Origin of the sequence: Vibrio sp. YT-18, from assembly GCF_033337345.1 — a bacterium.
Lineage (GTDB): Bacteria > Pseudomonadota > Gammaproteobacteria > Enterobacterales > Vibrionaceae > Vibrio > Vibrio alginolyticus.
This window is the reverse complement of the sequence record NZ_JAWOQO010000028.1, coordinates 1-48,228: the sequence shown is the minus strand read 5'-3', so window position 1 is coordinate 48,228 and position 48,228 is coordinate 1. Positions and strand designations below refer to the sequence as shown.

Sequence of the window (48,228 nt, the reverse complement as noted above, 5' to 3'; positions counted from 1 at the left end):
GGTTGAAAGCACCGGTCTTGAAAACCGGCATACGTTAATAGCGTATCTAGGGTTCAAATCCCTATCTCTCCGCCACTATTAAGAAGCCTCGCTAGAAATAGCGAGGCTTTTTTCATTTCCGCACATCTTTATTACTCTATCTGTGCTTGCCAAAAATCAATTCCATATGCGATCTACTTTTCGACAAAGTAATATTGGTATCGGTCTTGGTTGTGACGTTTTGATTTTTGCTAAGAAGTGCAGTTGCCTCTAAAGCTGTTCATCCTCATCACTGCATGCTGTCCCGATAAGGTTGTTGGAGATGCTTTGTTAAGGTGTTGAACCATCTATTGCCTTATCGTTCTCTTAAAGCACTACCATTGCTTCTCTAGCCCCTTTTACTGGATAGACCGAACAAATAAGCATACTCAAATAGCCACTGTTTCACTGATGTATCTTTTTGTTTTACTCAGTCTAGCGACGCGTGTGCTCTATTGCCTAAATCTAGCTACGTCTTAAAACCATACATCAACAGGCTAAAGTTACGTATTCCTGCATCTTTTAAAATTGTTTTGGATTCTGCTGGAATGACAGGATCAGAGTAGTCAAAAGAGAAGAGGAAAGTGAAACGATAGTGAGTTGCTAGGAAGTTGAGAACTACTTGGGAGCCAATGAATTGGATAAACATATTGATGACTAAGGACTGAAGGGTTAATAGCAGGCAATAAAAAAGCCGACAGGTAAGCTGTCGGCTTGGTTAGGTCATCTTAAGTTAGTCATTCTGTACGAGCGTGAGAGCTTTACGAGAGACTTCGTGAGCAGCTTTGGTTAGATTTTGCTTCTCTAGTGTGTCTGCTAGGAATGCATAGTCAGAGACGTCAGAGCGAAGCTTTAAGGCGATCTCAAAGTGATCCTGGGCTTCTTGCCACTTCTCTTGACAGAAATAGAAGTGCGCTAATGCGCTATGGGCAGCGGCGTTATCCGGTTCTTTCTTCACTACGCCCTCTAAGAAGACCACGACAGGGTGGGTATCTGGCAGATTTAGATCTGGCAGTAGTTGATAAAGCTCTGGGGCAGGTTGTTTTTTTAATGCTTCTTTTAGCACGGTAAAGGCTTCTGCATCAGCTTTTCGAGTGATGAGTTCTCGAGCAAAACAGGCAACGAGGTGTGTGTCTTGTTTAACTTTACGTGAGAGACTATTCCAATGAGAGATAAGCCCTTCGCTACCTTGTTGTTGCGCTACTTCATGGAGTAAGCCGCACTGCGCCTTTTGAATCAGCTCTGCATGTTCTTCTTCCGTGATGAGTTTTGCTTTGGTTAGTTGTGGCAAGAGGTCAATAAGAGGTTGCCACAACTTTAGCTGCATGTACGTTGTTTTCAGCAAGTTCAATACAATAGAGTTACTCGCATACTGACTTTTTAACGATTGCAAGGTATCGAAAGCGGACTCGAACTCGTTGTCGCGGATAAATTGTTTCGCTCGAGTCAGTTCTACTGCGAGATGGGCGTTCTCTTGTTGGCTCGCTAGCTCTAGATAGTGATCTCGTTTTGCTTTATCACCTTGGCCTTGTGCGGCTTCAGACGCAACCAAGTAGCAAAGCAGCGGCATATCGTGATGATTTGCCCAGCGAGTTACTTTCTTCTCAGCACCTTTCCAGTCACCTTCTAGAAGTTTAATAATGCCTTCATTGGTGTATCGGCGGGAATGGCGCATTTTGCGAACACTGAAGTAGTTCCATGTTGTAGAACTAGCATAAACTAACTTCTTAATCAGGTACTCAAGCAGAAAAAGACCTGCGAGTGCAGCGATAACGAAAACCACTAATGTCGTTACGCTCATCTCGATCGTTTTCTCGGCAATGGAGATGAGTACATAGCCTTGCTGACCAGAAAACTGGGTGCCAACAAATAGTCCTGCGCCTAGTACAACAAATAGGAAAATAAGACGAAACATTACTTATCCTCCATGCCTGTCATCGTTGTGACTTCACGACGTAGGCGTTCACGGATGACATCTGATAGTTGAGACTGACTTTGCAGTTTTGTTGGGTATTCCACTTGAATATTTTGCTGACTTAGCAGGTTAACCGTTTTGTTGAACTCTTTAACGGAATTATCGTCTTGGTTGAAGAAAGCTAATGCCCATTTGTCGGCTGTTTTTAGAGATGTGGTGTAAATTTCACCTTGTTCTTGGTACACCGCTTTTATTGCCGTTTCCAATTTGGCTTTGATGTTTTCTTTCAGGTAAAAGTGTTGCTCAGGAGAAAGCAGTGGAATGACGTTACCATCGCGCGTGCGGAAGGTAATGAAGTTTTCTGAAAAGTCCTTCAAAGAGGTCATTAAGTTATCTTGCCAGTTTGCGATATCTTCAGATACTTCAGTGTTTTCTACGGCTTCAGCTTCAGGTAGCAGTGCATTGGCGAGAGGGAGCTTGTCTACTTGCTGTTGCAGGGCAGTTAAGCGTAGTACCAATCCATCACGGTCAATTAGCGGGATAGTGCGAAGTTTGGTGATATCGTTCGCCATTGCTTTACGTAGTTTGACGAGACTAGGGTCATTCAGCGCTGCAATGCGTTGGTCTGCACTTTCCATCAGTTGAGTTGCGCTTTCTACGTCATGCTCTAAGAACAGTTTACGGCCGGCTAATTTGACGAGGTAATCGGCTTCCGCTAATAGCCAGTCGTTTGGTCGACGACCTTTCACATCGGCAACGGCGAGCTGTAAGCTTTCAATGCTCTTCTGTTGCTGTCCCAGTACCACTTCCGCTTTGTGTGTCACGGTCGTTGCTTTCTCGATGGTTTCTTCTTGTACCCGGCTGAGCTCTTGCTTCATGGAGGCTTGAGAGCTTTCTAGCTGACTTTTTAGTTGGGCGATCTGCGCTTGGTAATCGGCTTGCTGTTGATGCAGCTTGTACGCGAGGCCACCGCCAAAAATAATCGATAAGATGATAGCGACCGTGCCTAGTTTGACACCGCGTTTGCCTTGTTTTTCTTCAAACTCGATTTTGGTTGGTTCTGCTGTTTTTGGGGGCTCGGCCGCTTGTGGTTGCTCTTTTTTAAGGTCCGCATCCTGCTGCGATGTGGTTTTTTCGACTAGCGGTGCCGATGAGGTTTCTTCGGAAAGGTTTTTATCGTTATTTTTTTGGTCGTTATTTTTACTTGTCATGCCTATATCCTGTGTAGCTAGGGCTGGAGAGCCGCCAGTAATTCTTGGTTAGATGCGCTTCCCGTGCATCTCACGCGAGTGAACCCCCTTTGAATTGCGATGTCAGCGATACGCTGACTGGGGATATACAACTCTTGTTGATTAAGCCAAGTCAATTGCTCCGACGTCAATTGGCTGCACAAATAATCCAGTTGTTCACCACTGGTGACAATAATCTGGTTAATTTGTAGGTTTTTCCATAGTGAGATACAGCTTACTGGATCGAATGGGATGAATTCTCTCTTGTAAGTCTCACTATAGTGAACTTTTGCGCCACGCCTCACCAATGCATCTTTGATCAGCTCTCTTCCGCCGTTACCACGAAGGATAAGAACTTGTTGTTGTGCCACATTGTTGAGCTCTGGCAGTCGCAATAAGTGTTCACTATCACTGACTTGGGGATAGTGTACTTTCTGTTGGGTACATTTGCTTAAATAGTGTGCTGTTTTTTGACCAACGGCAAGGTAAATAGCTTGTTTCGGCCATGACATCCCGTTGCTGGCTAAGATTTGCTGTGCACATTGCACTGCATGTCGACTAACAGCGATAACAATTTGAGCTTGATGTAGATGTTTAGAGAGGTGCGTGTCCGTGAGATCGGCGACAATGTCGATCAGAGGATGGTGATATGCGGAAATGCCGTGCCTTTCGAGCAGAGAGCAAAGCGCGCTGCCTTGCTCTCCCGGCCGAGTGACCAACACTGCCATGGTTATTCGTGATCTGCGTACAGCTTAGTTAGGATTTCACGAGCGCCGTTATCTAGCAGCTCATTGGCTAGCTGCACTCCTAATGCTTCGCCGTCTTTACGATGGCCACGAATTTCACCACGCACAATTTCGCTGCCATCTGGTTCGCCAACTAATGCGCGTAGCCAAATGTTGTCGCCGTCTAGCAGGGCATAGCTGCCGATAGGTACCTGACAGCCGCCTTCTAGCGTAAGGTTCATTGCGCGCTCACACAAAACGCGGTCTACGGTGTCTTGGTGGTTAAGTGGCTCAAGCAGCTTAAGCAGTCTTTCATCGTCAAGGCGGCACTCAATACCGACAGCACCTTGCCCTACCGCTGGTAGTGATTGCTCTGGTTCGATAAAGCTACGAATGCGCTCTTCAAGCTTCAATCGTTTGAGGCCAGCCGCAGCAAGAATGATTGCATCATACTCACCCGCATCTAACTTACCAAGGCGAGTGCCCACATTACCGCGAAGCTCTTTGATGATGATGTCCGGACGATATTCTTTCAGTTGGCATTGACGGCGCAAACTGCAAGTACCAACCACGGCACCTTGAGGGAGCTCATCAATGTGGCTATAGGTATTAGAGACGAAGGCATCACGAGGATCTTCACGCTCACAAATGGTCACGAGGCCAAGGCCTTCTGGGAAATCGACGGGTACGTCTTTCATTGAGTGAACGGCGAGGTCTGCACGTCCTTCTAGCATCGCGATTTCAAGCTCTTTTACGAACAAGCCTTTGCCGCCAACTTTTGCTAGTGGTGTATCTAAAATCACGTCACCTTTGGTCACCATGGTTACTAACTCGACTTCCAAGCCAGGGTGAGCGGCTTGAAGGGCGTCTTTAACAAAGTAAGCTTGCCATAAAGCAAGAGGGCTTTTTCGAGTTGCAATGCGAATCGGTGTGGATTGTGTCATGATCTTCTCAATGCTGTTTGGATTTGGGTTTATCCTACCATTGTCATCAAGAAATGCTTACTGTTAGTTCGTTATCTCTGAAGGCTATGAATGGAATTACATGACGTTATGAAAATAGTGTGACTGGATTCTCAATTAGACTAAGGACTATTATTAGTAATAGGTAATAAGAGCGACACTACCGCGCGATTAATTTTGTGACTAAAGTATGGTTTTGTATCCAGAGTGATACGCGGGCGTGAAGCTTTACCCGCACCAATAAAAGTGTTAAATTGATCACGTTTTTAAGCCATTTTGGTTTAAAACGTCAGCAGATTTTCGTGATTGTTCAACCAAGGAATTCCCCTTGCAGGCTTACACCCAAAAAATCATCCAGCGACTAGATAATTTGAATCAGCAGCGAGTTGATCGCGCGCTGGCGCTTATGGATTCGCAAAGCCAGCAAGTCTTCCATTTGATTCCTGCCTTGTTGAACTACAACCATCCTGTAATTCCTGGCTATTATGATGCCGATGTCCCGTTTGGTGTGCATGGGCTTGAACTAAATAGCATTCAGCAACAATTCATAGATGATATTCAACTTGCCATTGGTCAGCCGCTCAAGACGGTAGAAAAGCCCGCTATATTGGGTTTGTACACCATGGGCAGTACCTCCTCGATTGGTCAAAGTACTTCCAGTGATTTGGATATTTGGGTGTGTATTTCACCAGAGATGGATTGTGACGAACGCGAGTTATTGACCAATAAATGCCTACTCATCACGGATTGGGCACAAAGCAAAGGCGTGGAAGCGAACTTTTTCTTAATGGATAAAGAGCGCTTTAGAAGCAATCATTCTGAGGAGATGACAGGTGATAACTGTGGTTCATCTCAGCACTTACTTTTGCTAGATGAATTCTATCGTAGTGCGGTGCGTATTGCCGGACAGCGTTTGTTATGGCAAATCGTGCCGCCAGAAATGGAAGAGTGTTACGACGAGTACGTTTCTCAACTGTGCAGTGATGGTTACATCGACTGTAGTGAATGGATCGACTTTGGTAAATTGAACTGCATTCCTGCTGAAGAATACTTCGGCTCGAACTTGTGGCAGTTATACAAAAGCATCGATTCTCCCTACAAATCGGTATTAAAAGCCATCTTGCTAGAAGCTTACTCGTGGGAATACCCGCATACTCAATTGTTAAGCATCGACACTAAGCGTCGTTTCTTTGCCCATGAGCCTGACCTCTATGGCATGGATGCGTACTACTTAATGTTGGAAAAAGTAACCCGTTACCTAGAGCGAATTCAAGACGATACACGTTTGGATTTGGTGCGTCGCTGTTTCTATCTCAAAACCCATGAAAAACTATCTCGTGAGCCGAATATTGGCTCAGTAGCTTGGCGTCGTGAAGCACTGAGCGATATGATTGCAAAATGGAATTGGGATGCCAGTGTCGTTGCAGAGCTCGATGACCGCCGTAATTGGAAGGTTGAACAAGTAAAGGTGGTACATCATGCATTGCTGGATGCGTTGATGCAAAGCTACCGTAACTTGATTCAATTTGCGCGTCGTAACGACATCACTTCTGCTATCAGTCCGCAAGACATCAGTATTTTGGCCCGTAAACTCTACGCGGCTTTTGAAGTATTGCCGGGCAAAGTAACGTTACTAAACCCACAGATTTCACCTGATCTGCACGAGCCTGACTTGAGCTTTATCGAAGTGAAAAAAGGGGGGGTAAACAAGTCTGGTTGGTACCTCTATAAACAACCGCTTATTGCGCACCGCATTTTGGGGCAACCATATCTAGAGCATCATGAATACTTGAGTAAGTTGGTTGCTTGGGCATTCTTCAATGGCTTGATCACTGAATCGACTCGTTTACATGCCGTGGTACGTGAAGCGCAGCTAGATATTGATAAGTTTTACCAAATGGTGAGTGACTTACGAAATACTTTTGCGTTGCGTAAGCGTCGTCCATCTATGCAGGCGCTAGCGAGTCCTTGTGAAATAAGCCAGCTTGCGATGTTCATCAACTTCGAAAATGATCCGACGTCTGAACTTTCTGGTCGTTCGCTGAAAGTGGATGTTAAGAACACCGATATTTTTAGCTTTGGTCCAGAACATAAAAATTTAGTCGGCAGTGTTGACCTTGTTTACCGTAACTCTTGGCATGAAGTGCGTACGCTGCATTTCAAAGGGGAAACGGCGATGCTGGATGCACTGAAAACCATTTTGGGCAAAATGCACCAAGATGCGTTGCCACCAGAATCAGTGGATGTGTTCTGCTATGCGAAGAACATGCGTGGTGTGATGCGTAATATGGTTTACCAGCTTTTAGCTGAATGTATCGACTTACGCTTGAAACCAGTAGAGCAAGAGAAACGTCGCCGCTTTAAAGCGATGCGTCTTGGTAACCAGACTTATGGGTTGTTCTTTGAACGTCGTGGTGTGTCGGTGCAGAAGCTAGAAAATTCCATCGATTTCTACCGCAGCATTTCCACTAACAAACTCAAAGGCTCGCCGCTGTTAATGCTCGATCGTGAGCAAGAATATCAAATGCCTGAGGCGGTGGATGGGTTTGCCAGTGAAGGTCTAGTGCAGTTCTTCTTTGAAGATAACGAAGATGGCTTCAATATTTATGTGTTGGATGAGTCAAATCAAGTGGAAGTGTATCACCAATTTAGTGGCTCCAAAGATGAAATGATTTCGTCTGTAAACAGTTTCTACACGTCGGTAAAAGACGATAGTCGCGTCGCGTCGAAGTTTATTAACTTTAACCTGCCTCAGTACTATCAAATTATTCACCCTGAAGAGGGGAATGCGTATATCATTCCTTACCGTAATGACGGTTGTTCACCGAGTCGCCCGACCAAAACTGTGAATGCGTAATTAAACCCGTATCAATAAACAAAAAGAGCACTTCGGTGCTCTTTTTGTTTTGGTGACGATTGACCAGAATTATGCCCAATCAATGGTTTCGCCTGCGTGCTTTTCACACTCTTGCTTCACCATTTCAAATAGCTCCATACCCGTTTTTGAGCAGGTCCATTTACCTTCAATAAGCTTGAAGTGGAAACCACCAGATTTGGACGCTAGCCAGATCTCATGCATCGGCTCTTGGCGATTAATGATGATTTGGCTGCGGTCTTCAAATTCCAATGTCATTACGTTGCCAGTGACTTCGTAATCAATGTCTGCGCCTGAATCATCGATGGATTCTTCGATGATTTGCATCTGCGCATCCACCAGTTGATGAAATTCAGTATCGTTCATCCGTCTATCCTATTGCTTTTCCTGAGTGTGGTGCGATTATAGGGGGCATTGATTCAATAATCACGATATGCGAAATGAAAAAATTAGTTACTGTGTTGTTTGTGATGGTTGCCGCGACCTTAGCGGGGTGTGGTCAGTCTGGCTCACTATACATTCCAGATGACACTCAACAGAATGAGCAATCACAATAAATAACCGCACCTTAGGGTGAAATTAGGGTTCAGCAGTCGAATAAAATAAGGGAAGCGAATTTTGGATTACTTCAACTATCAGGATGATGGCCAGCTTTGGGCCGAAGACGTCCCACTTCAAGCTCTTGCAGAGCAATATGGCACTCCTCTTTACGTATATTCTCGAGCCACGCTAGAGCGCCATTGGAAGGCGTTTGATAGTGCTGTGGGTCAGCATCCTCACCTGGTTTGCTACGCGGTGAAAGCCAACTCAAACTTAGGCGTATTGAACACGCTAGCGCGTTTGGGATCGGGTTTTGACATCGTGTCGGGTGGTGAACTTGAGCGTGTGATTGCCGCAGGCGGTGATCCGAAAAAAGTCGTTTTCTCTGGTGTTGGTAAAACACCGGCAGAGATGAAGCGCGCTCTTGAGCTAGGTATCAAATGTTTCAACGTTGAATCTGAGCCAGAGCTAGAACGTTTGAACAAGGTTGCGGGTGAGCTTGGTGTGATTGCGCCAATTTCTCTGCGTATCAATCCAGATGTCGACGCGAAAACACACCCTTACATTTCGACTGGTCTTCGCGACAATAAATTCGGCATTGCGTTTGATCGTGCGCCAGATGTTTATAAATTCGCGCAAAGCCTGCCGAACTTGAATGTGCAAGGCATCGACTGCCACATTGGTTCTCAGCTGACCAATATAGACCCATTTATCGACGCGACAGACCGTTTATTGGCCCTGATTGATGATTTAAAAGCGCAGGGCATTAACATTCGTCACCTTGACGTCGGCGGTGGTTTGGGTGTGGTCTATCGTGATGAATTACCACCTCAGCCTTCTGATTACGCCAAAGCGTTACTAGGCCGTCTTGAAAATCACCAAGACTTGGAGCTGATCTTTGAGCCAGGCCGTGCAATTGCTGCGAACGCAGGTATATTGCTAACGCGTGTTGAGTTTTTAAAACATACTGAGCATAAAAACTTTGCGATTATCGACGCTGCAATGAACGACTTGATGCGTCCTGCGCTATACCAAGCATGGCAAGATATTGTGCCAGTTTCACCGCGAAAGGGTGAAGCTCAGACTTACGACTTGGTTGGTCCTATTTGTGAAACCGGCGACTTCTTGGGTAAAGATCGCGCACTCGTTTTGCAAGAAGGTGATCTACTCGCGGTTCGTTCAGCAGGTGCCTATGGTTTTGTGATGTCTTCGAACTACAATACTCGTACCCGAGCAGCAGAAGTGATGGTGGACGGTAAACAAAGCCACTTAGTTCGCCAGCGTGAGGAGCTGACCAGTTTGTGGCAGCTGGAACAGATTCTACCGGAGTAACACACAACAAATGCATTTCCACTTTTCCAAAATGCACGGTTTGGGCAACGACTTCATGGTCGTCGACTGTATTACCCAGAACGTGTTTTTCTCGCAAGACCTGATCCGCCGCTTGGCGGATCGTCATACTGGCGTTGGTTTTGACCAATTGCTTGTGGTAGAGGCCCCTTACGACCCTGAAACCGACTTCCATTATCGGATTTTTAATGCCGATGGTAGTGAAGTTGAACAGTGTGGTAACGGTGCACGCTGTTTTGCCCGCTTTGTTCGCTTGAAGGGACTGACCAATAAATACAGCATCAGCGTGAGCACCAAGAAAGGAAAGATGATTCTCAACATCGAAGATGATGGGGAAGTGACGGTCAACATGGGCGTACCAGAGTTTGAACCGAACAAAATTCCTTTCAAAGCGAAGCAAAAAGAGAAAACTTACATCATGCGAGCAGGCGACAATACCTTGTTTTGTGGTGCTGTGAGCATGGGTAACCCGCACGTAGTGACCGTGGTCGACGATGTGGATACGGCAGAAGTGGAAACTCTCGGTCCGCTGCTCGAGTCGCATGAGCGTTTCCCAGAGCGCGTCAACGCTGGCTTTATGCAGGTGATGAGTCGTGACCATATTCGTCTTCGAGTTTACGAGCGAGGCGCAGGAGAGACACAAGCTTGTGGTAGTGGTGCATGCGCGGCAGTCGCGGTTGGGATTCTGCAGGGCTTGTTGGATGAAAACGTTAAGGTTTCTCTACCTGGTGGTGAATTGCGAATTGCATGGCAAGGCCCTGGCAAGCCGTTGTTTATGACCGGACCTACAACGCATGTATTTGATGGTCAATTATCTTGCTAGTTGAAGAAAAAGGAAACGGTTTGTCTCAAGTAGAAGCAGATGCCTTAACGGCTGAAGTAGTGGCAGAGTACCTCAAAGATCATCCAGACTTTTTTGTGCAACGTCCGGAGCTTGTGGATCGTTTATCTTTCCCACACTCAGACTTAGGCGCGGTATCTTTGGTACACATCCAAATGAATCGCCAACGTCAGCGCATTGAAGAGTTAGAGGAAGAGATCACTACACTAATGTCGCTTGCGGCGAACAATGATCGCACCTTTTACGAATTTATGGATTTGCAGGGGCAGATTCTAAAGTGTGGTGACTTTAAACAAGTCATTCATTCTATCGAAGAGAAAGCCAAAACATTGGGCTTACGTGCGTTTGTTCGATTGTTTAGTCAATGCGACGCATCGATTCAATTGAGTAAGGAAAGTTATCAACGCTTTGCGACCACTCACTTAAATGGCAAAGATGCGTACTTAGGACGTCTTCGCAAAGTGGATCGTGAAGCTTTGTTTGGCAACATGGAAGTGCCGGAAATGGGGTCCTATGTGGTACTGCCGCTCGTGAAACAGCAAACACTGGGCGTGCTTGCTTTTTCTAGTGAAGATGGCGGCCATTTTCAGCCAGATATGGATACCTTGTTTTTGCGTCACCTATCATTAGTAGTGGCACATCTCGCTCAAACACTGGTATGGCAAAGTTACGATGACGACAACTCCCAACACTCCTCTGCCAAATAGTCTGCAAAAGCCTCTTGAGCGCTTCTATGAATTCTTACGAAGCGAAAAGGGGCTTAGCCTACATACTCAGCGCAATTACAAACAGCAGCTAGAAACTATGGCGCAGCACTTAGCTGAAATGGGGCTCAAAGATTGGTCTCAAGTGGATGCTGGTTGGGTGCGCCAATTAGCAGGTAAGGGCATGCGAGAAGGCATGAAAGCCAGCAGTTTGGCAACGCGACTCTCATCGCTACGTAGCTTTTTCGATTTCCTTATTCTGCGTGGCGAGATGTCGGCTAACCCAGCCAAAGGGGTTTCAGCACCTCGCAAAAAACGCCCGTTGCCCAAAAACCTCGATGTTGACGAAGTGAGCCAATTACTTGAAGTCAACGAGGACGACCCGTTGGCTGTGCGCGATCGCGCCATGATGGAGCTGATGTACGGCGCCGGTTTACGTTTGGCTGAGTTGGTGGGTGTGGATGTACGTGATGTACAACTGCGTAGTGGTGAGCTTCGTGTTATTGGTAAAGGCGATAAAGAACGTAAAGTGCCGTTCTCTGGGATGGCAACCGAGTGGGTCGGGAAGTGGTTACGCGTTCGTGGTGATTTAGCCGCTCCAGGTGAGCCCGCCTTGTTTGTATCTAAGCTTGGAACGCGTATTTCGCATCGTAGCGTGCAAAAGCGCATGGCTGAATGGGGGCAGAAACAGTCTGTCGCAAGCCATATTAGTCCGCATAAATTGCGTCACTCATTTGCGACACATATGCTCGAATCAAGCAATAACTTACGTGCGGTGCAGGAGCTTTTAGGGCACGAGAACATTTCGACGACCCAAATCTACACGCACTTGGATTTCCAACATTTGGCGCAAGCCTACGACCAAGCCCATCCACGCGCACGTAAAAAGAACGGGGAGTGAGCCGAAGTATGAAATTTTATCGCCGTATCGAGCCTATTAAGGCAATGACCTTTGACCTAGATGATACCCTCTATGACAACTATCCTGTGATCGTTCGCATGGAGCGTGAGTTGCTATCTTGGCTCAAGCACCATCATCCAGCGGTTGCTCATATGAACAAAGCGGATTGGTTTGCTCTCAAGCAGCGTGTTGTGCAGCAACAACCCGAGCTGAAGAGCGATGTCACTTTATGGCGTTTAGTGCAACTTCAGCAAGCCTTCTCCCAAGTAGGCTACGACGAAGACGCAGCACATGCCGCCGCGAAAGCCGCAGTAGACGTTGCGTTGGACTGGCGTAGCCGTTTTGAAGTGCCGCAGCAAAGCCTCGATGTACTGGAGGAACTCGCGCAGCACATCCCGTTGGTAGCAATCACCAACGGTAATGTGGATTTAGACCGCATCGGTCTTACGCCTTATTTCCAACAGGTACTTAAAGCAGGACCAGATGGATTGGCGAAACCCGCAACCGATATGTTTACTAAAGCGAAGCGATTCTTGGATATTCCTGCGGAGAATATTCTGCATGTCGGTGATCATCTAACCACGGATGTGCATGGTGCAAAGTTGGCTGGTTTTGCAGCCTGTTGGTTTAATGATATGAATAAAAATGTCATTAACCATTCAAAAACACGTACTTTACCTGATATTGAAATCAATAGTTTGCAGCCGTTACTCACACTTTTTTAATTGCTTTCGCATTAATCCATTCTAATCTCATTTTGTGTCTAGAAAAGCAGCGCAAAGCCACGTAAATTATTCTCTATTAAATAAAAATAGTAACGCCACACGTCGTGGTGAAGATAGTGTTACGGCAGTGGTAGGTCCATGCGAGCTTTTTCAAAACTGGTTCACGATGTCAGTCAACTGAATGACTTTTTAGTCACTTTTCCGACTTCCTCAGATAAACAATATTTAGTACAAATATTGTCGACGCAATCGCGCGAAATTACGACCACACTTGCAGACGCCGTTTTGTCGTCGCTGCCGAATGCTCATGTTATGGGGCATAGTACGCGTAATGTGATTCTGGAAGGGGAGATATTTACCTCTGGTTGCCTAGTGAGTGTGATTGAATTTGAGCAAACCACGCTGACTTCTGCGGTACAAACATACTCTTACTCCCCTGACATTGATGGCGGGGAACTCAAGCGCTCTCTTCTAATGCAGCATAATTCACAGGTGATCCTCAGCTTTGCTGTGCAAATTGAACGACGTGACTATCCCTTGTTTCAAACCTTCGCCAGTGAAGAAGTAGTGATTTCTGGAGGGTTGGCGCAGAGTATTGACGATGGCTGCTGGGTGCTATATCAAAACCGAGTTTACGATAACGCTGTGGTTGCCGTAGCTTTGCACAGTGATACTTTGAAGCTATGGACTGATGCGTATTCGGAATGGAACCCGATTGGCATGCCACACAAAGTCACTCATGCAAAAGGAACGCGCTTGTATTGTTTAGGTGAGAAGAAAGCGCTGGACGTATACAAGCGTTACTTGGCGGATGGCCATGACGTGACGCTGAGTCAACTGCTCAGCTTTCCATTGTATCGAGAAAGCTTAGGGCGAAAGGAAGTTTGTACGGTAACGGAGCTACACGCTGATGGCAGTATGAGCTTCGACAGGCCCTGGTGTCTTGGTGACGAAGTGCAATTTTGCTATAACCATCCCTCGTTAACGCTCGAGCAAGTGCGGCATGGTGTGGTTGAGTTAGCCATGCACCAACCTGAAGTCGTGATGATTTTTAACTGCGCGTCACGGTTAGACTTTATTGACAGCAGCGACGAAGTCCAAGCCTTCAAAGATATTGCGACGACGTTTGGTAGTTACTGTATGGGGGAACTGCATGGTGGTATTGGTCAGCCCGAAATTCTCCATCACAGCCTGACGTATTTAGCGATGCGAGAGGGAGACGAAGTGCAAACATTGAACTTGCCTAAGTCGCCCGTTAGCTCCTCTATTTCACCGCTGTTTAGCTTGATTCGAAATGCGATCGGCGATCTCAACCATATGAACGCGCATATGGGATATCAACTCGATCGCCAAACGCGCAAGTTACAAGAAAGCTATCGACGCGACAGTCGCACGGGATTACAAAACCGGGTCGCATTGCAAGAGCGGCTGAGTAACATCGATTTGGATGAGCATTTGTTGACTCTAAAGCTACTTAACTTTAGTCATATCAACGAAAAATACGGCTACCGAGTGGGAGATCAATTACTCAAAGATCTCTCAATGCACTTTACGAATCGACTACGAAAGCGTTTCGGCATGCCAACGGCTTTGCAGCTTTATAGTATTGGGGTTGGTGAATGGGCGTTCATATTTAAAGCTGATCAAAGCAGCGAGACCATCAAACAGCACTTTACGCGTTTTGCTGACGCGGTAGAACAAACTAATTTTGAGCCAATTGGCCTACGTGAAATAGATTATCTTTCTATCTCGCTATGCGGCGGCTTAGTGAGTCGTCGAGACTTTCCATCCGCTTCAGTAGATGAGCTCTTACTCAAAGGCATCGAAGCGAGGCGCTCCGGTGTACGCAGTAATACCCATATCTGTAATGCGAAAGATATTGAAGTCAGTGAGGATGTGCGTAAAGAGCAACTTGGATGGCTAAGTTGCGTCAGTAGAGCCATTCTCAAACAGAATATCATCACTTATAGCCAACCTATTGTGCATGCGAGTAGCCACAAATTGGCAAGCCAAGAATGTTTGGTTCGTATTCTGGAAGCCGATGGAACGGTGATTGCGCCAGGACGTTTTCTGCCAATTATCTCTGATACGCATCTTTACACTCGACTAAGTCGGCACATGATTCATTCTACGTTGCATTATATGCGAGATAAGCAAGGTGACTTTTCTATAAACTTATCGCCGCAAGATTTGCTCAGTGATAAAACTTTAATGCTTTTAGAGCATGAAATTAGCCAGCTAAATGACCCAAGGCGAATTGGTTTAGAAGTGCTGGAATCTGAGCAGATCAAAGACTACGGCCGAATGATAGAAGTGTGCAGTCATTTTAGAAGCTTAGGGGCGCGTATCATTGTTGATGACTTTGGGTCCGGTTATTCGAATATCGATGAAATCCTAAAGTTGGAGCCAGAAGTCATAAAGCTCGATGGCAGCTTGATTCGTGATATTGATAAAGACTTAAAACAGCGCAAGATCGCTTCCCAGTTGGTGCGTTTGTGCCAGGTGTTTAACGCGGAGACGGTGGCGGAGTTCGTCCACAATCAGGAGGTGTGTACCATTGCACAAGACATGGGGGTGGACTATTTGCAGGGTTACTATCTTGGCAAGCCGACTCGACTGTTTTAATGATGTTTCACGTGAAACTTCTTGTCGTAAAAAACGCAGCGTAGGCTGCGTTTTTTGTTTGGTTCTTCTACTGAGCTTAATGGTTAACGCTTAAGAGCGTGTCCACTCTTTTCAGCTTGGAACAGAGCGAGGTAATGGGCAAAAAAGCGCTGCATTTGTTGTTGGTTGTTTTGTTCTCCAAGTTGCCCGAGCAAATGTGCAGCGACTTCAAACGTACACAAATTACCTTGTTGTTGGTTGCGTCGCAGCTGATATTGTGAGTCCGCCGACGCAGACAATCCCATAGTAGGGATACCTTCTAACCAACGGCTCTTATTGATCATCTTGCGCGCCTCTTGCCAGGTGGCATCTAAAATAATAAACAGCGGAGTTTTGGTTTGTTGCTGGCTTTGGAGTACCACATGTTCGAGTGTGATACTTTCTTCACAGGGGAAGAGCAACACCGGATACCGCGACGGATCAGCTAATAGAGTGAGCAATTCTGCTGGTGGCTGTTTGCGATCCCAGATTACTCGCTCAATGTTGAGTTGGCACTGCTCTAGTAGCTGGCCGGTATTAGTATCACGCTTCAGTTCATTCGGATGCATTAACAGCAGGATGTTGTGCTCACTGGTAAGTTTCGGCATTAGCGAGCACATACAATTGAATTGAAAACCGCAGGTTGGACACGGTTGTGACATTACAGACGAACTCCTTCGCGCACCGGGCTTATCCCATCAGAGAACAGACGCACACCACTGACTTGGTTCGGCGTTGCCGTTGGTGCCATGCTTGGGTTGAGTGGGTAGCTAACCCCAGTGTATTGCATCACGTGTTGAGCCGCTTTAGCTCCGCCACCGCTGACATTAAAAATCAGATCTCGCCAACCATGAGAGGTTTGTTGGCCGAGCATAATCGGGCTTTGCACTAGTGTAATGCGGCTATTAAATCGCCATTCCTTTTCGTGATGTTCAAATATCAGCAATGTACAGCCTCCGGAACCACACCAATCCAACTGTACCAATAGCTCTTCGTTACCATCGCTGTTGAGGTCGTAAGTTAGCCAACGGTATTGGTTATTGTTGGGGGTGGTTTGATGGATAAAGAAGTAGTTGCGCACCGCGGCATCTACTTTTGAATCAAACTCTGCACTAGAAGGGACGTCAGCACTACCGATGGGGTTGTTGGTGCGTTTTTCGGCTGGTTGCATGATGCCTTCATCACGAACGGTGGCAGGGTAAAGGACTAAACCACCATCGGCGATTGGGTATACTAAGTTACCGACTTTTTCTTTGGTCGCTTTGAGCTGATTGCCTTCTCGAGTAAACAGTCGCTCTGACATCAGTCTTTGCTGTTGATGATGCGTCATGACAACTTGAACCTGAGACGGACTTAACTGTTGCCAGTAACCACGCTCGATTAATGGTGCTTGTCCATTGGCGTAACGGTATTTTGTTGTGGCGCTGTGGTCTGGGTTTAAGGTCATTTGTACTTCAAAACCTTGTGATTGAGTTGAGGTCGCGACATAGGTATTAGCCCAACCAAGCGTTGCATCGACGTTTGCAGCCATACCACAACCTTGATACGTCTCGCCATCATGTTTTAGTGTTGCTTTCCAGCCATACAAAGAATCGCTCATTGTGTCTGAGCAGAGGTTTTCTGTTAAGCGAAGCTCACCATCTTGTAGTTGATAAGTGCGCTGGCGAGGTTGAAGCTGACTGCTTTTAATCGCTAATTTTGTGGTTTGTTTGCCGATTTGCTGGAATGTTAGTCCATTAGCCTCAAAGCTTGCCGACCAAGAAGGCTCATTACCAAACACGCGAGTTGGTTTGTTTGGTTGCTGACAACGGTTTGGATTTTCCGTTGTGAGGAAGTTCACTTGTTCCACGACAAAGTTAGCATCGAAATCAGCAGAAAACCCATCGATGCCCGGTGGGTTGAGGTGGCCGATAACCTCGCCATACATAGTCTGGTAAGGCTCGTTATTTAACTGAATTGCTCGTTGCATTTGCTGTGGTGATAGTTGCAACCAATATTGCTTGTCGCTGCCACAAGGCATGATGTATTGGCTCTCGTGACCGACGATCACTTTTCCGCGTAGCATAAAAGTTTGAGGTTGAATGGTTTCAGGCTTATCTAAGGTTGCTGGTGGAGAGGTTGGGTCAGCAGCACCAGATTGTGGCGGCTGTGAACTACATGCTTGCAGAACCAGCAGGGTGGCAAGCGCCACTGGGTTTTTCAAAGCCTTCATGTTATATCTTCCTCATTATTGTTACTCAATCGGCATCGGATGGCATTATGGCATATTGGTTATTTAAAACTGAACCAGATACCTTTTCTATTGACACGCTTCGAACCCAAAAGGTTTCATGTTGGGAGGGAGTTCGTAATTATCAGGCGCGCAATATGATGCGTGACCAAGTGAAGGTGGGCGATTTAGTCCTGATTTACCACTCTTCTTGTAAACATGTTGGCGTGGCAGGTATTGCTAAAGTTGTGAGAGAAGCCTATCCCGATCATTTCCAATTCGATCCCGAAAGCGATTATTACGATCCAAAGTCAGACCCAGACAACCCGCGTTGGATTATGGTGGATGTAGAGTTTGTACGTAAAACGGCGCGAGTGATTCCGTTGTCGGTGATGAAAGCGATGCCAGAACTTGAGAACATGCCGTTGGTGAAACGTGGAAATCGCTTGTCGATTATGCCCGTGACAGAAGAAGAATGGGACGCGATTCTTGGCAAAGAGAAGCTGCCAAGTCAGCGATAAAAGAGAAGGGCTGCGAATGTGCAGCCCTTCATTAATTGGAGTATTGAAGCTTACAGCAAGTGTTCTTGTAGGTAGTGTGCAACCGCATCTTCTGCATTGCTGCCAATTACTTCATTATTTGGTAGAGCTTTCATCACTTTTTCGTGTGATGTACCCATAACTAGCCCTTTACCTGCCATCGACAGCATTTCTACGTCATTCATGCCATCACCAAATGCTACGCAGTTTTCTAACGTGAGGTCGAGCTTTTTCGCTACCGCTTCAAGAGCATGACCTTTAGACACGCCAGCGCTCATTACTTCCAAACACCAAGGCGTTGAAAATGCGATGTTCAGCTGATCACCAAACTGCTCACGTAGTTTGTTTTCAAATACGACCAAACGTTCGTGGTCTTCTCCTGGATGAGTAAAGAAAACTTTCGCAATACCGTCAGTTGGGGCTTGGTCTTCATCAAATAAGACGTAAGTGAATTCATCGTGGAAGTCACGTAACGTTTCATCATCCTTGTTCATCAACCAGCTATCATTTTGATACATGTGAATAAGTATTTCTTGATCATGTTTGATCGTGTCGATCACGCCTTGTACCAGTTCCGCAGGGACATTCTCGCTGTACATTAGCTGATCTTCCTGGTCATGCACTCGGGCACCATTCGACGTGATCATATAAGCTGGAATGCCAACTTGGCGACGGATGCTCGCAACGTCTACGTGGTGACGGCCGGTTGCAAAGACAAAGGTATAACCCTTTTCATGCAGCGCTTTTAGCGTCTCTTTTGAGTAAGCACTGAGCTGATGGTTAGGTGCGAGTAACGTGCCATCCAGATCAGAGGCAACGATTTTGGTGATCTCTTTGCAAGGTAGCGATGTGCTCATGAAGTCCTCGTAAACGGTTTGGATAGTGTGGAACAGGTGAATTGCAAACGGAGTACAGCAGACTGACTAGATCGTACTGCTCCGAATGCGGGGGAACTTGGGCTCGTAGCACTATGCGGTTAAACACAGTGTCAAAGTAGCCAAGTTCAAGCAGTGTACGCCAAAATGAGGATGAAAAAGAGGGTAAATCGATGTGCAGACATTTCCTCTTTAATGATAGTCGTGAAATGGTCGCCTAGAGTTCTTATTGTGCTTGTTCGTTTGATGGCGATTTAGGGTCATTCATAAAGCGGAAAATCGCATCGAGAGCTTGATTACGATACTTGTCGGTCTCGAACAAGATTTCATGCTGTGCGCCTTCGATAGAAAGCAGCTCCGCGTGCGGGTTGGTTTTCCGCAATTTATCAATAAAACGCTTTTGCGCGAGATTGCTAACAATCCGATCGTTTCCGGCTTGGATTAGGATGACTGGTATTTTGACTTGGCGAGTTAATAAAAAGCACTGCTTAGCGGCCATGAGCCCTTGCCAAACCCAGCGAGTGCTTGGCCCACCGACTTGCAGTTCCGGTTTTTCCGTATATAGGTTTCGGAACCATTGGTAGCGGCCGTAACTTTGGCTAAGTGGGTTATCTTCAAAGGGCTTAGGGAAGTAGGCCTGATGTCCTGGTGCATAGCGTGGCAAAGTCGATACCGCTGACATAATTTGTGTGACCGGAATCGCTATTGGTGATAGGTACCATGGCAGGTTAATGCCAAACATGGGCGCACTTAGAATCAAACCAGTAAAAGGGTGTTCTGGGTGAGTTTGCAGGTAACGTGTGGCGATCGCGCCGCCCATAGAGTGCGCGATGATGAAGCATTGTTGATATTCGCTAAGGTCGTGTTTTTTTACGACGATGTCCATATCATCAATATAATCAGTAAAGTCATAGACGTGACCCATATCTGAGTCAGATAATAAACGATCTGATAAACCTTGACCGCGGTGGTCAAAGGAATAGACATCGAAACCTTGGCGGTAGAGATCGTAAAACAGCTCTTGGTATTTCCAGGAAGACTCAATGCGTCCATTTACGATGAGCACGGCTTTTTTATGCTCTGGGTTGGTTAGCTTGCACCAGTAAATGTTCTTTTTCTCAGTCCCTTTAACAAAGCCCTCTTGGCGAGTTTGCCAAAGTGCTGCGATCGGACCACCAATTGCTTGCTCAAATAATGTCTCTTGAGTATAAGTCAAAGGTGAATGGTTAGTCGCCATTAGTTGATTACCTGAAGATACGTTGTTTACGCGATGTATCATCGAAGAATTAGTGAGGAAATGCAATGGATACCCATGTCTGGTTAGCTTATGTAGTAACAGCAATCGTTTTTAGTTTGGCTCCGGGCTCTGGCACGGTGAACTCAATCAGTAATGGTTTGAGTTACGGTACCCGTAAATCACTGGGTGCCATTATTGGCTTACAAATTGGTTTAGTTATCCACATCGCGCTGGTGGGGGCGGGTATTGGTGCGCTTGTCGCGCAGTCAGCAACCGCATTTTCTGTCATTAAATGGGTTGGTGCCGCTTATCTGGTTTGGTTGGGGATTCAGAAATGGCGCGATACATCAAGCTTAGTCGCAGCTGAAAACCACAACGAGATGTCAGGCACGGCGCTGTTGTACAAGGCTGTGTTAATTAACCTCACCAACCCTAAATCGATTGTTTTTCTGGTGGCGTTGTTCCCGCAGTTTATTGACCCGGCAAAAGACCAAATCACGCAACTGTTGGTGCTTGGCGTCACTACGGTCGTGATTGATGCGTGTGTAATGTTGGGTTACACGAGCTTGGCAGCACAAATGGGACGCTTTATTCGCTCCGATAAAATCATGGGAAAAATAAACAAAGTATTCGGTTCAATGTTCATGGGTTGTGGTGCATTATTAGCAGCTGCAAAGTCATAAGCCATTTATAGGTCCTTCTTTAGCATGAATACAACGTATGTCGCTCGCCAGCCGATCTTTAACCGAAAAAGACAGACGCTGGGTTATGAATTGTTGTTTCGAGACGGGGAGAGTAACGCATACCCTTCACATATTGATTCAAATCGAGCGACATACCGACTGATCGTCGAAAACTTCCTATCACTGGGTACTAACCCAGTGATTGCCTCTTCAAGATGCTTTATTAACTTTCCTCATCAAAGTTTGGTGCGACGTTTGCCGCGCAGTTTGCCGAAAAACAAAATTGTCATCGAAGTGTTGGAAACGTGCCAACCTACGGATGAGCTTCTTGATGCGATTCGTGAGTTTTATCGAGAAGGTTACTTGATCGCTTTGGATGACTTCACCCTAACACCAGAATGGCGCCGTTTTTTGCCATATGTGCATATTGTGAAGCTCGACATTATGGCGATGGGGCTCGAAAAGGCCTGTGAACTTGTCACAACACACCTTGCCAAACGCGTCAAATACCACTTTTTAGCAGAACGTGTTGAAACCGCAGAAGAGTTTGAGCAAGCGAAAGCGGCTGGCTTTAAATTTTTCCAAGGTTATTTTTTTAGCAAGCCACTCGTCTCGCAGACTAAATACGTCAGTCCTGAGCAAGTGTTGGCATTGCAACTGTTTCGTGAAGTTTGTGCTCCTGAGCCTGACTTTACTCGTATCGAGTCCATCATTACGCAAGATGTCGCGTTGTCATATAAATTATTGCGTTTTGTAAATACGCAAGCGCCGAATTTGGCTGTCGAAATCAGCTCTTTTCGTCAGGCATTGATTTATCTTGGCCAGGATAACCTTAAGCAGTTTGTCTCTTTGGTTGTGGCATCGTATATCTCCAGTAATAAGCCTCGAGAGCTGTATCACCTTTCATTGCAACGAGCTCAATTTTGCCAATTGATGTCGCGCTATCAGCCATTCTCTCATCTCAACGAACAAGGTTTCATGGTTGGTTTGCTGTCGATTCTAGATGCGCTGTTGGATCTTTCGGTGGAATCTTTAGTTAGGCAGTTACCGCTTAGTCATTCAGTACAACAAGCGCTATTACATCGCAAAGGGGTTTATGGTGCACTTATTTCCCTCGAAGAGTGCTACGAGCGTGCCGATTGGTCAGGGGTTGAAAAAATCACGATGCAATTGGGGTTGCCTTTAGAGGAAGTGAAGCTCTCCTTAGGTGAAGCGGTTCGCTGGAGTCAAAGCATCGCGACTGCATAATTTCTGGTTTTATCTTTTATCTCTTTGAATCTCTCTCTTTACAATCAAGCTGTTCGTTAGATGTGAAACTTTTATGACGATGGACGGTTTCCTCTTGACGATATATCTTAATTAAATAAACATATACGCATATCCATATATAGGTATGTTCATTATGCTTCCACATCAGTTTTTTAAGCTGTTATCCGATGAAACACGCGTACGTTGTTTAATGCTCGTGGCCCGTGAAGGTGAAACTTGCGTTGGTGATTTGGCGTTTGCTCTACAAGAGAGCCAGCCGAAAGTTTCTCGTCATCTTGCTCAGTTACGATCCAGTGGCATCTTGGTGGATAAACGCCAAGGACAATGGGTGTATTACGAGTTATCACAGCAATTACCAGGTTGGATGCGAAAGTTAATTGAAGACTTAGTGGCATCAAACTGTTTGAAGCAGGAATACCAAGACGACATCACACGCTTACACGATAAAAGTCGTGAGGCTTGCTGTTAACAGCGAATAGAGATTCAAGGTAGAAGATTAGAGGGTAAAACTATGACAATTAAAGTAGGAATTAATGGCTTTGGCCGAATTGGTCGCTTAGCGCTGCGAGCGGCATTTGATTGGCCAGAATTGGAGTTTGTGTTAATCAACGATGTCGCAGGTGACGCAGCTACGCTTGGTCACTTATTAGAATTCGATTCAGTGCAAGGTCGTTGGCATCATGGAGTTCAGGTCGAAGGCAGTGAGCTCGTCATCAACGGCAAGCGTGTCGCCACGACTCAACAACGCGATATCGATGCGGTGAACTGGTCTGATTGTGATGTTGTGATTGAAGCGACAGGCGTACATCGCAAAACATCATTCCTAAATAAATACCTAGAGCAAGGCGTGAAACGTGTCGTGGTAAGCGCACCTGTGAAAGAAGAAGGTATCGCGAACATTGTGGTGGGCGTGAACGACCATATTTTCGACCCTGAAAAACATCGTATCGTGACAGCAGCTTCGTGTACGACTAACTGTATCGCACCTGTAGTTAAAGTCATTCATGAGAAATTGGGTATCGAACAATCTTCTTTTACGACCATTCACGACCTGACGAATACGCAAACTATTTTAGATGCGCCACACAAAGATCTACGCCGTGCAAGAGCATGCGGCATGAGCCTTATCCCGACTACGACGGGTAGCGCGAAGGCGATTGTCGAAATTTTCCCAGAATTAAAAGACAAAATTAATGGTCATGCGGTTCGCGTACCTCTAGCAAACGCATCGTTAACAGACATCATTTTTGATGTGAAGCGTGATACCACAGCAGAAGAAGTGAATGCACTGTTAAAAGAAGCATCTGAAGGTGATTTGAAAGGCATCCTTGGCTTCGAAGAGCGTCCTTTAGTTTCTATCGATTATAAAGGCGACCAACGTTCAACCATCGTTGATGCGCAATCAACCATGGTTGTGGGTTCTCGTATGGTTAAGATTTACGCTTGGTACGATAACGAAATGGGTTATGCAACGCGCACAGCAGAGCTGGTTCGTAACGTTGGTTTGGCTTAAAAAGGGGGTCACAATGTCTCATCCTACATGGCAATTAGATTTGGACTCCGGTGCTTTAATCTTAACACCGTGCCCAGGAACGAAAGGTGTCGATTTGCATGCGTCGTTAGAACAGTTGAAAGAGCAGGGTGTTCAAGCGGTCGTTACTGCATTAGATGATAGTGAATTAGCCGCGAAGAATGTCTCTGCATTGGGTGAAGCCACTCAGCAACTGGGTATGAAATGGTTCCAGATCGAGATTGAAGACGACTGCGCACCAAATGAAGAATTTGCGACGAAGTGGCAACAAGCCAGTCCGGAACTGCACGCGATTCTTGCTCAAGGTGGCAAAGTTGCGATGCATTGCATGGGTGGTTCGGGGCGCACAGGTTTGTTCGCTGCTCACCTACTCCTAGAAAAGGAATGGCAGTTAGAAGATATCGTGCGAGAAGTGCAGGCATTGCGCCCTGGTGCATTTACAAAACCTGTGCAAGTTGAGTACATCGAACGTGTGGCTCAAGACGCTTGATCAGCTTAAATAGCTTTTGGTTCATCATGATCCAAAAGCTAAATTCGAGCTTCTTCAGGATACGACTGTTTACAAAAAATGCCATTAATATTAACTAATCAATTGTTTTTTAAAGTGTATTTTTCTTTTTATTGATGTTGGGGCATTTTTTGAAAATCACAGTAACATTGTATTGGTCAATGTTGCTGTACAGGTTAGGAAGTATTTAGAACATGATGATCTAAATGCTTCTATCGCTGTACATATGAGGTCAATATGATTTCTCAATTAAGCAAAAGTATTCGTCAGTACATGTTAGTGACGTTTAACTATTGGAACTTTACGGTGACCGATGGCGCACTGCGTATGCTGGTGGTGCTCTATTTTCATGACTTAGGTTATTCCACGTTAGCTATTGCCTCACTGTTTCTTTTCTATGAATTTTTTGGTGTGGTGACAAACCTGGTTGGTGGTTGGTTGGGCGCAAGGTTAGGCCTAAATAAAACCATGAACATTGGTTTAGCGATGCAAGTGTTTGCGTTGCTGATGCTCGCAGTACCAAATGCATGGCTGACCATTCCTTGGGTGATGGCAGCGCAAGCTCTGTCGGGGATTGCCAAAGATCTGAACAAAATGAGTGCTAAGAGCGCGATTAAAACGCTAGTTCCAGACGAGCAGCAAGGGGCGCTCTACAAATGGGTAGCGATTTTGACTGGCTCGAAGAATGCACTCAAAGGAGCGGGCTTTTTTGTTGGTGGCTTGCTGCTATCTTGGGTGGGTTTTCAAAACTCGATGTTTATTATGGCGGGTTTACTTACATTAGTGTTTGTTTGCAGCATGATCTGGCTAGAAGCGGACATGGGTAAAGCAAAGAGTAAACCTAAGTTTCGCCAAATATTCTCCAAGTCTGAATCGATAAACATTTTATCCGCAGCACGCATGTTCTTGTTTGGTGCTCGTGATGTGTGGTTTGTCGTTGCTCTGCCTATTTATCTTGGTAGCGTGTTTGGCTGGGATCACTTGTGGGTTGGTAGCTTTCTCGCTACGTGGGTCATTGCTTATGGGTTTGTGCAAGGCTTTGCGCCGCGTATTACTGGCAAAGCGCAAGGTCGTGTGCCTGATGGTAGTGCAGCATTGGTGTGGGCAGGAGTCCTAGCGTTAATTACGGCTGGTATTGCTTATGGTGTGCAAATCGGTTGGCAGCCTGAATTGGTGATTGTGGTAGGTTTGATGATTTTTGGCGCTGTGTTTGCCATTAACTCTTCGCTGCACTCGTACTTGATAGTGAGCTACGCTAAAGGCGATGGCGTCTCGTTGGATGTCGGTTTTTACTACATGGCCAATGCGATGGGACGTTTGATTGGCACGGTATTATCGGGTTGGATCTACCAAGAGGCTGGTCTTGCAGCGTGCTTATGGGTTTCTTTTGCTTTCTTGGCACTGACGACGCTGATTTCAATTAAGTTGCCAAAAGCTGATGTTGCTACTGCGTAACTATCCCCAGTATCGCTATCTGTAGATGGTATAAATGGCTCCAAATCGGAGCCATTTTTGTTTCTTATGCGCCGTTTGCTGTAATCAGATTGTGTCGGTTTGGCATCGAGAGTGAATACTGATGCTTGGTTTTTGGTTCTAGTTAAGTGATTAGAGTGGTGATGAAATCTCCGTTGTAGGTCATTGTTGAGTTAAAAATAAGCAAAAACAGATTGTTAACCATTTCACTGGTTGAGATTTACCCTATGCTATAAACGATAAGCGACTCAAAGTAGGGAAAGGTATGAGAGAAAGGGTTCTGTTTTTTGATTTATTGCGCTGCTTCGCAGCGGTAGCAGTGATCGCCATTCACGTCTTGGCACCGTATCGAAATGAGTTAGGAGTGATTCCATTTGACCAATGGCTGACAGCGGTAGGCGTGAATAGCGTAACCCGCTGGGCAGTGCCAGTTTTTATTTTGATCACCGGAGCGCTAATGCTCAGTGACACTCGACCATTTGACGGTAAGTATTATATCAAAAGGCGTTTGGGCAAAGTTTTAGTTCCATTTCTTATTTGGTCGATGTTTTATGCATACCTTTCAGGTTGGACTTCTCAAGGCTTTGACTTTGAAACCGTAAAAGAGGTATTAAGCAATAGCCCATTCCACGCAACGTATTACCATCTCGGCTTTTTCTATTACTTTATACCACTGTATTTTGTGATTCCGCTGTTTCAATGGATGGTACGCAACGTGGATGACAACGTCTTGTATACCTATCTCGCATTTTGGCTTTTCACCAGCACACTGTTCTTGTTCAAGATTGATGGCCCTTGGAGTAATCAGATGTGGCTTTATATGGGTTACCTTCCACTGGGGTATGTTTTATTTCAAAAGGTACCTTTGAATCGCTCTATGGTGACCCTATTTGTTGGGCTAGGACTCGTGGCGTTGGCAGTGACCTTTACGATGGTTGTGACAAATAGCTTAGAGGCGGAGAAGTATACGGTTGGGCGCTGGCTCTCTTATAAAACACTGAATGTGATTCTAGCAGCTTCGATGATTTTTATGATCGGGCGTTACTTTGGTGAAGGCTTATCACCAAAAGTACAAAAAGTGGTAAGTGTGATCAGTCAGCACAGCTTAGGGATTTACTTACTTCATCCTATTTTCTTATGGCCGATGAAAGAGTTCGGTTGGTACACAGGACATCCTGCGTGGGTGATTCCAGTCTGGATCGTTCTAAGTGGAGCTGGAGCCTTGGCGATGAGCTATCTCTTTTCTCGTTCTGCCAAGACTCGTTGGTTACTGCCTTAACGTTTGATAGCGAAGTGAAGGAACTTGTTGCCGCGATAGGTCAGTGTTCCCTTATCTCCAGGATTGAGTGCATGGTAGTAATGCACTCCAATTTGGAATTCACGCTTTGGACCGATAGAACCACGTTGAACGTAAATCCAATACTCTTGATCGTCTTGACCTGGTGGTGCGTTTGGTATGTCTATCGCTTGTTTATCTAAAACCGTTACCTGCGCGCTTTGCTCTGGAGCGTCTTCGCCCACATAGTGCTTACTATAAAAACGGAAAAACACCCAAGCGCCCAAGGCAATAAGGGCGAATAGGGCGACAATAAGTGAGATTGGCATATTAACCTCCAATGTTTTATCGGGTCCCATTCTACAGAACTCGCTGACGAAACGATGAGTTGAGGTAACTTATTCATAATCTAATGAAAGGGATATGGAGATTATTCGGCGCACTTCACGATTTATCTTAATGATGCGCGATGAAATCGTCGCTTCATCTGCAAGCGAAGTCACTAAAGCTGAACGAAGCGGCTTTCACTTGTTAGGCTATATGAGCTCAAGGGCACAAATTGAAAGTAAAATTGCACTTAACGGCTCGAAAAAGCTCTAAATTTATAGAAGAATAAAAATAATGAACATAGGAAGGGTCTGGTAAGGAGGGTTACGATGTCAGATATTGAAAAAGTAGTCATGCGTACCCGAACGATCGAAAAACTTTTGCGTACTCAGTACCATGCAGAAGGGAAAGGGTTGCACCAACTTATTAATAGTTGTGAAGAACGTTTACCGCATGACGTGATAGCAAAGCTTCGATTCATCGCGACAGTGCGTAATAAAGTGGTGCACGAAGACGATTACAAGCTGGATGATCGTAAAGGCTTTATGGCGGCATGTGATGCTTGTGAAAAAGAGCTGACACCAAGAAGCTCTCGCTTTATTTGGCGTACAGCAATTTTGCTAATGACGTTGATTACGCTGGCCGCTCTTGGTTTCTACTATATGCACTGGGATATTTTGTCTAAGCACATTCAGTAGAGCTATACAGATAAATAAAAAAGGACGCATTTGCGTCCTTTTTTATTTTAAATCATTGGGTTAGTACATCATTGGCAGTGTCATTAAACCCACAACCACTGCAATCATAACCAGCCCTTGTTTTTGAGAAGATGAAATCATAACACTACCCCTTAATCTTTGATGAACTCGATGAATTTAATATAGCACTGTTTTTGGGGTTTGATCAACATATGCTCGTTAATCTTTTCAAAAACCACACTTAACTTGTCTGGTTTTACATGATTCTGACTAATGAAACTATGTTTTTTGTGCTGTGTTTAAAGTGTTCACATTGTTTTATTTCTATCCTTTTTTGTTTTAAGTGTATGATTTTATAATGTTAAATGGTTTGTGATGTTGGCTTTGTAATTGTTTTTTGTTTCGAATGGTATGTTGGGTGTTTATTTTGTCTGTATTTCTCAAAAATTGAGAAAATTAAAAAATGTGCTATGAGATTGCATCGTCAAATCGAAAGCATGGAGTGAGATTTTCTTACCTTATGAGAAAATATGGGCTTCAAAAGTGTTTAGTGATTTTATGGTTTATGAAGTCCGCACTTTTATCTGTTATTGAAATTATGGTTTTATTTATCATTGACTTACTTTTCTTGTCTGATGTTTTTTTTACTGAATTAAGGTCGGTTTTCTTAGTTTTTACCCCTAGTCATCAGTGGTTTCTCCTCTCTTAGAGCGCTACTAAGACTATTTTCTATTTTGTGTCTGTTATTTATTCTTGTTGCCTGCATTACATACATCCTGGTGGTTTAATCGTCAGTTTGTGAAATGGCGGCTTACCTGGAGCACTTATCTGTTTTTCAGTTAAATAGTTTTAGAAAGCGTTGGTTATTGTGTCGTGTGATTTGATGGGTTCGGCTGATGAGCAAAGCTTGGCCCCAATGTTTAGTGGCATCATTCAGGCTCATCGGCTTTATTATTACGTAGGCTGAGGGTTACAAAATGTTTCGAATCGCTAGCGAGATCCAACTTTCGTAGATTGTGTCTTTACATCAAAACTGGTCTACCTAGACTAGCGGCGAGTTTAAGTAAAAGGTGTATACTGCATGTGGAGTTGGCTGGCGATAGGGCTATCAGGTGTGTATTCCGTGTTGGGAGCAAAGCAAGCTAACCCGACACAATCCCTCGTGTTTAAAATCTTTACTCTGCTACTTCTTCTTGTGTTGGTGTTAACTCAAGGTGCATCCGCAACATATACCTACTGGATTGCGGGTGGGCTTATTGTGTCTATGGTGGCAGATACGCTGCACTCGTTTAAAACTCGTAAGCTAATCTATTTTACGGCTTATCTGGTTGCCCAGGTATGCTACAGCAAGTCATTTTGGGTGCAGCTTAATGGTGAGATTGTCTGGTGGCTGTTGGCCCTGCTGCTTGCAGCGAGTATCGTGGCGTTCTTTTTGTTGCTACCTCAACTCGACTCTCTGGTATTCCCTGTTGTGATCATGGGGATGATGCTGGTTCAACTTGCTTGGGCAGCCGGTGAAGTTTGGTTACAAGTGCCGAGTTACGCCAATGCTATCGGCTTTAGCGGAACCTTAGTTCTCATCTATTCGGCGCTGGCATACGCGATACACGGTTATCGAAAACCGATGAAACACGCCTATTTGTGGGTGAGTGGCAGTTACTTTTTTGCTCATGCCCTCATTGTTGCCTCAATCATTTACTAATTTAAGTCAAAGCAGCTCTTGAGGATTTCAGTAAACTGAACGCATTGTTCTTAATAACTGGAGTCAATAATGAGTGAAATCCATGCTCACGAGCTGCTAAACCTACTTAGAGAAACACCAATGGATCGCGAAGCCCTCACACAGCACTTTGGTGCTAGCGTTCGCTTTCACACCTGTAAACTGAATGATCTAGACTTAGATGCATTACTAGCATTTTTGCTCAAGCGCGACAAAATTCGTGAGCTTGAAGGTAAGTTTGTGGTCAATATGGCGCGAGTTTGCAATCACTAAACGGCGGCTAAGATCGAGGGTGACTATGGTGTTTTCGCCCTCAGTCATATACTCATGTTGTCAGTTTGCTATACACTGGCCGCCATTTTTTAGGTGAGGCCAGAATATGGACATTCTTTCTGCAGCGACCATGCTGTTTCTAATCATGGACCCTCTCGGTAACTTGCCGATTGTGTTGTCTATTCTCAAACATATCGATCCCAAGCGTCGTCGTAAGGTATTGATTCGTGAACTACTGTTTGCCTTACTGATTTTGATGTTGTTTCTGTTTGCAGGACAAAGCATCTTAAGTTTTTTGCATGTCCAGCCAGAAACGCTCAGCATTTCAGGTGGCATTATTCTCTTCATTATTGCGATTAAGATGATTTTCCCGAGTGCTGGCAGCATCACTGGACTGGCAGCAGGCGAGGAGCCCTTTATTGTTCCGATGGCCATTCCTATGATCGCGGGCCCTTCAGTGATTGCAGCCTTGCTTTTACTGTCTTCGCAACATCCAGAGAAAATGTTGGAAATGTCAGCATCAGTCGTAATTGCGTGGGGCGCAACATTTTTTATACTGATGTTTTATGGCTTCTTTAATCGCTTGTTGGGTGAACGTGGCTTGAAGGCGGTAGAACGCTTAATGGGCTTGTTACTGGTGATGATCTCCACTCAAATGTTCTTGGATGGTGTAAAAAGTTACATTGGGTGACGAACGAAACGCAGAAAAAAAGCCGCTCACAAGAGCGGCTTTTTCGTATCTGAGCGATTACATCATGTGTTTACGACGAATATCGAGTAGGGCAAAAATACCAAAAATCAGGATTGAATATTTTTCCCAACTGCTCATTTTTATTTTGTCGCCAAATGCACCAATGAAGATGGCCATTTGTAAACCGTGCATGATGAACAAAAAAGCGGTCATGATGTATAGCGCAATCGCGGCATTGCCGGGAAAGGGCATAAAAATATTTAGGATTAATACTAACCAAACAAAGGCGATAGCCGCTTTGGCCAGCATAATTAGTGCTTTCATTTAAGTATCCTTTTAAATCGAGGCGTTATGCGGAGGTACGTTCGTACAGACGATAGCTCACTTGGCCTGCTGTTTTTTCTCGATGTAATTGCCAGTTTTCTGGTAAGTCGGCAATATTGAGTTCTTTTTCTGTTTCAATATAAATCATCGCATCTTCCGCGAGCCAGCCATTTTGTTCTAGCAGAGCCACGGTCTCATCCAATAGACCTTTGCGAAACGGTGGGTCAATAAACACCACATGGTGAGCAGAACCCGGTTGCTTCAAAAAACTCAGTGCGTCGGTATTTACCACTTGGATGTTGTTCGCGTTAAGAGAGGCAACATTCTTTTGTAACTGTTGGAAAGCTTGTGGGTTTAGCTCAACCATGGTCACTTGCTCTGCTTGGCGCGAAGCTGACTCAAATCCCAAGCCGCCAGAGCCAGCAAACAAGTCGAGACATTTTGCCTGTGGTACATCTTGAGCTAACCAGTTAAACAGCGTTTCTTTGACGCGATCTGTCGTGGGGCGTAAGCCTTCAGCATCGTGTACAGGAAGTTTTCTGCCTCTCCATAAGCCACTAATAATGCGAACAAAGCCCGTTGTTGGCTTTTTTTGTGATGAGTTTTGCTGGCGACGTCTTACCATAGATTTTTTGACCGCTAATAAAGTGATACTATATCTAATCGCCCAAGCAATGAGCTTGGAGCTTGGATACAGCCCAGAATATTCAAGATGACAGAGTGTAACACTAATAAGATTAGAATTACCTAATCGGAAAGTTTTCAGAACTTTGTCATTAGCCTTTTTTAGACAGATAATAATCTTGTCAAAAAAGAGTCATTAATAGATAAAAGAACAATCTAGGATAGCCCCAGATGACGGAAAAAAAGAAGCGCGGATTACTTTCGTGGCTAGGTTTTGGTGACGAAGAACAAAGCCCAAAACCAAAAACTGAAGAAACAGTAAAAGAAGAAGCAGTGGAAGCGCCTTCTGAAGAGCAGCAAACCGAAGCGGTTGCTGAGCAAGCGGAAGCAACGCCAGAACTTGAAGAAGAAGCGAAACAATCAGAGGCTGCCCCAGCAGAAGCAGAAGCAGAAGCAGAAGCAGAAGCAGAAGCAGAAGAGCCAGAAGTCGTATCGGCCGCGCCTCGTGTTCAAGAACAAGAAAAGCCAACAGAAAGCTTTTTTGCTCGTCTTAAACGCAGCCTAAGCCGAACAAAAGCAAATATTGGTGCTGGCTTCTTCGGTCTGTTCAGCGGTAAGAAAATCGATGAGGACTTATTTGAAGAGCTAGAAGAGCAACTGCTTATTGCTGATGTGGGCATGAATACCACAACAAAAATTATCAACAACCTGACAGAAAAAGCCACACGTGGCGATCTGAAAGACGGCGAAGCCCTTTATGGTTTGTTGAAAGAAGAAATGGCTGAGATTCTTTCTAAAGTCGAACAGCCACTAGAAATCGATAGCAACAAAACGCCTTACGTCATCTTGATGGTGGGTGTAAATGGCGTGGGTAAAACCACGACCATCGGTAAGCTAGCGAAGCAGTTCCAAACTCAAGGCAAAAAAGTGATGCTTGCAGCGGGCGATACTTTCCGTGCCGCAGCGGTTGAGCAGTTACAAGTGTGGGGTGAACGTAATAATGTTCCTGTGATTGCTCAACATACTGGCGCAGACAGTGCCTCTGTTATCTATGATGCGATTGAAGCGGCAAAAGCACGTGGTGTGGATGTGGTGATTGCTGATACAGCAGGTCGTCTACAGAACAAAGCGAACCTAATGGAAGAGCTGCGTAAGATTGTACGTGTGATGAAGAAAATTGATGACTCTGCACCACATGAGATCATGCTAACGCTTGATGCAGGTACAGGACAAAATGCCATTAGCCAAGCGAAACTTTTCAGTGATGTTGCCCCTCTAACCGGGATTACTTTGACTAAGCTGGATGGTACAGCCAAGGGCGGCGTAATTTTCGCTATCGCTGATCAGTTCGGTATTCCAATTCGTTACATTGGTGTGGGTGAAGGTATCGAAGACTTGCGTCCATTTGAAACTCAAGAGTTTATTGACGCACTGTTTAGTCGTGAAGAATAAAAAGAGTTAGAGGAAATCAACGGTGATCAAATTTCAGCAAGTAAGCAAAGCTTACCGAGGTGGTCGACAAGCACTGCAAAAAGTCGATTTTCACCTGAGGCGCGGTGAAATGGCGTTTTTAGGCGGACATTCCGGGGCTGGTAAAAGTACCTTGCTGAAATTGATCTGCGCGATAGAGCGACCAACCGATGGCAAAATCCATTTTAATGGTCACGACATCACGCGTATTCCAAGCAAAGACATCCCTTTTTTGCGCCGCAATATTGGGATTGTTTTTCAAGATCATCGCCTATTGATGGATCGCAGTGTGTACGACAATGTCGCTCTGCCAATGCGTATCGAATCGATTTCTGAAAACGAAATCAAACGCCGTGTTTCTGCGGCGTTAGATAAAACGGGCTTACTCGATAAAGCTCGTTGTCTACCTAGTCAACTTTCTGGTGGTGAGCAACAGCGCGTCGGTATTGCCCGTGCTGTGGTTAATCGACCAACGTTGCTGGTGGCTGATGAGCCTACGGGTAACCTTGACCCAGAATTATCCAACCGTGTGTTGCGTCTATTCGAAGAATTTAACCGTGCGGGCGTGACTATCCTACTTGCCACACACGATGTGGGGTTAGTAAACACTCGCCCACAGTATCGTCATTTTGAATTGAACCAAGGCTTCCTAAGTGAGGTAGAAGACTATGGCAGGTAACAAGCACTCCCAAAAGAAGGGGAAAGGCCGTAGTGCCAAGCGTGCGAATACCGATGGTTTTTTCTCTGTCCACGCAAAACAAGCTAAATCCTCTTTTAGCGCCTTATGGCAACGACCACTAGGCAACATTCTGACCCTAGCGGTCATCTCCATGGCACTTGCCATGCCAGCTTGTTTGTATCTATTGGGGAAAAACGTTGCGGGGGCAGCGGAAGATGTCGCTTCTCCTTCACAAGTTAGTGCTTACTTAGTTGAAGGCATGCCGGATGCGCGAGTGATGGTTCTCAAAGATCAAATTGAAACTTGGCCTTTGGTAAAAGAGGTAGAATATATTTCACCGCAACAAGGTCTATCTGATTTAAGCCAATATGCAGGGTTCGACCAAGCTATCAGTCTTTTAAGTGGCTATGCGCTACCTGGTGTGTTGGTGATTACGCCAGATTCGGAGCTAAAAAGTGATATTCAGTCATTAGCCAAAGACGTTCGAGAGCAACAAGATGTGACCGACGTGAGACTTGACGAAGACTGGCTGGCGCGTCTTGATGCCATCAAAACTCTCGCGAGTATTATTGTCATTACCCTGACAGTGCTGATGCTCGGTGCGGTATTTTTAATCGTTGGCAATACATTGCGATTTAATGTGTTGGCGAATAAAGAAGAGATTCAAACCATGAAACTGATCGGTGCGACGGACAGTTTCATTCTGCGCCCTTACTTGTACACAGGCATGTGGTTTGGCGTGTTAGGTGCCACTATTGCGTGGTTGGTAACGGCTTTAGTGACCATTGTCATGAATAGTGCGGTGGAAGACCTTGCTGCGTTGTACGATAGCCAGTTCCGCCTGATTGGTCTAAATTGGGATGAATCTTTGTTATTAATCATCATTGGGAGTCTTTTGGGATGTATTGCGGCGCGTTTTTCTGCGCAACGACATTTAAAAGAAATTGAACCAGTTTAAGTGATGGCGGTCTTATTACTTGGATTTCATTAGCACTAGCTAATTTTGAACCCTTGCTTAGACCAAATGTTTATGGATAATTGCTTCCCCTTCTTGAAACTTGTTCATTTTGAGTTCAAGATATCGAAGCTAAATTGCAATGTAATGCTCCAGATCAGAGATTGATGAGGAATTGAATGACAAAAGAAGCGTATCCGATGGCTCTAGTCACGCAAGATAGCCTTGATAGCTATATTCGCTCAGTAAACAGCTACCCAATGCTGACTGCAGACGAAGAGCGTGAGCTGGCAGAACGATTACACTATAAAGGTGAGATTGAGGCTGCAAAAGGTCTAATTCTTTCGCACCTACGATTCGTTGTTCACGTTGCTCGTGGTTACTCTGGCTACGGTTTGCCAATGGCGGATCTTGTGCAAGAGGGTAACATCGGTCTAATGAAAGCCGTTAAGCGTTTTAACCCAGAAGTAGGGGTTCGCTTGGTTTCTTTTGCTGTCCACTGGATCAAAGCAGAGATCCACGAATACGTGCTACGTAACTGGCGTATCGTGAAAATTGCGACCACTAAAGCGCAACGTAAATTGTTCTTCAACCTGCGTAAGTCGAAAAAGCGCTTGGGTTGGTTTAACAACGGTGAAGTGGAAACCGTTGCGCGCGAGTTAGGTGTTGAGCCTTCTGAAGTTCGCGAGATGGAATCACGCTTAGCGGCGGTGGATTCAACCTTTGATATGCCAACTGATGAAGACGACAGTTCAAACGCTTACACAGCGCCGATGCTATACCTAGAAGACAAATCGTCTGATGTGGCCGACAACATTGAAGCCGCCAACTGGGAAATGCACACCAACAATCGCTTGGGTCATGCATTAGCGAGTTTGGATGAGCGTAGTCAGCGCATCGTGCGTTCTCGTTGGTTAGATGATGAGAAAGCAACATTGCAAGACTTAGCTGATGAGTTCGGTGTTTCTGCCGAGCGTATTCGCCAGCTAGAAAAAAATGCAATGAAGAAACTAAAATTGGCCGTGGGTGAATTTTAATTTCCACTGCTAATTGAAAGTAAGATTTTCATAGAAAGCCGAGATCATGTGATCTCGGCTTTTTTATTGTCGATCGAAAATCGATAGCGTTTGCGATCTGGATTTTATGTGCTACCTGTGTATAACTCTGTGAAGTAATTATTTATCAACTGTTCGAAACCCGGACAAAATAAGGGATTCAAGCACTTTTCCATCTGGGGATAGTTATAGATATACACACAGTTAGATCAGGATCATCACTACATATTGTGGATCAAAAGATCCAAATACACTTTATCAACGCAATTCACAGCTTTATCCACAAATGGTTGGAATGTGTACACTTTTGAAAACCCTGATTATCCATGTGTCTAAGTTTGCCGTTGGATAGGTTACAATAGCGGCAGTATACCCAAGCAGCTTCAAATATGGATTTTATGCTGTACCACGGGCGCTGATTAGTACGTTAGGTTCGAGGTTGCTTGGGTATATTAATAAGACAATGAGAAAGTAAATGGATCAGTTTAAGCATATCGATGTACAAGGTGCGCAAGCGCTGCTCGAGCAGGGTGATGCGAAGCTTGTAGATATCCGTGACCCTCAATCGTTTGCCGTTGCGCATGCGGAGTCCGCGTATCATTTAACTAACGATACGATCGTTGCGTTTATGGATGAAGTGGAGTTCGAACAACCTATTCTAGTGATGTGTTACCACGGTATTAGTAGCCAAGGTGCGGCGCAATATTTGGTTAACCAAGGCTTTGAACAGGTGTACAGTGTAGATGGTGGCTTTGAAGCCTGGCATCGAGCAGAACTACCGATAGTGAGAAATTAATGAAGAGATTGGTAACGTTAAATAATCCACGTATGGCGCAAGCCTTTATTGATTATATGGCCTCTCGCCAAATTGACATCGAAATGATGCCAGAAGGGGATGGGCAATTTGCGCTGTGGTTGACTGATAGCCAGCATGAAATAGAAGCGGAAGCCGAACTTAAGCTGTTCCTTGCTAACCCGTCTGATTCAAAATACAGCGCCGCCTCGTGGGACGTTGCCGATACTCGTAAGAGTACATTTCATTATTCCAGCCCGAGTATCATAAGCATGGTCAAAGCGAAAGCTGGCCCCATGACTTTGCTGATCATGACAGTCTGTATCATCATCTACTTGTTACAAATGTTTGGCTTTGGCAATGGCGTGTTTAAGTTGTTGCACTTCCCGGCTTTTGAGGGGCAACAATGGCAAGTGTGGCGATGGCTAAGTCATGCGTTACTGCACTTTTCAGTAACTCACATCGTGTTTAACTTACTATGGTGGTGGCAGTTGGGGGGCGACATCGAACGTCGTCTCGGTTCCGGTAAGCTATTGCAACTCTTTGTGGTGTCGGCAGCGCTTTCAGGGGCAGGCCAGTTCTATGTTGAAGGGGCTAACTTCGGCGGCTTGTCTGGCGTGGTCTATGCACTGCTTGGTTATTTGTGGATACTGGGTTACCGCTTGCCACATTTAGGCCTTACGTTACCCAAGCCAATTATCGTCTTTATGTTGGTATGGTTAGTTCTTGGTTTTGTGCAGCCATTTATGGCGATTGCAAACACCGCTCACTTAGTTGGGCTACTGTCGGGGATGGCGATTGCGCTGTTTGATTCAGGCAAGATGAAATACCAACAGCAAGCCTAAAGCAGATGAAATGAAAAGACCGCTCAAGAGCGGTCTTTTTTTATGTTCAAAACGGATTTGGGTTTATTGATAAAGGTATTTTGTAAACAACAAATCGGCAATGATGGTTTTACCTGTTTCAGGCAAAAGCGTTTCGTTGAGGGTCGTCACTAAGGTTTTGCGCAGATCTTCTCGGCCAGACAGGGACTTAATCGTATCTTCTGTTTGCTTACCCAATAATTCAATCACTGCATCGCGAATCAAAGGTTGGTGATGCTCAACAACTGATAAATCTTGTTGACTCATTACCATGATGTCGATGCGCACTTGCACATAACCTAACTTTTTGCCTTTGGTGTAAAAGTTAGTAGTGAGGTCAGGCTCTAGGGTAAAGTATGCCAACTTAGGTCCAGCTTCTTCCGTTTCAGCCCAACTTGGTGCGGCGAATAGTATGGTTAACGCAAAAATAATTTGGGCTATATAACGTTTGTACATATTTCTAACTTTTCTTTCTCTGGATCGCGATATTCGAATCGCTTCAGTCTTGATACAATGGGCCGTCTATAACAAATAACGGAACTTACGGTTACATACATTACTATGGACGGTAAGTTGTTGCTTTATTGTACGCATAAAGCCTCCAATTGAATACTAGTATGAATCAGCCAACATCACTCTATCTTGCTTCTTTATTGGAAGTAGAGTGGCAAAACCCCGAAGAATTCGAATTTCCAAATGAATTTGCCAAGCATTGGCTTGAAGAGCAAGGGTCTTTGTCACGTCGTTTAAAACAGCACTGCCAAGCGTTAACGGTAGAATTGCTACAAAATCAGATCGTCACTGCAGCGACATTAAAACAGGACGAAAGCCAGTTATTGTCCGAACAAGATTGCTTACTGAGAGAGGTAATTTTGTGCGGTGACAATAATAACTGGGTTATTGGGCGGACATTGATTCCTCGTTCAACCTTAGTTGATCAGCAGTATGATTTGGCTCAACAAGGGGATATCCCATTAGGACTAACTGTGTTTAGCGCAGATAACGTTGAGCGGGACTCTTTGCAAATGGGATGGGTAGCCGTACCAGAAGGACGTTTGTTAGCGCGACGCTCAAGGTTGTGGATGAATCACAAACCGATGCTAGTCGCCGAGTTATTCTTATCTAATTCACCAGTTTACGCTAAGGAGACAGTGTAAATGTCCGCAGAAAAAGCCAAAGCATATTGGCAACTGATGCGCATGGATCGCCCGATCGGTTCACTGTTACTGATGTGGCCAACTATTTGGGCGCTAATTATCTCAGCCCAAGGGATGCCGAGTTGGGATGTATTTATCGTGTTTGTATTGGGTGTATTCCTAATGCGTAGTGCGGGGTGCGTGATTAATGATTTTGCAGATCGCAAAGTCGACGGCCATGTAAAGCGTACTAAGCAACGTCCACTGCCATCAGGGAAAGTGACAGCAAAAGAAGCGATTGGATTATTTTTGGTTTTGGGTATCAGCTCGTTTTTGTTAGTGCTGACCATGAACCCGCTGACGATTCAGCTATCCTTCGCTGGTATTGTGTTGGCGTTCATCTATCCATTTATGAAGCGTTACACTCATATTCCACAGCTATTTTTAGGCTTGGCTTTTAGCTGGGCGATTCCAATGGCTTGGGCTGCACAAACTGGGGAATTACCATTGATTGTTTGGTTTTTGTTCCTCATTAACGCTTTGTGGACCATTGCGTACGACACTCAATATGCGATGGTAGACCGAGATGATGATCTAAAGATTGGCATTAAATCGACGGCAATTCTGTTTGGTCGTCATGACAAGCTTATTATTGGTGTGTTGCAACTGATTACACTCGCGATGCTGGTTTGGTTAGGGCAGTTCTACCAATTGGGACAAAGTTACTACTGGACCCTTTTGATTGCAGCGTCGTTGTTTGTTTATCAGCAGCACTTAATTCGTCACCGTGAGCGTGAGTTGTGCTTTAAGGCTTTCCTTAACAACAATTATGTTGGCATGGTGATAGCGATAGGGTTACTGGTCGCATTTTGGTAAGCGAAGAAATAGAAAAAGGCATCCGATTGGATGCCTTTTTTCTTATTGGACGAAGGTAAAACGGTTACGACCGAAGTTGGTGAATACTCTCTTCTATCGTCAGTTTCACTTCTGGATAAAGCAGAGTGAACAGTAGCCGTGCAAATTGCTGCGTTTTCTTCGTGTCACAGTTACCATCGTTATCGAGGTATTTTTGCTGTTTGAGCGTATTGAACATCGCGGTAAACACACCTTTATCGAAGAATTCTGGCGCATTAATACCGTGCAAACGCCCTAGGCGTTGAGCAATATCTTGGCTCTTCTGCTCTAGGTCCGATTTACCCAGCTCAGGGTAAGCAACAAGCAAGTTCATCGCGATAGAGTAGCGTTGCAGCGTTTCAGTTATCGTACGACCTAGCAGAACCAAAGGCTGGTTGTTCGATTGATTGATCTCTAGCTTATCACCATCAAGACTAATCATTTTCTGATCGGCAAATTCATGCAGTGTTTTAACGACCAATTCATCTAACTCGTCTTCTTGGTAACTTAAGAACAGCTCTTTCTTCAAGAATGGGTAGATTTGCGCGACATTCGCTTGAATCTTGGCTACCGAAAGGTTGCGCTGACGAATGAGCATTTGGGCAATTAATGACGGCAGAGCGAACAAGTGAATGATGTTGTTGCGATAGTAAGTCATCAGGATCGATTGGCTACGGTCCAGCGAAATGATGTCACCCATGCTATCGGTTTCAATCACGAACTTATCAAGCGAAATTGCATGAGCGACCAACTCCTCAGAACTTTCGGTAGGGATAGTGGAGGTGCTTGAGTACGGATTATTTTTGAGTAGCTTTAAGTAACACTCGATCTGATTGATCAGCGAGTCACGAGAAAGTGCACGTTGACGAGAAGCAAGCAGTGCGGTTGCACACAAGGTCAACGCGTTTGCTGCCGCCGCATCGTTGATGTGCGTCATCATCTTATTAGCAAGGTCGTTGACCACAGGATTCATCCATTGTGGTTTGTTACCACCCATGCTGTCGATGTCTTTCGTCCACTCAGGAGCATGCTCGTTCAAGTATTGGTTGAGCTGAATTGGCTCACCGAAGTTCACATAGCCCAAACCAAAGTTACGCAGTTTACGCAGAGTACGCAGTACAAGCCCTGCGTTTTCTTTCTCTTTGCGTTTGCCACGCAGCTCTTTCGCGTAAGTGCCCACTTCCATTACGTGCTCGTAGCCGATGTAGACCGGCACTAGCGTTACTGGGCGGTTTAAACCACGTAGCATTGCTTGGATGGTCATAGCCAGCATACCCGTTTTCGCTTGCAGTAAGCGACCTGTACGTGAACGACCACCCTCACTGAAGTACTCGACTGAATAGCCTTTGGCAAACAGCTCTGCTAGATACTCACGGAAAATGGTTGAATATAGTTTGTTGCCTTTAAAACTACGACGAATAAAGAACGCCCCACCACGACGGAAAAGAGGACCGGCCGGGAAGAAGTTCAAGTTAATGCCTGCCGCAATGTGCGGAGGCACCATGCCTTCATGGTATAAAACATAAGACAACAGCAGGTAGTCCATGTGACTACGGTGACACGGAACGTACACAATTTCGTGGCCGTCTTGCGCTAAACGACGCACAGTCGAGGCGTTATTGATGTGCAAACCTTGGTATAGTTTTGTCCATAACCAACTCAGGATGCGGTCGCCGTTTTTCACCAGACTATAGGAGAAGTCGGCAGCAATTTCATCCATGATGTCGTGGGCTTCTTTACGTGCCTTATCAATCGAGATGTTTTTGCTCTTGGCTTCGTCAGCAATCGCCAGTTCAATAGCTGGAGATTTTAGTAAACGAGCAAACAACACTTGGCGTTGTGGCAAGTTTGGGCCTGAAGCAGCCAGTTTCTGGCGTGAGAAGTGGATACGCGCCACGCGAGCCAGTTTGTGCGCAATTGCGCTGTCGGTACCGTGAGAGTCTGCCATATAACGCAGAGATACCACGGGACTAAAGCGAACTAAGCAGTCGCGTCCCGCCGCCATTACTGCTTTGGCTTTTTGCGGACCATTCATCGGTTGAAGGTAAGGCTTTTGGTTCTCTTCTTTACCTGGCTTACGACCCCAAAGCACGGTTGCAGGGATCATTTGAACATCCAACTCACTATTCAGCTTGTGCAGTTCCAGTAAGTCAGTGAACAGAGAGACAGAATCGGTTGGGACATCATTATCGTTGTTCATCACAGTTGGACGCGCAGCGATAAAGACGAAACGGTTCAGCGTTTTGCCATTGATTTCCAGCGGGCTGAGCGGGTCGGGTAGACCAAGGCTCATGGCTTGTTTTTGCAGTGTCAGCAAATCCACGTTCGAGCGGAACGGCAGGGCATATACAATCGGTTTAGTTAGGTCGATGTTCAGATCTTCAATCGGGTTCGACGGGATTGCGGTGCCCTTTACCAGTACCGATAAAGGTAGTTTTAGTAATGAACGTGAAAATGATTGTCCAGAAGACATAAAGTTCACAGCCTCAATAGGTATTCAAACAGGCCTAACCTTATTTCAGTTTCCGCTTTGCATGTCTTCTCTATAAAAAGAGATGAGTACGGCAATAGAAATAAGCCTAGGCGATAAAATTTAAGCGCTGCAAGGATACCAGAAACTGGTCAAACCTTTTAATTTTATTGGCTGTAAATTAGTCGAACCCCTAAGTTATTGCTTTGACTTGATTAACTGAAAAGTCGGTGTTTTAAACGAATAAAGAATGAACTTAATTGGTAAGCTGAAAGCTCCCCACAAATAAATTAAAAAACAACCAATTGGGTTTTCATTTGAGCATTTACTGGATATACTCACAGTTAACTGTATAAAAAGACAGGTGAGACATGAAGCCGTTAACGCCACGCCAACAACAAGTCTTCGATTTGATTAAAAGTAAAATCGACGACACCGGAATGCCACCAACTCGTGCAGAGATTGCGCGTGAGCTTGGCTTCCGCTCTGCGAATGCCGCAGAGGAACACCTAAAAGCGCTTGCTCGTAAGCAAGCAATTGAAATTATTCCAGGCGCTTCTCGTGGGATTCGTATCCTGCTTGAAGACGCAGCCAATGATGAGCAGGGTTTGCCTTTGATTGGTCAAGTTGCAGCAGGTGAGCCAATTCTGGCTCAAGAGCACGTAGAGGCGCACTACCAAGTCGATCCTGCGATGTTCAAACCGCAAGCGGATTTCTTACTTCGTGTAAATGGCGAGAGTATGAAAGACATCGGGATTATGGATGGCGATTTGCTCGCGGTGCATAAAACCCAAGACGTGAGAGACGGTCAAGTTGTCGTTGCGCGTGTTGATGATGATGTGACTGTGAAGCGTTTGGAGCGCAAAGGTTCAACCATATTACTGCATGCTGAGAATGAAGAGTTTGCCCCAATCCAAGTGGACTTAACGTCTCAGCACCTTACGATTGAAGGCTTAGCCGTTGGTATTATTCGTAATACCGATTGGATGTAAGTGTATTTAAGCAGCCCAGTTGATCTGGGCTGTTTTGTCTTTTCTCTTCTTTTCTCTTTTTCTACTTCCTCCAAAAGCTTGCTCATCATCTTGACCTTGTTTGTTTTGGCCAATTTATAAGCTTGATAATGTAATTGATATTCATTATCATCTTTATTAATGTCTATGTTTTCTCTCTGGCGCAGGAAATGCCCATGTCTCAGTCTAAACATCAAGTTCCTAACCATCTATTGAAGCCACTGTTATTGCGTAGCCGTGAAAGCATGGTCGACAATGGCTTGGTGTACGATCCGATAGCTGCTAAAGCGTGTTTGAGCTGTAAGATGGCGCCGGATTGTTTGAGTGGTGATATTGCGCAGAAGCAATTGCTGCACGTGACGCTGACTCAGCTTTGTGACCAGCAGGTTAGTCACTTCTTACAGCAGTATCCCGATGCTTGGATAATCAATGTCGGAGCGGGGCTGGATACCCGCTTTTATCGTTTGGATAATGGACGCTGCCATTGGATAGAGCTGGATGTGACGGAAAATTTGGTATGGCGTCAGCGCTTGTTCCACAAAAATGAACGCTATGAACATCGCTGTGGCAGTGTGGATGAAATGTCGTGGCTAGAGACGTTAGCCATTCCAGAGCAAGCACCAGTACTCATTTTATGTGAAATGGCACTGCTCGATTGCACAGAGCGCCAAGTCGCGAAATTTATTCAAACCTTGGGTCGACATTTTGTTTCTGCTGAACTGTGTATGGTGCTGGCAGGAGATTTAACGGAAACCAAGTGGGGGCAAAAGCTTGGCTCTGATCGTTATGCTCATGGCTTTGAAGCGCCTGCAGCACAGATATTGCAATGGTTACCATGGGCACAATGGGTGAAAGCTTTCTCGCCATTCGATAGATTCTGTTCTCGTTGGAAAGCTTGGCAGCGTTGGCTTAATAAGATTCCAATGTTGAAGCATCGCCTCACGCCAGTCCTCGTTCACATCAAGTGGTAATTGGCTAGTCGTTAAGCGCTCAGGTACACTCGTCGATCTTACTGATGAGGTGCCTGTGACAAATTCAATCTTCTCTCCTTTATCTAACCCAAAAGTTCATCGCCAAGTTTTAGCTTTAGCGATACCTATGGTGCTGTCGAATATTACTGTTCCATTGCTCGGTTTGGTCGATGCTGCGGTGATTGGTCATCTAGACCACGCTTGGTATTTGGGTGGTGTTGCGTTGGGCAGCACCATGATCAGCGTGACGTTTTGGCTGCTTGGTTTTTTGCGTATGTCGACTACTGGGTTGGCGGCGCAGTCCTATGGCGGTGAAGACCGAAAGCAACTTGCCTTGGTGTTTATGCAAGGCTCACTTATGGCGCTGCTGTTTGCGTTAGTCTTCCTTATTGCCCATACCCCGATAGCTGATTTGATCTTTGGCTGGAGTGACGCCAGCGCAGAGGTAAAACGCTACGGTATGCAATATTTCTCTATCCGTGTGTGGAGTGCCCCCGCTGCACTAATGAACTTTGTGTTGTTGGGATGGTTGCTCGGAACGCAAAATTCCAAAGCACCAATGTGGATGGTGATCATCACTAACGTGACGAATATTGTCCTCGATTTGTTGTTTGTTATCGGTTTGGAGTGGAAAGTAGAAGGCGCTGCGCTGGCATCGGTGATTGCTGACTACTCAGGTATGGGTTTTGGTCTCATGTGTGTCTGGAAAACCTGGCGAGAGAGGCAATTACCATCACCTCAAAAGTTGCTAGCCAGCACTCAACACGGTTTAGGGCGATTCGTGAAATTGAATCGTGATATTTTCTTACGCTCTTTGTGTCTGCAAGCGGCCTTTAGCTTTATGACGTTCCAAGGTGCGAGCTTTGGTGATGAGGTTGTCGCTGCAAATGCGGTTCTGATGAGCTTCCTGATGATTATCTCGTATGGCATGGATGGCTTTGCTTACGCAATGGAGGCCATGGTCGGGAAGGCGATTGGTGCCAAAGATAGGCAACAATTGAGTGCATCGCTTGTCGGCACTTTCTTTTGGAGTTTGGTTATTTGCTTAGGACTGACCGCGCTCTTTGGTTTGGCGGGATCGCAGTTGATCGCCATGATCACTTCAATTGAGGTGGTACAACAGCAAGCAGCGGTGTATCTACCTTGGCTGGTGGTGATGCCACTTGCGTCGATGTGGTGCTTTCTATTGGATGGCATTTTTGTCGGTGCAACCAAAGGCAAAGACATGCGCAATAGTATGTTTGTCGCGACCAGCAGTTTCTTCGTTGTCTTTTACTTATTCGCCGAGTGGGAAAATCACGCGCTGTGGTTTGCAATGACGAGCTTTATGTTGATGCGGGGTATTGGTTTAGGGGTTATCTTTCTCTATCAATGGCACAAGGATACCTTCCTCGCACAATGTTGATATAAAAACAGCAGGTCCAAGCCTGCTGTTTTTCTGTCTGCTATCAAGAAGCATAGATTAGAACAAGCGGTTCAAACCATTCAACGCAGCGACACGATACGCTTCGGCCATTGTTGGATAGTTGAAGGTGGTATTGACGAAATACTCGATGGTATTCGCTGAGCCTTTTTGCTCCATAATGGCTTGACCGATGTGGATAATTTCCGCGGCACGTTCGCCAAAACAGTGAATCCCTAAAATTTCTTTGGTTTCACGATGGAACAATATCTTCAAGCTACCGATGTCTTTTCCTGCGATCTGTGCACGAGCTAGATGCTTGAACGAAGAGCGTCCTACTTCATACGGTACTTTCGCAGCTGTTAGCTCTTGCTCGGTTTTACCCACAGAGCTAATCTCTGGGATGGTGTAGATACCTGTTGGAATGTCATCAATCAGATAGTTTTCTGCCTGACCTCTCGTAATGGCTTGTGCGACAAATCGCCCTTGGTCATAAGCGGCGCTTGCAAGGCTAGGGTAACCGATGACATCGCCTACAGCGTAAATGTGCTCAATATCGGTTTGGTAGTTACGGTTTACTTTTAGTTGTCCGCGAGAGTCCGCTTCCAGACCCACTGCACCCAAATTCAACTTATCGGTGTTACCTGTTCGACCATTCGCATACAACAAGCAGTCTGCCTTCATCTTCTTGCCAGATTGTAGGTGAATAATCACGCCATCTTCTGTGCCTTCGATTTTTTCATAGGTCTCATCATTACGAATTACTACACCGCTGTTCCAGAAGTGGTAAGACAGCGCATCTGACACTTCATTATCCAAAAACTCCAACAAGCGGTCTCGGGTATTGATAAGGTCGGTTTTCACTCCAAGGCCGCGGAAGATAGAAGCGTATTCACAACCGATAACGCCCGCACCGTAAATGATGATATGGCGAGGGTCGTGTTTCAGGCTCAAAATGGAATCACTGTCGTAGATACGCTCATGCAAGAAATCTACGTCGTTAGGCTGATACGGACGAGAACCCGTCGCGATGACAAACTTATCTGCAGAATAGATTTCTTCTGTACCGTCGCTTTGCATCACTGCAATTGAGTAGTTATCGATAAATCGCGCGGTTCCGAACAAAAGTGTGCATGAGTTACGGTCATAAAAGCCCTGACGAAGTCGAGTTTGCTTATCAATGACCGATTTAGCATGACCTAAAATGTCAGAAAATGTTGCATGAACGCTGGTGTTGTTTCGACAAAATAGCGGGTTGCTATTAAATTCGATGATGCGGCTAACGGCATGACGCAGTGCTTTAGATGGAATAGTTCCCCAGTGAGTACAACCGCCGCCGACACTGCTTTCTTTCTCGACAATGGCAACATTCAGTCCCGCTTTGGTTAATCCCATTGCAGCCCCTTCTCCGCCAGGGCCACTACCGATTACGATCACGTCATAGTGATTAACATGCGCCATGATGCCTTCCTTGTTATATTTGCTTAACATTGCTTTAGCGCGATTTTAACTCATTTACTCTATTGGTACACGTAATGCCTGTTAGAGAGTGGAAGTGATCACGCAGAATCGACCAAAAGGGTGATTTGGTATGTTGTATGTCTATAAATTGCATCGAGAACATTGCAATTAGATGCATGCCAATAGTAACGTTCTCGGCGCTCAGAGCGAGCGAAGCAACATATCTTTCTCCGTAGGAGCAAATTGCGTTATATTGAGGCTCTTGTACCCTACAGAAAAAGAGCAAGTTAAGAATGAAATCGATGGGAATCCGCGCACAGCAAAAAGAGAAGACACGTCGATCATTGATCGATGCGGCATTTAGTCAATTAAGTGCGGATCGCAGCTTTTCCAGCCTTAGCTTGCGAGAAGTCGCCCGAGAGGCAGGGATTGCACCGACTTCTTTTTACCGTCACTTCAAAGATATGGATGAGCTAGGCTTAACCATGGTTGATGAAGGCGGTTTGCTACTACGTCAACTGATGCGTCAGGCGCGTCAACGTATTGTGAAAGAAGGTAGCGTAATTCGTACCTCGGTCGAAACCTTTATGGAATTCATTGAAAGTAGTCCGAACGTTTTTCGTTTGTTGTTGCGTGAGCGCTCCGGCACTTCTGCTGAATTTCGTACCGCTGTTGCTCGAGAAATCCAGCATTTTGCGGCAGAATTAACCGAGTATTTAATGAGCACCGGCGTGACCAGAGAAGAGGCGTATACTCAAGCAGAAGCGTCTGTGACTTTGGTTTTCAGTTCGGGAGCTGAAGCTTTAGATTTAGATCGACGTGAGCGCGATGAACTCGCCGAGCGATTGATCATGCAATTGCGAATGATAGCCAAAGGGGCCTATTGGTATCGCAAAGAACGTGAACGTAACCGATTAAAAGGCGGGATAGAATAATGTCGAATGGAAATAAATCTGAAAAGAAAACGCTGATTTTGGCACTGGTTGCAGGTATGTGTGGTGATGCTTTGTTGTCATGGTTGACCATGAGTGAAGTGTCTTTTTCAATCTTCCCATTGATTGCACTCGTACTGGCTGTACAAGCTCTTTACCAAGAGTACCTAAATAATCCGGTATCAGAAGATATCCCATTAGTTGGCTTGGCGTGTTTCTTCGTAGGTGCGTTTGGTCACTCTGCGTTTATTAAAGCGCAATACCCAGAAGCAGGCTCAAACTTCTTCGCGATCATGGTTTCAATGATCTTACTCGCATGGATTGGTAAGAAGCTAGGTTTTGTCAGCAAGAAGACTTCTGCGGAATAAGCAAACGAATCTGACCCGTCCTGATATGGGTTGACACTTTTTAACTAAAACGCTCGATGTACTTCATCGGGCGTTTTGTATTTT

Annotated in this window: 48 protein-coding genes; 33 read left to right on the top strand and 15 right to left on the bottom strand. The window is 45.4% G+C overall.

Annotated features, from left to right (window positions below; genetic code table 11):
• Nucleotides 1-751: 751 nt before the first annotated feature.
• The 4 genes from R7M72_RS22925 to hemC are packed head-to-tail and all read right to left on the bottom strand — an operon-like array spanning nucleotide 752 to nucleotide 4,831.
• Nucleotides 752-1,933, bottom strand: coding sequence for a heme biosynthesis protein HemY (locus R7M72_RS22925; protein ID WP_054577265.1), 1,182 nt, complete (start codon nucleotides 1,931-1,933; stop codon nucleotides 752-754).
• Nucleotides 1,933-3,144: a uroporphyrinogen-III C-methyltransferase gene (locus tag R7M72_RS22920; protein WP_054577266.1), complete on the bottom strand. Its 1,212-nt coding sequence runs from the start codon at nucleotides 3,142-3,144 to the stop codon at nucleotides 1,933-1,935. Before R7M72_RS22920 ends, R7M72_RS22925 begins: the two co-directional genes overlap by 1 nt.
• Before the next feature lie 17 nt (nucleotides 3,145-3,161).
• The gene (locus R7M72_RS22915) at nucleotides 3,162-3,890 is read right to left on the bottom strand and encodes a uroporphyrinogen-III synthase (RefSeq protein WP_053350816.1); all 729 of its coding nucleotides are present in this window, start codon (nucleotides 3,888-3,890) and stop codon (nucleotides 3,162-3,164) included.
• 2 nt (nucleotides 3,891-3,892) lie between these two features.
• Nucleotides 3,893-4,831, bottom strand: coding sequence for a hydroxymethylbilane synthase (hemC, locus tag R7M72_RS22910; protein ID WP_005383388.1), 939 nt, complete (start codon nucleotides 4,829-4,831; stop codon nucleotides 3,893-3,895).
• A 346-nt stretch (nucleotides 4,832-5,177) separates the two neighbouring features.
• Between hemC and R7M72_RS22905 the strand changes: the two genes are divergently transcribed.
• A complete protein-coding gene (locus R7M72_RS22905) occupies nucleotides 5,178-7,706 on the top strand; it encodes a class I adenylate cyclase (protein WP_005378748.1) in 2,529 nt (842 codons plus the stop codon).
• Nucleotides 7,707-7,775: 69 nt separating this feature from the next.
• Here the strand turns inward: R7M72_RS22905 and cyaY are convergent, their stop codons facing one another.
• Nucleotides 7,776-8,090: an iron donor protein CyaY gene (gene cyaY / locus R7M72_RS22900; RefSeq protein WP_042523922.1), complete on the bottom strand. Its 315-nt coding sequence runs from the start codon at nucleotides 8,088-8,090 to the stop codon at nucleotides 7,776-7,778.
• 74 nt (nucleotides 8,091-8,164) lie between these two features.
• On the opposite strand from cyaY, the gene lptM reads away from it, so the two are divergent.
• The 7 genes from lptM (at nucleotide 8,165) to R7M72_RS22865 (ending at nucleotide 15,410) form a co-directional block, all read left to right on the top strand.
• Nucleotides 8,165-8,281, top strand: a complete 117-nt coding sequence (gene lptM, locus R7M72_RS26355) for an LPS translocon maturation chaperone LptM (protein WP_005378746.1) — start codon at nucleotides 8,165-8,167, stop codon at nucleotides 8,279-8,281.
• A gap of 61 nt (nucleotides 8,282-8,342) precedes the next feature.
• Nucleotides 8,343-9,596 carry a diaminopimelate decarboxylase gene (gene lysA / locus R7M72_RS22890; RefSeq protein ID WP_005378745.1) on the top strand — a complete coding sequence of 418 codons (1,254 nt, stop codon included), beginning with the start codon at nucleotides 8,343-8,345 and terminating at the stop codon, nucleotides 9,594-9,596.
• A 10-nt stretch (nucleotides 9,597-9,606) separates the two neighbouring features.
• Nucleotides 9,607-10,437 (top strand): diaminopimelate epimerase, encoded by an 831-nt coding sequence (dapF, locus tag R7M72_RS22885; protein WP_005378744.1) that lies wholly within the window; start codon nucleotides 9,607-9,609, stop codon nucleotides 10,435-10,437.
• Nucleotides 10,431-11,162, top strand: coding sequence for a DUF484 family protein (locus tag R7M72_RS22880; protein ID WP_025768160.1), 732 nt, complete (start codon nucleotides 10,431-10,433; stop codon nucleotides 11,160-11,162). Before dapF ends, R7M72_RS22880 begins: the two co-directional genes overlap by 7 nt.
• The gene (xerC, locus tag R7M72_RS22875) at nucleotides 11,128-12,060 is read left to right on the top strand and encodes a tyrosine recombinase XerC (RefSeq protein WP_005378742.1); all 933 of its coding nucleotides are present in this window, start codon (nucleotides 11,128-11,130) and stop codon (nucleotides 12,058-12,060) included. Before R7M72_RS22880 ends, xerC begins: the two co-directional genes overlap by 35 nt.
• 8 nt (nucleotides 12,061-12,068) lie before the next feature.
• Nucleotides 12,069-12,785, top strand: a complete 717-nt coding sequence (yigB, locus tag R7M72_RS22870) for a 5-amino-6-(5-phospho-D-ribitylamino)uracil phosphatase YigB (protein WP_005378741.1) — start codon at nucleotides 12,069-12,071, stop codon at nucleotides 12,783-12,785.
• A 138-nt stretch (nucleotides 12,786-12,923) separates the two neighbouring features.
• A complete protein-coding gene (locus R7M72_RS22865) occupies nucleotides 12,924-15,410 on the top strand; it encodes an EAL domain-containing protein (RefSeq protein WP_042523924.1) in 2,487 nt (828 codons plus the stop codon).
• An 83-nt stretch (nucleotides 15,411-15,493) separates the two neighbouring features.
• Here R7M72_RS22865 and R7M72_RS22860 read toward each other — a convergent pair whose 3' ends face one another.
• Together R7M72_RS22860 and R7M72_RS22855 are read right to left on the bottom strand one after the other, a co-directional pair.
• Nucleotides 15,494-16,090 (bottom strand): tRNA-uridine aminocarboxypropyltransferase, encoded by a 597-nt coding sequence (locus R7M72_RS22860; protein WP_042523926.1) that lies wholly within the window; start codon nucleotides 16,088-16,090, stop codon nucleotides 15,494-15,496.
• Nucleotides 16,090-17,640, bottom strand: coding sequence for a COG3650 family protein (locus R7M72_RS22855; protein WP_176311205.1), 1,551 nt, complete (start codon nucleotides 17,638-17,640; stop codon nucleotides 16,090-16,092). Before R7M72_RS22855 ends, R7M72_RS22860 begins: the two co-directional genes overlap by 1 nt.
• 47 nt (nucleotides 17,641-17,687) lie before the next feature.
• On the opposite strand from R7M72_RS22855, the gene R7M72_RS22850 reads away from it, so the two are divergent.
• On the top strand, nucleotides 17,688-18,158 hold the full coding sequence (locus R7M72_RS22850) for an EVE domain-containing protein (RefSeq protein ID WP_005378735.1): 471 nt from the start codon (nucleotides 17,688-17,690) through the stop codon (nucleotides 18,156-18,158).
• 50 nt (nucleotides 18,159-18,208) lie between these two features.
• Here the strand turns inward: R7M72_RS22850 and R7M72_RS22845 are convergent, their stop codons facing one another.
• On the bottom strand, nucleotides 18,209-19,033 hold the full coding sequence (locus tag R7M72_RS22845) for a Cof-type HAD-IIB family hydrolase (protein WP_053350823.1): 825 nt from the start codon (nucleotides 19,031-19,033) through the stop codon (nucleotides 18,209-18,211).
• Between the two features lie 244 nt (nucleotides 19,034-19,277).
• The gene (locus tag R7M72_RS22840; RefSeq protein WP_005378733.1) at nucleotides 19,278-20,288 is read right to left on the bottom strand and encodes an alpha/beta fold hydrolase; all 1,011 of its coding nucleotides are present in this window, start codon (nucleotides 20,286-20,288) and stop codon (nucleotides 19,278-19,280) included.
• A gap of 65 nt (nucleotides 20,289-20,353) precedes the next feature.
• On the opposite strand from R7M72_RS22840, the gene rhtB reads away from it, so the two are divergent.
• From rhtB to R7M72_RS22805, 7 genes are all read left to right on the top strand, one after another.
• The gene (gene rhtB / locus R7M72_RS22835; protein WP_005378732.1) at nucleotides 20,354-20,971 is read left to right on the top strand and encodes a homoserine/homoserine lactone efflux protein; all 618 of its coding nucleotides are present in this window, start codon (nucleotides 20,354-20,356) and stop codon (nucleotides 20,969-20,971) included.
• Between the two features lie 24 nt (nucleotides 20,972-20,995).
• Nucleotides 20,996-22,219 (top strand): EAL and HDOD domain-containing protein, encoded by a 1,224-nt coding sequence (locus tag R7M72_RS22830; RefSeq protein ID WP_017636082.1) that lies wholly within the window; start codon nucleotides 20,996-20,998, stop codon nucleotides 22,217-22,219.
• A gap of 154 nt (nucleotides 22,220-22,373) precedes the next feature.
• A complete protein-coding gene (locus tag R7M72_RS22825) occupies nucleotides 22,374-22,709 on the top strand; it encodes a metalloregulator ArsR/SmtB family transcription factor (protein ID WP_005378730.1) in 336 nt (111 codons plus the stop codon).
• Nucleotides 22,710-22,751: 42 nt separating this feature from the next.
• The gene (locus R7M72_RS22820; RefSeq protein ID WP_005383630.1) at nucleotides 22,752-23,753 is read left to right on the top strand and encodes an ArsJ-associated glyceraldehyde-3-phosphate dehydrogenase; all 1,002 of its coding nucleotides are present in this window, start codon (nucleotides 22,752-22,754) and stop codon (nucleotides 23,751-23,753) included.
• Nucleotides 23,754-23,766: 13 nt separating this feature from the next.
• Nucleotides 23,767-24,261 (top strand): cyclin-dependent kinase inhibitor 3 family protein, encoded by a 495-nt coding sequence (locus tag R7M72_RS22815; protein ID WP_005383629.1) that lies wholly within the window; start codon nucleotides 23,767-23,769, stop codon nucleotides 24,259-24,261.
• A gap of 255 nt (nucleotides 24,262-24,516) precedes the next feature.
• Nucleotides 24,517-25,734: an organoarsenical effux MFS transporter ArsJ gene (gene arsJ / locus R7M72_RS22810; protein WP_158157012.1), complete on the top strand. Its 1,218-nt coding sequence runs from the start codon at nucleotides 24,517-24,519 to the stop codon at nucleotides 25,732-25,734.
• 283 nt (nucleotides 25,735-26,017) lie between these two features.
• A complete protein-coding gene (locus R7M72_RS22805) occupies nucleotides 26,018-27,031 on the top strand; it encodes an acyltransferase (protein WP_017636080.1) in 1,014 nt (337 codons plus the stop codon).
• Here R7M72_RS22805 and R7M72_RS22800 read toward each other — a convergent pair.
• Nucleotides 27,028-27,357: a DUF2500 domain-containing protein gene (locus R7M72_RS22800; RefSeq protein ID WP_005389668.1), complete on the bottom strand. Its 330-nt coding sequence runs from the start codon at nucleotides 27,355-27,357 to the stop codon at nucleotides 27,028-27,030. The two genes, R7M72_RS22805 and R7M72_RS22800, sit on opposite strands and share 4 nt — an antisense overlap.
• Before the next feature lie 327 nt (nucleotides 27,358-27,684).
• Between R7M72_RS22800 and R7M72_RS22795 the strand changes: the two genes are divergently transcribed.
• From R7M72_RS22795 to R7M72_RS22780, 4 genes are all read left to right on the top strand, one after another.
• Nucleotides 27,685-28,053, top strand: coding sequence for a hypothetical protein (locus R7M72_RS22795; protein ID WP_005378717.1), 369 nt, complete (start codon nucleotides 27,685-27,687; stop codon nucleotides 28,051-28,053).
• A gap of 1,081 nt (nucleotides 28,054-29,134) precedes the next feature.
• A complete protein-coding gene (locus R7M72_RS22790) occupies nucleotides 29,135-29,755 on the top strand; it encodes a lysoplasmalogenase (protein WP_005389670.1) in 621 nt (206 codons plus the stop codon).
• A 69-nt stretch (nucleotides 29,756-29,824) separates the two neighbouring features.
• On the top strand, nucleotides 29,825-30,046 hold the full coding sequence (locus tag R7M72_RS22785; protein WP_005378711.1) for a YecH family metal-binding protein: 222 nt from the start codon (nucleotides 29,825-29,827) through the stop codon (nucleotides 30,044-30,046).
• 106 nt (nucleotides 30,047-30,152) lie between these two features.
• On the top strand, nucleotides 30,153-30,737 hold the full coding sequence (locus R7M72_RS22780) for a YhgN family NAAT transporter (RefSeq protein WP_005389671.1): 585 nt from the start codon (nucleotides 30,153-30,155) through the stop codon (nucleotides 30,735-30,737).
• A 57-nt stretch (nucleotides 30,738-30,794) separates the two neighbouring features.
• On the opposite strand, the gene R7M72_RS22775 is transcribed toward R7M72_RS22780, so the two are convergent.
• Both R7M72_RS22775 and rsmD read right to left on the bottom strand, forming a co-directional pair.
• Nucleotides 30,795-31,061 carry a DUF1145 domain-containing protein gene (locus R7M72_RS22775; RefSeq protein WP_005378704.1) on the bottom strand — a complete coding sequence of 89 codons (267 nt, stop codon included), beginning with the start codon at nucleotides 31,059-31,061 and terminating at the stop codon, nucleotides 30,795-30,797.
• A 25-nt stretch (nucleotides 31,062-31,086) separates the two neighbouring features.
• Nucleotides 31,087-31,686 carry a 16S rRNA (guanine(966)-N(2))-methyltransferase RsmD gene (gene rsmD / locus R7M72_RS22770; RefSeq protein ID WP_005378702.1) on the bottom strand — a complete coding sequence of 200 codons (600 nt, stop codon included), beginning with the start codon at nucleotides 31,684-31,686 and terminating at the stop codon, nucleotides 31,087-31,089.
• A gap of 230 nt (nucleotides 31,687-31,916) precedes the next feature.
• On the opposite strand from rsmD, the gene ftsY reads away from it, so the two are divergent.
• From ftsY to glpG, 6 genes are all read left to right on the top strand, one after another.
• Nucleotides 31,917-33,137 carry a signal recognition particle-docking protein FtsY gene (gene ftsY, locus R7M72_RS22765; protein WP_064368850.1) on the top strand — a complete coding sequence of 407 codons (1,221 nt, stop codon included), beginning with the start codon at nucleotides 31,917-31,919 and terminating at the stop codon, nucleotides 33,135-33,137.
• Between the two features lie 22 nt (nucleotides 33,138-33,159).
• Nucleotides 33,160-33,834, top strand: a complete 675-nt coding sequence (ftsE, locus tag R7M72_RS22760) for a cell division ATP-binding protein FtsE (protein WP_005393800.1) — start codon at nucleotides 33,160-33,162, stop codon at nucleotides 33,832-33,834.
• Nucleotides 33,824-34,792, top strand: a complete 969-nt coding sequence (gene ftsX, locus R7M72_RS22755) for a permease-like cell division protein FtsX (protein ID WP_025768167.1) — start codon at nucleotides 33,824-33,826, stop codon at nucleotides 34,790-34,792. The genes ftsE and ftsX overlap by 11 nt, the downstream gene beginning before the upstream one ends.
• Before the next feature lie 176 nt (nucleotides 34,793-34,968).
• Nucleotides 34,969-35,826, top strand: coding sequence for an RNA polymerase sigma factor RpoH (gene rpoH / locus R7M72_RS22750; RefSeq protein WP_005378693.1), 858 nt, complete (start codon nucleotides 34,969-34,971; stop codon nucleotides 35,824-35,826).
• Nucleotides 35,827-36,319: 493 nt separating this feature from the next.
• Nucleotides 36,320-36,640 carry a thiosulfate sulfurtransferase GlpE gene (gene glpE, locus R7M72_RS22745; protein WP_213907451.1) on the top strand — a complete coding sequence of 107 codons (321 nt, stop codon included), beginning with the start codon at nucleotides 36,320-36,322 and terminating at the stop codon, nucleotides 36,638-36,640.
• Nucleotides 36,640-37,482, top strand: a complete 843-nt coding sequence (gene glpG, locus R7M72_RS22740) for a rhomboid family intramembrane serine protease GlpG (protein ID WP_031781355.1) — start codon at nucleotides 36,640-36,642, stop codon at nucleotides 37,480-37,482. Before glpE ends, glpG begins: the two co-directional genes overlap by 1 nt.
• A gap of 63 nt (nucleotides 37,483-37,545) precedes the next feature.
• Here glpG and R7M72_RS22735 read toward each other — a convergent pair whose 3' ends face one another.
• Nucleotides 37,546-37,956 carry a flagellar basal body-associated protein FliL gene (locus R7M72_RS22735; protein ID WP_005378687.1) on the bottom strand — a complete coding sequence of 137 codons (411 nt, stop codon included), beginning with the start codon at nucleotides 37,954-37,956 and terminating at the stop codon, nucleotides 37,546-37,548.
• 161 nt (nucleotides 37,957-38,117) lie between these two features.
• Between R7M72_RS22735 and R7M72_RS22730 the strand changes: the two genes are divergently transcribed.
• Nucleotides 38,118-38,657: a chorismate lyase gene (locus R7M72_RS22730; protein WP_005378686.1), complete on the top strand. Its 540-nt coding sequence runs from the start codon at nucleotides 38,118-38,120 to the stop codon at nucleotides 38,655-38,657.
• On the top strand, nucleotides 38,658-39,512 hold the full coding sequence (ubiA, locus tag R7M72_RS22725; protein ID WP_005378684.1) for a 4-hydroxybenzoate octaprenyltransferase: 855 nt from the start codon (nucleotides 38,658-38,660) through the stop codon (nucleotides 39,510-39,512).
• Between the two features lie 64 nt (nucleotides 39,513-39,576).
• Here the strand turns inward: ubiA and plsB are convergent, their stop codons facing one another.
• The gene (plsB, locus tag R7M72_RS22720; RefSeq protein ID WP_318056332.1) at nucleotides 39,577-42,003 is read right to left on the bottom strand and encodes a glycerol-3-phosphate 1-O-acyltransferase PlsB; all 2,427 of its coding nucleotides are present in this window, start codon (nucleotides 42,001-42,003) and stop codon (nucleotides 39,577-39,579) included.
• 368 nt (nucleotides 42,004-42,371) lie between these two features.
• Here plsB and lexA point away from each other — a divergent pair, with 368 nt between their 5' ends.
• From lexA to dinF, 3 genes are all read left to right on the top strand, one after another.
• Entirely contained in the window at nucleotides 42,372-42,992 is a 621-nt protein-coding gene (gene lexA / locus R7M72_RS22715; protein WP_005378682.1) for a transcriptional repressor LexA, read from the top strand.
• A gap of 194 nt (nucleotides 42,993-43,186) precedes the next feature.
• Nucleotides 43,187-43,981 carry a class I SAM-dependent methyltransferase gene (locus tag R7M72_RS22710; RefSeq protein WP_005378679.1) on the top strand — a complete coding sequence of 265 codons (795 nt, stop codon included), beginning with the start codon at nucleotides 43,187-43,189 and terminating at the stop codon, nucleotides 43,979-43,981.
• A gap of 55 nt (nucleotides 43,982-44,036) precedes the next feature.
• Nucleotides 44,037-45,386 carry an MATE family efflux transporter DinF gene (dinF, locus tag R7M72_RS22705; protein ID WP_315956678.1) on the top strand — a complete coding sequence of 450 codons (1,350 nt, stop codon included), beginning with the start codon at nucleotides 44,037-44,039 and terminating at the stop codon, nucleotides 45,384-45,386.
• Nucleotides 45,387-45,443: 57 nt separating this feature from the next.
• On the opposite strand, the gene sthA is transcribed toward dinF, so the two are convergent.
• Entirely contained in the window at nucleotides 45,444-46,874 is a 1,431-nt protein-coding gene (sthA, locus tag R7M72_RS22700; protein WP_206960053.1) for a Si-specific NAD(P)(+) transhydrogenase, read from the bottom strand.
• Nucleotides 46,875-47,137: 263 nt separating this feature from the next.
• On the opposite strand from sthA, the gene fabR reads away from it, so the two are divergent.
• Together fabR and R7M72_RS22690 are read left to right on the top strand one after the other, a co-directional pair.
• On the top strand, nucleotides 47,138-47,779 hold the full coding sequence (gene fabR, locus R7M72_RS22695) for an HTH-type transcriptional repressor FabR (protein ID WP_005378632.1): 642 nt from the start codon (nucleotides 47,138-47,140) through the stop codon (nucleotides 47,777-47,779).
• Nucleotides 47,779-48,144: a YijD family membrane protein gene (locus tag R7M72_RS22690; protein ID WP_005378634.1), complete on the top strand. Its 366-nt coding sequence runs from the start codon at nucleotides 47,779-47,781 to the stop codon at nucleotides 48,142-48,144. Before fabR ends, R7M72_RS22690 begins: the two co-directional genes overlap by 1 nt.
• Nucleotides 48,145-48,228 lie beyond the last annotated feature (84 nt).

What these genes read in the sequence shown, in the direction of transcription:
- R7M72_RS22925 (WP_054577265.1), bottom strand. Translation starts at nt 1,933, where the DNA reads ATGTTTCGTCTTATTTTCCTATTTGTTGTACTAGGCGCAGGACTATTT.
- R7M72_RS22920 (WP_054577266.1), bottom strand. Translation starts at nt 3,144, where the DNA reads ATGACAAGTAAAAATAACGACCAAAAAAATAACGATAAAAACCTTTCC.
- R7M72_RS22915 (WP_053350816.1), bottom strand. Translation starts at nt 3,890, where the DNA reads ATGGCAGTGTTGGTCACTCGGCCGGGAGAGCAAGGCAGCGCGCTTTGC.
- hemC (WP_005383388.1), bottom strand. Translation starts at nt 4,831, where the DNA reads ATGACACAATCCACACCGATTCGCATTGCAACTCGAAAAAGCCCTCTT.
- cyaY (WP_042523922.1), bottom strand. Translation starts at nt 8,090, where the DNA reads ATGAACGATACTGAATTTCATCAACTGGTGGATGCGCAGATGCAAATC.
- lptM (WP_005378746.1), top strand. Translation starts at nt 8,165, where the DNA reads ATGAAAAAATTAGTTACTGTGTTGTTTGTGATGGTTGCCGCGACCTTA.
- dapF (WP_005378744.1), top strand. Translation starts at nt 9,607, where the DNA reads ATGCATTTCCACTTTTCCAAAATGCACGGTTTGGGCAACGACTTCATG.
- xerC (WP_005378742.1), top strand. Translation starts at nt 11,128, where the DNA reads ATGACGACAACTCCCAACACTCCTCTGCCAAATAGTCTGCAAAAGCCT.
- yigB (WP_005378741.1), top strand. Translation starts at nt 12,069, where the DNA reads ATGAAATTTTATCGCCGTATCGAGCCTATTAAGGCAATGACCTTTGAC.
- R7M72_RS22865 (WP_042523924.1), top strand. Translation starts at nt 12,924, where the DNA reads ATGCGAGCTTTTTCAAAACTGGTTCACGATGTCAGTCAACTGAATGAC.
- R7M72_RS22860 (WP_042523926.1), bottom strand. Translation starts at nt 16,090, where the DNA reads ATGTCACAACCGTGTCCAACCTGCGGTTTTCAATTCAATTGTATGTGC.
- R7M72_RS22855 (WP_176311205.1), bottom strand. Translation starts at nt 17,640, where the DNA reads ATGAAGGCTTTGAAAAACCCAGTGGCGCTTGCCACCCTGCTGGTTCTG.
- R7M72_RS22850 (WP_005378735.1), top strand. Translation starts at nt 17,688, where the DNA reads ATGGCATATTGGTTATTTAAAACTGAACCAGATACCTTTTCTATTGAC.
- R7M72_RS22845 (WP_053350823.1), bottom strand. Translation starts at nt 19,033, where the DNA reads ATGAGCACATCGCTACCTTGCAAAGAGATCACCAAAATCGTTGCCTCT.
- R7M72_RS22840 (WP_005378733.1), bottom strand. Translation starts at nt 20,288, where the DNA reads ATGGCGACTAACCATTCACCTTTGACTTATACTCAAGAGACATTATTT.
- rhtB (WP_005378732.1), top strand. Translation starts at nt 20,354, where the DNA reads ATGGATACCCATGTCTGGTTAGCTTATGTAGTAACAGCAATCGTTTTT.
- R7M72_RS22830 (WP_017636082.1), top strand. Translation starts at nt 20,996, where the DNA reads ATGAATACAACGTATGTCGCTCGCCAGCCGATCTTTAACCGAAAAAGA.
- R7M72_RS22825 (WP_005378730.1), top strand. Translation starts at nt 22,374, where the DNA reads ATGCTTCCACATCAGTTTTTTAAGCTGTTATCCGATGAAACACGCGTA.
- R7M72_RS22820 (WP_005383630.1), top strand. Translation starts at nt 22,752, where the DNA reads ATGACAATTAAAGTAGGAATTAATGGCTTTGGCCGAATTGGTCGCTTA.
- R7M72_RS22815 (WP_005383629.1), top strand. Translation starts at nt 23,767, where the DNA reads ATGTCTCATCCTACATGGCAATTAGATTTGGACTCCGGTGCTTTAATC.
- arsJ (WP_158157012.1), top strand. Translation starts at nt 24,517, where the DNA reads ATGATTTCTCAATTAAGCAAAAGTATTCGTCAGTACATGTTAGTGACG.
- R7M72_RS22805 (WP_017636080.1), top strand. Translation starts at nt 26,018, where the DNA reads ATGAGAGAAAGGGTTCTGTTTTTTGATTTATTGCGCTGCTTCGCAGCG.
- R7M72_RS22800 (WP_005389668.1), bottom strand. Translation starts at nt 27,357, where the DNA reads ATGCCAATCTCACTTATTGTCGCCCTATTCGCCCTTATTGCCTTGGGC.
- R7M72_RS22795 (WP_005378717.1), top strand. Translation starts at nt 27,685, where the DNA reads ATGTCAGATATTGAAAAAGTAGTCATGCGTACCCGAACGATCGAAAAA.
- R7M72_RS22790 (WP_005389670.1), top strand. Translation starts at nt 29,135, where the DNA reads ATGTGGAGTTGGCTGGCGATAGGGCTATCAGGTGTGTATTCCGTGTTG.
- R7M72_RS22785 (WP_005378711.1), top strand. Translation starts at nt 29,825, where the DNA reads ATGAGTGAAATCCATGCTCACGAGCTGCTAAACCTACTTAGAGAAACA.
- R7M72_RS22780 (WP_005389671.1), top strand. Translation starts at nt 30,153, where the DNA reads ATGGACATTCTTTCTGCAGCGACCATGCTGTTTCTAATCATGGACCCT.
- R7M72_RS22775 (WP_005378704.1), bottom strand. Translation starts at nt 31,061, where the DNA reads ATGAAAGCACTAATTATGCTGGCCAAAGCGGCTATCGCCTTTGTTTGG.
- rsmD (WP_005378702.1), bottom strand. Translation starts at nt 31,686, where the DNA reads ATGGTAAGACGTCGCCAGCAAAACTCATCACAAAAAAAGCCAACAACG.
- ftsY (WP_064368850.1), top strand. Translation starts at nt 31,917, where the DNA reads ATGACGGAAAAAAAGAAGCGCGGATTACTTTCGTGGCTAGGTTTTGGT.
- ftsX (WP_025768167.1), top strand. Translation starts at nt 33,824, where the DNA reads ATGGCAGGTAACAAGCACTCCCAAAAGAAGGGGAAAGGCCGTAGTGCC.
- rpoH (WP_005378693.1), top strand. Translation starts at nt 34,969, where the DNA reads ATGACAAAAGAAGCGTATCCGATGGCTCTAGTCACGCAAGATAGCCTT.
- glpE (WP_213907451.1), top strand. Translation starts at nt 36,320, where the DNA reads ATGGATCAGTTTAAGCATATCGATGTACAAGGTGCGCAAGCGCTGCTC.
- glpG (WP_031781355.1), top strand. Translation starts at nt 36,640, where the DNA reads ATGAAGAGATTGGTAACGTTAAATAATCCACGTATGGCGCAAGCCTTT.
- R7M72_RS22735 (WP_005378687.1), bottom strand. Translation starts at nt 37,956, where the DNA reads ATGTACAAACGTTATATAGCCCAAATTATTTTTGCGTTAACCATACTA.
- R7M72_RS22730 (WP_005378686.1), top strand. Translation starts at nt 38,118, where the DNA reads ATGAATCAGCCAACATCACTCTATCTTGCTTCTTTATTGGAAGTAGAG.
- ubiA (WP_005378684.1), top strand. Translation starts at nt 38,658, where the DNA reads ATGTCCGCAGAAAAAGCCAAAGCATATTGGCAACTGATGCGCATGGAT.
- plsB (WP_318056332.1), bottom strand. Translation starts at nt 42,003, where the DNA reads ATGTCTTCTGGACAATCATTTTCACGTTCATTACTAAAACTACCTTTA.
- lexA (WP_005378682.1), top strand. Translation starts at nt 42,372, where the DNA reads ATGAAGCCGTTAACGCCACGCCAACAACAAGTCTTCGATTTGATTAAA.
- R7M72_RS22710 (WP_005378679.1), top strand. Translation starts at nt 43,187, where the DNA reads ATGTCTCAGTCTAAACATCAAGTTCCTAACCATCTATTGAAGCCACTG.
- sthA (WP_206960053.1), bottom strand. Translation starts at nt 46,874, where the DNA reads ATGTTAAGCAAATATAACAAGGAAGGCATCATGGCGCATGTTAATCAC.
- fabR (WP_005378632.1), top strand. Translation starts at nt 47,138, where the DNA reads ATGAAATCGATGGGAATCCGCGCACAGCAAAAAGAGAAGACACGTCGA.
- R7M72_RS22690 (WP_005378634.1), top strand. Translation starts at nt 47,779, where the DNA reads ATGTCGAATGGAAATAAATCTGAAAAGAAAACGCTGATTTTGGCACTG.